A 53,539-nucleotide genomic window follows, 5' to 3' on the forward strand; every position below is an offset into this window, starting at 1 on the left:
ACCGAACTCCACGACGCCTTCGTCTCCCTCGCCTGCAGCCTCATCTGCTACAGACGCCTCAAGAAAGCCCGCTCATGATCGTGTTACGAGCTCTACGGGTACATGAAAAGTGGCGGTAGCGTCTCGACATCCTTCCGGCCGGCAGAGTGCCTCTCTTGCTTCCGTCGAACGACAATGAGATATCGGTAGTGGTTCAGGGAGGGAGGTACCTGTAATGCTGTTCCTTGATAGATTCAGGGAATTGTCTGGGAATCTCGGGCGATCCTCATCGCTGACCCCCCATCGCGCCATCGAAGAGTGGACAGAGTTTGTCGACGACTGCACGGAGGGCTATGAAGGAACTCTCTTTGAGTACTGGGACGACATGTCGATCCGCAGTTTTCTCCAGCGTGTGATGGACGACCCAGCAATCAAAGAAGTTCCTGAGCTGGAATGGTTCGAGACGGAAGTCAGGCGAGTGGATGAAAAGTTCGCTGGCCTGTTGGCCCAGGGGTTCGATGTGCAGGGTGGGCGTGGTTGGTGGGAGCGAAAAGTCCCGCGTGTTGCTGGCCGTGAAATGGCGGAAAATGTCAAGGAGCAGTACGGGTACGAAATCGAGGTAATCTGATCAAGATTTCTGCCCGGTAGCCTTCTGGTCGATATCGATTCGAGAATCGACTGCATGCGCGGAGCCCCACCGAATCGTCATTCGGTGGGGCTCTCGGCGGTTTGACAGCAGCGTCAGTGGACGGTAGCTGCGGTGGGCGGGCCGTCTGGAGCGTTGTGAGCCGGGTTGAGGGCGTCTGCATCCCTAACGGCAACAACACCGGATTTCAGCGCACTCCCACGCACGCCAGCGGAGCACTAAAATACCGTTGACCTACATAAACGCAGGCAGATAGAGGTCACCGACCATGCGTACTATGTGCTGGCGGGGGCTACGCCGGTGCTCGTGCATAACTGCAACACTGGCGATCTGTTGGTGGGGTGTGCCGACAAAGTTCTTAACGAGTCAGGCGTGAAGTTCGTTTCTGAGTGCACGTCTCCGTCGGGCCGGAAGTGCTACGAATGCAATAAGTGCGCCCATCAGGGGAGGTGCGATGCGAACGGTGAAGTCGAGAAACAACTCCATGTCAACGTCGAATAGGGCTGGGCATGGTGAACTTGCCACCCCCTGCGGTCGCTGCGGGCGACTGCTGGATTACCTTGGTATTGGATAGCCGTCATGATCAGATTTGATTCGCTGCGACCCGATCTGCTGCGAGCTCTTCGTGACGCTGGCTGGCACCCTCGAAGGAGGGTTGGCGTCAGCCCTTGGCTCGACTCCTTGCAGCAGGAAGGGTATCTGCCGAATCAGCAGGCCGAAGAAATCCTTGCCGCGCTGGGTGGGCTAGTCATTGAGCCAATAAATCAGTCCGGCTCAAACTTCAGCAACGATGAACCGTTCAATTTTGATCCCATCTCGGCTGGGTCGGGCCAGCGGGGCCTGGCGACGGAGATTGAGGGAGTCCTGGGCGGGCAGTACTTTCCGATCGGCGAATGGCTCAGTTATTCGAGCGTTTTCATTGAAGCCGAGGGGAAGGTGGTAGCCGCCGGGCTCGGATGGATCTGGGAAATGGGCTCCACCTTCGAAGATGCTTTGGAGTTGGCGATCTGTGCAGATCGCCCCCTGGTGTGCCTGTACTCCGACCCAGGGCTAGAACCGTGGCCTCACTGACGTCATGGCAGTAAATCGAAGCCCCGCCAGGTGTCCTGGCGGGGCTTCTGTGTGGGGTGACGGCAGTAGTTGACGGCAACGTCAGTGGACGAGGGCGGCGGGGGATGGCGGGTCGTCGTCGTTGGGCGTCTTGATGGTCTCCGGGTCGCCGAGCGCGTTGCCGCGGGTGTCGATGGCCTGGCGTTGGAGGCGAGAACCGGACGGGGGCGTAGATGCCGGCTGTGACGCCGAGGCGGGCGTGGCCCAGTGGGTTCCTTCATCGTGACGAGGTCGACTCCCTGTGCCAGGTGCAGGGCGCGGTCGTGGCGCGGGTCAAAAACGACCTGCGGGACGTCCGTCCACATACCCACGCGTACCCAAGTCCGCCCCCTCAACCGGCCGTTCACGTTCGATTACAGTGCTGGGCAGTCGCAAGGCGGGCGACCGGCCGACGGGCCGACGGGCCGACGGGGGAGGGGCACGGTGAGCACTGGGACCACAGCTGTCTGGGGCCGTGCCGAGCAGCAGGACTTCCGGAGCCGGGTGCGGGGCGCGCTGCTGGGCGGGGCCATCGGGGACGCGCTCGGCGCGAGTGTCGACGGGCTCACGCTCGAAGAGATCCGGGCGGCCCACGGCGCCGACGCCGTCACCGACTTCGTCCCCGCGTACGGCGGGCGCGGTCGCGTCACCGCTGTCACCCAGCTCACCCTGTTCACCGTCGACGGGCTGATCCGCGCCCAGGTCCGCCGCGACACCGGCGCCTGGCACCCGCCCACCGATGTGCACCGGGCCCATCTGCGGTGGGCGGCCACCCAGCACGACTGGGGGCCCGACGAGCGCCGCAAGGACAACGGCTGGCTCGCCCTCGAAGAGTGGCTCTACGCGCGCCGCGGGCCCACCCGGGAGTGTCTGACGGGGCTCGGGGACACCACCATGGGCACCCTCGACCGGCCGAAGAACCCCAACGCGCGGGACTCGGCGGCGCTCACCCGGTCCGCGCCGTTCGGGCTGCTCGTCGGCTGGGAGCCCCAACTCGTCCTCCAACTCGCCGTCGAGTGCGCCGCGCACACCCACGGCCACCCGACCGCGCTGCTCTCCGCGGGCGCTCTGGCCGTCATGGTGCACGGGCTGGCCCGCGGCGAGACCCTGGACGGTTCCGTCCAGCACGCCCTGGCCCTGATCGCCGAGCGTCCCGGGCACGAGCCGCTCACCGAAGCGCTGAAGCAGGCACTCGGCACCGTACGCCAGGGCATTCCGGGACCGGCCCTGATCGAGTCGCTGGGGGCCACGGACGCCGCCGAGGACGTCCTCGCCGTCGCCGTGTACTGCGCACTGGTCGGCGAGGACATCCGGCACGGGCTGCGGCTGGCCGTCAACCACGGCGGGCCCTCCGCCGCCACCGGCGCCCTGTGCGGGGCGCTGCTCGGCGCGCTGCACGGCGAGACCGCGCTGCCGCCGACCTGGCTCGCCGAACTGGAGGGACGGGCCACGCTGTTGGAGCTGGCCGACGACTTCGCGATGGAGATGACACAGGGCCCGGCCCTGCACAGCCCGTCGGCCGCCGCGCCCGGCTGGCTGACGCGTTACCCGCGCGGCTGAGCCCCGGCGCGGTCGAGGGGCGGTCGAGGGGCGGATCCGCACCGTGACAGCGAGCCGTATCCCTGTCACGTTCCGAACCCACCCCCTGCCCCGCCCCCCAACGCCCCGCCCCCCTCAACGCCCCGTCCCGCAACGCCCGTCACGCAACGCAACACCCCGCCCCACCCCGTACGGTCGCGGGTGTCAGTCCTTCACGTCTTTCACGTCCTTCGTGAACGCGGTGTCCCCGTGACCGGCCTGGGCCGGAACCGTCGCTCCGGCGCCCGGGCCGTCACCGTCCGAATTGATCAGCTCGATGACCGCGTCGCGCTCGGGGGTGTCCTCCGGCTTGATGAAGCCGATCGCGATGTAGAGGACCAGCGAGATCGCCAGGGGCAGCGCCACCTGGTACTGCAGCGCGACATCCGTCTTCACCGAACCGTCGAAGTTGTAGTTGGTGAAGTAGAACGCCAGCAGGCCCGCCGCCCAGCTGACGAGCGCCGCCGTCGGACCCGACCTGCGGAAGCGGCGCAGCAGACCCAGCATGAACGGAATCGCGATCGGGCCCATCAGACCGGCGACCCACTTGATGACGACGGAGATGATGTCCTTGAACGTCGGCGAGTTGATCTGGGTGGCCAGCGCCATCGACAGTCCCAGGAAGCCGAGTGTGGACAGCCGCGCCGCCAGCAGCCCGGCCCGGCTGCTCCAGCCGCGCGCGGCCTTGGAGAGGACGGGGGCGATGTCCCGGGTGAAGACCGCCGAGATGGCGTTGGCGTCCGAGGAGCACATGGCCATCGTGTGCGAGAAGAAGCCGACGACGACCAGTCCCAGCAGACCGTGCGGCAGCAGTTGCTCGGTCATCAGGGCGTAGCTGTCGGAGGCGTCCGGCTTCTGCGCGTGGACCAGCAGCGGGGCGCACCACATCGGGAAGAACAGCACCGTGGGCCAGACCAGCCACAGGACGGCGGAGAGCCGGGCCGAGCGCTTCGCGGCGTCGGCGGACTCCGTGGCCATGTAGCGCTGGGCCTGGTTCCACATGCCGCCGTTGTACTCGAAGGTCTTGATGAAGAGGTACGCCAGCAGGAAGGTCGTGGTGTACGGGCCGGCCGTCGGGTCGGTGTGGCCCTCGGGCAGCTTGTCCCAGACGGTCCACAGCGTGCTGACACCGTCGAGCTTCGCCATGGCGGTGACGAGCATCGCGATCCCGGCGAAGAGCTGGATGACGAACTGCCCCAGCTCGGTGAGCGCGTCGGCCCACAGGCCGCCCACGGTGCAGTAGACGGCGGTGATGCAGCCGGTGATGAAGATGCCCTGGGTGAGCGAGATGCCGGTGAAGACGGAGAGGAGGGTGGCGATGGCCGCCCACTTCGCGCCGACGTCCACGATCTTCAGCAGAAGGCCGGACCAGGCGAGTGCCTGCTGGGTCGGGATGTTGTAGCGGGTCTTCAGGTATTCCAGTGGGGACGCGACGTGCAGGCGTGAGCGCAGCCGGTTGAGCCGGGGCGCGAAGAGCTGGGCGCCGATGCCGATCCCGATGGCGATCGGCAGCGACCAGGTCACGAAGGACGTGACGCCGTACTGGTACGCGATCCCGGCGTAGCCGGTGAACATCACCGCGCTGTAGCCGGACATGTGGTGCGAGATCCCGGACAGCCACCACGGCATCTTGCCGCCGGCGGTGAAGAAGTCGCTGACGTTGTCCACGCGCTTGTGGGACCAGAGCCCGATCGCGACCATCACGCCGAAGTAGCCGATGAGCACGACCCAGTCGAGACTGTTCATGTGCCCCCTCCTGGGGTCCGCCTTGTGAACGGGGACGCACTTCGTCGGTACGGCCGCTCAGCGGGATCCCCGTGCGGGAGCGGGGACTTCGGGGATTGAACCGCCTGTCCAGTACCCCGGTCAAGGTTTGTGCGGTCAGAGATGTGAACAGGGATCAGCAAGTCGAACGTTTTTGCTTTTTCTTGACCAACGCGAGCGTTGTCGTGAACGCGACGACGGCCACACGATGAGCGGGCACTTCGTCAGGCTGTGCAGAACGTCGGGAGTACCGAGAAGCGCAGAGAGACCGCACGGGATGCGGGTCCCGTGCGGCCGAGAAGGAGGAGAACTGCTCGGAGGAGAGCTGCTCGGAGGAGAACTGCTCCGGACGGCAGTAGTGGCTCAGCGCATCAATTCGCCGGCGTTGACCAGCAGGGACTGGCCGGTGATCGCCCGCGCCCGGTCCGAGGCCAGGAACGCGGCGGCCTCCGCCACATCGCCGTCCGTGGCCAGGTCCGGAAGGGCCATGCGCTCGGTGAGCCTGCCCAGCACCTCGTCCTCGGGCACCCCCTCGGAGTGCGCCGTGAACCGTACGTACGCCTGCACCGGCGGGCCCCACATCCAGCCGGGCAGCACCGTGTTCACCCGGATCCGGTGCGGGCCGAACTCCCGCGCCATGGAGTACATCGCCGAGGTGAGCGCCCCCTTCGAGGCCGCGTACGCGGCCTGCCGCACCTGGGACGGTGCGGCCACCGAGGACTGCGTACCGACGAGGACGACCGAGCCGCCCCGCTCTTTGAGGGCGGGCAGGCAGGCGCGGGTCATCCGCAGCGTGCCCAGCAGGTTGACGTCGATGACCGACTGCCAGGTGGCGAAGTCGGCATCCTCGATGCCGCCGAAGTAGCTGTCCCAGGCGGCCACGTGGACCACCGCGTCGATCCGTCCGAACCGTTCCAGCGCCAGCGCGGCGAGCGCCTCGCACCGCGCCTCGTCCGTGATGTCGGTGGCCAGGTGGGCGGTGTGCCGGCCCTCCGGGTCGATCACGGCGGCCGACGCGGCGAGGTGCGCGGCGGTACGCGCCCCGAGCACCGCGTTGCCGCCGTCCCGCACGACCGTCGCCGCGACCTGATGCCCGAGCCCGGCGCCCACGCCGGACACGATGACGGTCTTCCCCGCGAGCAGCATCGGTGGCCTCCGGGCTCTGGCAGTTCTTCTGACGGAGCGTCAGAGTAGGACGCCGTTGCGGAGTACGGAAGGGGAACGGCATGAGCGACGAGACGCGGAGCGACACCTACGCCGAACTGGCCGCGCTGGGGCCGTACGGAGTGCATCCCGGCCATGCGCTGATCACCATGGTTGAACCGCACCCCGGCCATGAGTACGCGTACAACCGCTGGTACGAGGACGACCACTACTACGCGGGGGCGATGGCGATGCCGTGGATGTTCGCGGGCCGTCGCTGGGTCGCCACGAGGGAGCTGCGGGAACTGCGCTACCCGGAGAAGTCCGCCGTCGCGCAGCCCGTCGGCGCCGGTTGCTATCTGTCGACGTACTGGGTGACCGACGGGCGCTACGACGACCACATGAAGTGGACCGTCGGGATCAACAAGCGCCTGAACCGGGACGGCCGGGTCTACCAGGACCGTTCCCATGTGTTCACGTCGTTCCAGGACCACGAGGCGACGGTCTACCGGGACGGTGCCGCGGGCCCCCGGGACTTCCACGCGCTCGACCACCCCTACCGCGGGTTGGTCCTTCAGGTGCTCGACGCCGAGGGTGCGGAGCAGCGGGCCGAGTTGCTGGAGTGGCTGAGAGTGCGGCACCTGCCGAAGCGGCTGGGCGGTTCCCCGGCGGCCATGGTGACGGTCTTCCGCCCCACGCCGCTGCCGGGCGACCGGATGACGTACGTGAAGCAGGTCGAGGGCGTCGACACCCGGCTGACCCTGCTGTGGTTCCTTCAGGAGGACCCGCGCGACTGCTGGGACGAACACTTCACCGGGCTCGACGCGGCGGTCGCGGAGTCCGGCCTGGGGCGGGTGGAGCTGGTGGCGCCGTTCATTCCGACCGTGCCCGGCACCGATCTCCATGTCGACCGTCTGCGCTGAGAGATCAGGGGGCCGGGAGTTCGGGAGCTCGGGAGCTCGGGAGCTCGGGAGCTCGGGAGTTCGGGCGTTCGAAAGGTGCAGGAGGTGCAGGAGGTGCAGGAGGTGCAGGAGGCCGGGAGGTGCGTGAGGCGTGAGGCGTGAGGCCGGGGAGGCCGGGGAGGTCGGAGTTCGGGGCCGAGCGGCCTCGGGGAACGGGGAACTCCGGCTACGGGACGGCACGTTGCACGGAGCCCCCTCGGCCAGGACGGCGGACCAGTCGAGAGGGCTACCGGCAGCACCGGAATCGATGCTGCGATGCGAACGCGGACAAGCATTCCGTCAGGCGTCGACGGCACCCTTGCCGACGTCACGTACGAAAGCGTTCCACGCGGCGGGGACGAACGTGATCGAAGGACCCTCGGGGGCCTTCGAGTCGCGTACGGCGATTGCCTGCGTCAGAGGGGACTTGACTTCGACGCAGGCGCCGTTGCCCCCGGAATACGAGGATTTCGTCCACTTGTCCGTAGCACCCTGACGAATGGCCATGTTCACTCCAATTCAGAGAGTCGTATGAAGGACGCCAACAGCATTTACTTGAGCATTGCTCTGGTTGGCGTGATCGACGCTACTCGTCAAGTCCTTGAAGCGGAGGGGCCGTTCACTCGACCGAGTGGTATATACCATGACAGTCTTCCGCTACGGACGGGCGGCGGTGTACTGTTCGCCGCCCCTCCCGCAACATCGCTTCATCTCCCGCATACCGGACTTTGTGGGCTGTCCGGCTTTAGGCGCCGTGGAGTTCGGTGTATTCCTTCACGATTCGACCGATGAAGGTCCGGGTCTGCTCCGCGTTCAGCGCCTGGGCCCGGAGGTGTTCGTACATGACGCTGTATCGCTGCACATCGTTGGCTTTCTCCAGGTAGAGGTCGCTGGTGACGCCCTCGATATAGACGACGCTGGAATCCGCGGCGTCGGGGAATTCCAGAACGGCGTACTGCCCGTTGATACCGGGATGCGCGCCCATGTCGAACGGCAGTACCTGCACGGTGACGTGCGGCAGGTGCGACAGCTCCAGCAGGTGCTCCAACTGCTCGATCATCACCTGCTTGCCGCCGACCAGCCGGCGCAGCGCGGATTCGTCGATCACCGCCCACAGCCGCAGCGGACGCTCCGGGTCCGTGACCCGGTCCTGGCGGCGGGCCCGGACGCTGACGCGCTTGTCGATGTCGCTCGGCGGGGCCTCCGGCAACGCGCCGTGAATCAGCGCCTCGGCGTAGCTCCGGGTCTGCAACAGGCCCGGAACCACCTGGGGTTCGTACACCCGCAGTGATTCGGCGTCGGTCTCCAGGCCGATGTAGACGCTGTACGGGATGTCGCCGAAGGCGTGCCACCAGCCCTGCTGGCGGGAATCCTTGGCCATCTGCATGAGTGATTCGACGACCCGGTGGTCCTCGACCTCGTACACCCCGCAGAGATCACGTACATCGCGCTGGCTGATGGAGCGGCGGCCGTTCTCCAGGCGGCTGATCTTCGACTGCGAGACCAGCAGCCGCTCCGCCACCTCCTCGGCCGTCATGCCCTTCAGTTCGCGCAGTCGGCGCAATTCCTGGCCCAACCGGCGTCGCCTGACGGTGGGATTGACGTTGGACGGCACGGAAACGGCACCTCCGCTGTGTAGCTGTGCGTATCTACTGCTGAGCAGATTGCCACCATTGCCCCCGGTCGCGCTGGGAAATGGCCACACGCAAGCGCGCGGGGCAGCCGTGATTCCGGCTGCCCCGCGCGTGGTGCGGCTCCCGAACCGGGTCTTGGGGACGACGGTGCGGCGGTATTCGGTTGGTGCTGCGGTGCTGCGGTGCTGCGGTGCTGCGGTGCTGCGGTGCTGCGGTGCTGCGGTGCTGCGGTGCGTGGCGACGGGTGCGGTCCTAGTGGACCGCGGTGGGCGCCATGCTGCCGCGGCGGGACTGCGACTGCACTTGCGGTTGCAACGGCACGCCTGCCGCCTGATTACGGCGCGGCTGTGCGACCGCTCCGTTCTGGACGTCCATCACGGCATGCGCCACGAGTCCGCCCATCGGGTCGTGCCTGATCAGGTCCCGGAGCCTGGAGCGCGATGAACGCCCCTCGTTCCCGGGGTACAAGTGCTTGCCGAGTCCGACCGAGTGGGCCAGCGCGGCGAGCGCCGCGGTCCGCGGGTCCGGCGGTACGCCGGTGCGGATCGCACTGTCCAGCCTGGCTCTGATGTCCCGGCTGATTGCCGTGTCCGTCGCCTGGTAGCGAGTTGTCGGCAGCACTCCGCACATCTGGCCCGCCACGGCATGCACCATGCCGCACCGCTCCAGGTGAGCGAGGTAGATCTGGCGCAACCCCAGCCGGGGTCCGCCAATCCAGTGGACCGCCCGAACCGGGCTGCCGCGTCGGCGCAGCAGTTCCAGTGCGGAGTCCAGAGTCGGATCTCCTGTCGGCCGTGGCATCACCACGGCGATACGATCCCCGTCAGGGGCTATCCGTCCTGCCAGAGCCAGCTCCACTAGCTGAGCTCCGGCGAGGCCGAGGTCGAGCGACTGCGGCTGCGCTGTGGTACCCGTGGCCGGGTCCAGAGCGAGCAGCAGAAGCTCCTCCGGAATTGTTCTGCGGCTCCTGCCCATCCATGCCTCCCCGCGTGGATGAATGACAGGGTGACCCCTCTCACATTGGTCTGTCGAGGGTGCCTGGGTGCTTTGTACGGGAACCAGTAGGTATGTCGTTCTCGTCTAGCAGCCGAGCGGGTGGATTCACCCAGGACACTGGTAGATGGTTCGGACAGCGCGGGGATGTCCCCGTGCCGCATGGAGGAGGCATCGGTGGCGGGCGAGTCCCCCGACAAGTCGGAGCAGCAGAAGTCCTCGGGGACGGCTCGGAGCGAGAGCGGGGGCGACCCGCGGCTTGCCGTCTTCCGTGAATCGTCCACCCGGTCCGAAGCGGGTGGCGGGGCGGACGCCGCGACGGCCGTCTTCCGTACCGGGTCGGCTCCGGGGCCGTCCGGCAGGGGAGCCGAGGGCGCCGAGAGCGCGGAAAGCGCCGAGAGCGCGGAAAGCGCCGAGAACGCCGAGAACGCCGAGAGCGCCGAACGCGCCGAGAGCGTCTCGGTGGACACGGCGACGGCTGTCTTCCGGACGAGGCCGGCCGAGGGTGCCGAGAGTGCCACTGGCGACCGTGACGACTCCGCGGCTGCCGAGGGGGCGGGGAAGGTCGCTCGCAGCCCGGAGGGCGCGGCTGAGGCGTCTGATGCTTCCCAGCCTGCCGGGGGCTCCGGTGACTCCGAGGCCCAGGAGGGCTCCTCGGACACCGAGGGCGCCGAGGGTGCCGGGGAGCCCGCTGAGGCCCGTGAAGGGGCCTCTGGGTCCTCCGAGGGGTCCTCCGAGGCCGCCGGGCCCTCGACGCCCGCAGAGGGCGCGGAGGGGGCGGAGGGGGCGAACGGTTCGGAGGGCGCGAACGCCGCCGAGTCCGTGCAGGACGCTGAGTCCGCTGAGTCCGCAGATCCCGCTGCGCCCGAGGCGGGCGACGCGCGGCTGCGTGCGGCGGTCGCCGCGTGGGTGACGAAGGATGACGGCGCGAAGGATGACGGCGCTGAGGACGACACGTCCGGGGCTGAAGCCGCGTCCGACGTGGATGCCGACGCCCATGCGGACGGCGACGCGGACGGCGCGACCCCCGGCACCGTGGCGGAGAGCGACGCGCCTGAGCCCGTCGCTCCGACCGACGGAACCTCGGACACGGCGACTGCGTCGGCCGATGCCGATGCCGATGCCGATGCCGATGCCGATGCCGATGCCGATGCCTCGGACGAGCTGTCCGACGGTGCCGGAGTCCCGAAGGCCGACGCCAAGGACACCGCCGACACCGACCGCACACCGGACGCCGCAGGGAAGCCCGGCGAGGACAGCGCGTCCGGCGAGTCCGCCGGCAATGGCGATACGTCCGACAAGGCTGACAAGGGCGGCGCGTCCGACAAGGGTGACAAGGCCGGCAAGGCCGACAAGGGTGGTGCGTCCGACGAGGGCGGCAATCCCGGCGCCGCCGGTGATGGGCGCGGAGTCGACCAGCCGACCGCCGTCTTCCGGGCGCCGTCCGTGCCCAAGGTCGACCAGCCGACGACCGCGCTGAAGATCACCCGTCCGCTCCCGAAGCCGGACGCGGAAGCGAAGCCCGAGTCCGCCACCGAGCGGACCAGCAGGTTCGTACCCCTGCGCGGGGACGACGTACGTCCGGCGCCCACGCCCCGCAAGCCCGAGGCGCCGGCCGCACTCTCCTTCGCGAAGCCCGGAACACCCGGAACACCCGGAACACCCGGAACAGCCGGAACGACCCGCGCGGCCGGCCTGCCGCCTGCCGCCGCCTCGCTCTCCGGCGCCGAGCGGACCACGCAGCAGCCGCTGCCGCCCAAGCCGCCGCTCGACCTGCTGGCCGAGCTGACGAACACGCCTCCGCCGCCGGAGACGCCGGTCCGTAACGCCGTCCGCCGGGTCAAGATCTGGACCCCGCTGGTCCTGCTTCTGCTGATCGTCTTTGCGATCGTGCAGATGGTGCGCCCGCTCCCGGAGCCCGAGCTCCAGTTGTCGGTGAAGCCGACGTACACCTTCGAGGGCAGCAAGCCGTCGCTGCCGTGGCCCGACGAGGGCCAGGGCTACATGGCGGCCACCGGGCTGGGCACGGTGGACTCGTTCGGCGAGCAGAAGGCCGTGCCGATCGGCAGTGTGGCCAAGGCGATGACCGCGTACATCGTGCTCAAGGACCACCCGTTGAAGGAGGGCGAGAAGGGCCCTTCCATCAAGATCGACGCGAAGGCGGAGTCGGACGGCAAGCTGGACTCGGAGGGCGAGTCGACGCTCAACACCGTGAAGGCCGGTGACGAACTGACGGAGCAGGAGGCGCTGGCCGCGATCATGATTCCGTCCGCGAACAACATCGCGCGTCTCCTGGCGCGCTGGGACGCGGGTTCCGAGGAGGCGTTCGTCAAGAAGATGAACGACACCGCCGCGTCGCTCGGCATGACCAACACCACCTACACGGATCCGTCCGGCCTCAACGCGACCACGGTCAGCTCGGCCGAGGACCAGGTGAAGCTCGGCCAGAAGCTGGTGGAGATCCCGGCGCTGATGGCCATCACGAAGCTGCCGTCGTGGACCGACCCGTCGGGCAAGAACCGGCGGAACTACAACACCCTCGTGCCGTACAACGGCGCGCTCGGCATCAAGACGGGCTCCACCACCAAGGCCGGCGGCAACCTGCTCTTCGCCGCGCACAAGATGGTCGGCGACACCGACCAGCTGATCGTCGGTGCCGTGCTGGGCCAGCACAAGCCCGCCATCATCGACACGGTCAACGCGGTGAGCAAGGAAGCCATGATCGCCACCCAGGAGCTGCTGGAGGGCGCCAAGGTCGTGAAGAAGGGCGATGTGGTCGGCACCCTCTCCGACGGGCTGGGCGGCAGCGTTCCGGTGGTCGCCACCGAGGACGTCTCGGCGGTCGGCTGGCCCGGTCTCACGGTCAAGCTCGAACTGACCGACGACGGGAAGGCGATCCCGCACTCCGCGGCAGCGGGCACCCACGTCGGAACGCTCACGGTGGGCAAGGGCACCAGTCAGGTGAAGGTGGCCGTCGCGCTGCAGAGCGATCTGGCGGAGCCGACGTTCGGAGCCAAGCTGACCCGGATCGGCTGACCGGCCGACGACCGGATCGGCTGACCGGCCGCGACCCGGCTCGGCTGACCGGCCGACGACCGGAACGGCGTACGCCGTCGGGACGAGCGCGCCGATCCCGGCCCCCTCTTCCCGACGGCGTACGTGTTAGCGTCCCGGAGCAACCCAAGGACGTCGGCACGGCGTCCTCGCAGGTGTACGGGATACGGGGTACGGGGCGGGCAGACACGGGGAGACGGGGAGAGCCGCAGTGACCACCGCGGAACCGAAACCCGGCCATGGGGCGGCCGACAACAGGGACATGACGGGCAGCACCGGCGGAGGCCGGAGCGGCAGCACGGGCAGCACCGGCGCAAGCCGCCGGAGCGGCGTGACGGGCAGTACCGCCACAAGCGGGGGCGGCACACGGACGGCGACGCGCGTCCCGGACCCTCCCGAGCAGCACAGCGCCCCGTCCCGGCGCGCCCGCGCCGAGCGGCTGCTGCGGCACCCGGTGACCATCGCGACGGCAGCCGCCGCAGTCACCCACGTGCTCTGGTTCTTCTTCTTCGCGAACAGTGGCGGCGACCTCGCGGCCCAGGACGCCTGGGCGGAGTTCGTCGGCCGGCATCCCGGTACCGCGTACAACCTCGCCTGGTACGGGGGCATGCACCCCGTCTCGTACAGCATCGTGTCGCCGTATCTGATGTCCGTGCTCGGCGTGCGTACCACGATGATGATCGCCGGGACCGTGTCGGCGGCCCTGACCGCGCTCATCCTGGTCCGGGTCCGGGCCGTCCGCAATCCACTCGCCTGCTCGCTCGCCGGAGTGTTCGCGTACCTGTGCAACGCGCTGTCCGGGCGCGTGACGTTCGGGCTCGGCATGATGTTCGCGCTGGGCGCCGTGGCGGCGGTGTTCTGCTGGCCCCACCGCTGGCGGTACAAACGGTGGGCGAAGGCGGCCGTCGCCGCCCCGCTCGCCGGGCTCGCGACGGCGAGCAGCCCCGTGGCCGGACTGTTCCTGGGCGTGGTCGCCGCCGCGCTCTTCCTGAACAAGCGGCGCCCCGGGGCGTACGCGCTGGGCCTGGCCCCGGTCGCCGTCGTGGCTCTGTCCGCGTGGCTGTTCCCGTTCTCCGGTACGCAGCCGATGTCGATCGCGACGCTGTCGCTGCCGTTCGTCTTCGCGGTCCTCGTCTTCGTCCTCGTCCCGCGCGACTGGAACACGGTCCGTGCCGCAGCCGCCGTGTACGGCGTCGGGACGCTGCTCACCTATGTGATCGACTCGCAGATCGGCTCGAACGTCACCCGCATGGCGATGCTGTTCGCCGGTGTGGTGCTGCTCGCCGCGATGCCGTACACGAAACCGCGCTCCCGCCGCTGGTACGCGCTGGTTCTCGCGTTCGCCGGGATGAACTTCTGGATCGGCTTCAAGGGCGTCGACGACATCGTCCGGACCGCCCCCACCGCCTCCTGGACGCGTGAGCTGGCCCCTCTCGTCAACGAGTTGCAGGAGGCCGGGGCGGAGCGCGGCAGGGTCGAGGTCGTGCCCGCGAGCAGCCACCGGGAGGCGTCCGCGCTCGCCCCGTACGTCAATCTCGCCCGTGGCTGGAACCGGCAGGCGGACATGGAGCGCAACCCGCTCTTCTACGACGACACCCTCAACAGCGGCAACTACCGTCAGTGGCTCGACCGCTGGGCGGTGCACTACGTGGTGCTGCCCAGAGGGAATCCGGACTCCAACGGCGCCGAGCAGGAGGCGGAGCTGGTCGGCCGGGGGCTGCCGTATCTGGAGCCGATCTGGTCGGACGCCAACTGGCGGCTCTTCGAGGTCGACAGCCCGGTGCCGATGGCGGATCCGCCGGCCACGGTGGACCGGGCCGAGGCGGGCGAGCTGACCATCCATGTGAAGGAAGCCGGCCGGATCCTGATCCGCATCCCGTACTCGCGCTGGCTCGCCCTGGTCGACGACAAGGGCAAGAGCGTGGAGCGTCCGCAGGAGACCGAGGAGTCCAAGCAGCGCGAGGACGAGGACACCCCGCGGACCTTCGTCAACACCAACGGCTGTCTGATCAAGGTCGAGGAGGACGAGGACGGCGACGAGTGGACGGAACTGCTCGCCCCCCGACCGGGCGTGTACCGGCTGGCCGCGCCCTACCAGCTGTCACCCGGAACACCGTGCCCGGAGGAGCTGCGCTGACCTCGGGCGCGGGCCCGGGGCGGCAGCGGCCCTGGGGCAGCACCCGTCCCCGGGGCGGCAGCGACCCGGGTCGGCAGCGGCCCCGCGTTCCCGGGTCGGTAGCGTCCCCGGGGCCGCGGCCGGGCCGGGCGGTCGGCGGTGACCGTCAGGCTGAGGATTCAGCCGGACCGGCCCAGCCGTCGCCGTACGCGCCGGACCTGGCGGTTGTCGGCGACCGCGTCGAGGATCCGGCGCCCGGCGTCGGCCTCGTACGCCGGACCCTCCAGTCGGAGCAGGGCGCCGTCGCGGACGACGGCGTACGCGACCGGGGCGTCCGCCTTCGGGAGAGTGACCGGGTGGCGTCCGGCCGGGAGCTTGAGGCGGGCCGGGAGGCGCAGCCGCGCCGTCGACCCGTCGGCGGCGGGCACCAGTTCGGCGGTGACCGGCAGGGCGGACACGGTGACCTTGACGGCAACCGGTCCGTCGGACTGTGCCGCCACGTACGGCAGCGGGAGCGACCGCCCGCCGCGTGCGGTGTTCGCGGCGGCGGCACCGGCCGTGTCGGGGCCCAGCCTGCGCTGGCGCTGGTCCATGTCGAGGGCGAGCTGGCCGCTGCCCGTCCAGTACGGGAGGGCGAGCCGCCCGCCGGTCAGCGCCGGACCCGCGGCCGGGCTGCCCGCGGTGCCGTCGCCCGTCAGCCGGACCATCCGGTCGACGCCCAGCAGCTGGACGTACGCCCACACGTCGTGCACCCCGCGCTCCAGCGGCCGGCCGCCGGCCAGCCGCTCCGGGTCGATGCGGAGCCGCCCGGACGCGACGAGCCGCGCACGTCCTTCCCCGGCCGGCCGGAGTCGGACCTCCAACTCGCTGTCCGGGTACCACCAGTCCTCCCGGTCCCGGTCCTTCACCACCAGTTCCGCGTACGCCAGCCGGAACGGATCGCGGACCTCCCACCCGCTCCCCGCCCCCGGAACACCGTCCAGCAGCGCCGGATCCAGCCACCACTTCCCGTCCCGCTCGACGAGGTCCAGCGGCTCGCCGTCCCCGCGCAGCAGGTCCAGCGTCACATCGGCGACCAGACAGCCGTCCTCCCACCGCAGTCCACCGACCTCGCTGCGGGCCTTCACCTCGCGGACGCGCTCCGCGAGCGCCACCGCCCCGTCGAAGTCGCCGCGTTCCAGCAACTCGGCCCGCAGCCGTGACACCGCGGGCAGCCCCTCCCGCACAGCCGCCGGGAACTCTTCGAGCGCCACCTCCCGGGCCGTCGCGAAGCGTTGCCGCTGCTCGGCCGGGTCCTCGCGCAGGATCTCGGGTTCACGGGTCCGGGAGAGGACCTCCACGTGGTAAAGCCGGTGCAGCAGACGGTTCTGCAACGCGTCGACGTCATCGGACGGGGCGGTGCCGTCCTTGATCTGACGGATGATGCTGCGGCAGTTGGGCCAGAACCCGTGCCGCGGGCTGAACCGGTGCTGGGTGTTGTTGCCGCCGTCGTCCCGCTTCATCCAGTAGTAGCAGGGATAGTCGGCGAGGATCGAGATCCGTTCCGCTTTCAGGTAGGCGGCACTGACGAAGGACAGGTCCTCCAGGATCCATGGCCCCTCCGGGAACCGCAGCCCGTGCTCCTCGACGAAAGCGCGCCGGAACATCTTGTGGGGCGACATGCTCTGCATCAGTTCGTCGTTCTCGATCGTGCAGGCGTCCACCGTGTGCCGGAACAGCCGCCGGGGCCGCACCATCGTGCTGGACATCTTGCCGAGCACCACGTCGGCGTCGTTCCGCTTCGCGTGCTCGTACAGCCGCTGAAGGGCCTCGGGCCCGAGCGTGTCGTCGTGGTCGACGAACTGCACGTACTCGCCCTTGGCGTGCTTCATCCCGAGGTTGCGCGGCGCGCCCGGCCATCCCGAGTTCGGCTGGGTGTGCACCTGGACGTTCGGATGCGCGGCCGCGATCTTCTCCAGCCGGCTCAGCGTGTCGTCCGTCGACCCGTCGTCGACGTAGATCACCTCGTACGCGTCGGCCGGCAGGCTCTGCCCGAGCAGCGACGGCGCGCACTCGTCGACGTATTTCCCGGTGTTGTAGACGGGAACGATCACGCTGACCTTGAGCTTCGGCATTCCACGGACCTTACCGCCCGCCGGGAGCAGGGCACCCGAGAGACTCCTCGCAAGGCCGGGAGGCTCCGCGCATCACCGGGGAGGCTCCGCGCATCACCGGGGAGGTTCCGCGCAAGGCCGGGAGGTTCCGCGCGAGACCGGGAGGTTCCTCGAAAGGCCGGGAGGCTCCTCACAAGGTGGGACGGCGCCAGGCGGATGGGGACCGGTGGTACTCGCGGACGATGTACGGCCGCGTCGCGGGCCGAGCGGCGATGCGATGCCCTCTCACTCGAACGCGAGGGTGACGCCGCGTTCTCCCAGCGACTCGATGACCCGGGCGTTGTCGAACGCGGTGAGCACCGGGTGCTCGTCACCCCGCGTGCGAACGAACCGGCGGTAGTTGACCGTCCGCAGCGACGGCATGTGCTCCAGCGGGGCGAGATCGACGACGTTCCTGGAGCGGACGTCGTGGCAGCCGTCGAGGGTGAGGTGCTCAAGTTCCAGGACAGTCAGCGGACTCAGATCCCGCACAGTTCTGGACGCAAGGGACAGAGTCCGGAGCGAGCCGACCCGGGACAGCGGCGCGAGGTCGGCCTCGTTGTCGTAACCGCCGACCAGAGCGAGTTCGCGCAGACGCCCGCAACGGGTCAGCGGCGTCAGGTCGGTGACCTCGTTCAGTTCCAGGCGCAGCGCTTCCAGAGCGGGCAGCGCGGCACTGATCCCGTCCAGCGACCGGACGCTGAACGTGTCGCACTCGCCGTCCCAGTACTTCCAGATCATGGAGATGGCCTTGGACGACGTGTGCCAGTTCAGTTCGCGCAGGGTGGCGCACTGCTCCGCCGTGACGGGAAGGTCGAGCAGTGCCCGGGCGACCTCCTTGCGGTACTCGTACTCACTGGGATGGTCGACCCAGTCCGCGCAGTCGTCGTCGCACTCGTCGTCGCATTCGTGGACGTCTTCCGGTGCCGGGACCTCGAAGAGCGGCACCGTGCCCAGATCCATGAGCCGGCTGAGGATCGCGAGGCTCAGGTTGACGTCGGGGATCTTCCGAAGCGGATTCGCGGTGGTCATGCCAGGAATGTAGCCGTGGGGTGTGACAGGGCCCTGCGCGGCGGCCGTCCCCCGTGGCGGGCAGGGTCGCGAGCCGGTCCTCGCCGAAGATGTCGGCGAGTTCGCTGCGGGTGACGTGGAAAAGCACTGCCCGAACTCCGAACTCGGCGGCGGCACGGTCGCCGTGGGACTCTTCATAGGGGAATGCGGTTACAACAACAGCGTTGCGGATCGAGGCGCTTCCGTCGACTCCGATTGCCGGCTTCAGACAGAGAAGCCGGAGATCCTCTGCGGAGTCACCCGGACGACTCGGCGGGCGGGTCCTCGCCGAGGTACTTCTGCGAGAGCTCGCGCGTCTCCTCGTTGAACGCCACAGACACGGCCTCCCCCTTCTGCCACGCATTCCGTATGTTCACTGCTTGCGGGGAACGGATGCGAGGGCTGAGTTCCTCCCGACGCAGGATCAGGCGGTGGCCACAGGTCATAGTTGAGACCCGGCCCGCCGGCAAGAAGCGTTTTATTTATGGAATTTCGGCATGTACTCATATGGTTAATTCTCGGTTCGACCGATGCGGTGAACATGCAATCGTCGATATCGTCGGCCGCCTGATTTCCGGGGTGTTTATGATGAAATTTCGACGACCTGACTTTAGGGGTGCATAGCCATAATGGTCTGGGCTGCGCCATGTCTGCCCACGTCCACCGTTGTCTGCACGCCGTGGTGATCGGAAAAGAGGTGGCGGAAATGTCTGCAGTGAATGTTTCCTGGCGCACGCGCACCGCATCGGTGTCCCTGGTGACACTTGCGATCGTGAGTGCTCTGCCGGCCGCTCAAGCCCGGACCCTGGTGGTCCCGGCAGGCGTGAACGTCCTTCGTGCACCCGGCACTCCGGGAGTCCCGCAGGCCCCGCTCACGGTGTTCGCCGAAGACTTCGAAAACGCGGGCGAGACTCCGGTCTTCCTGGAGAACTACGTCGGCGCTCCACCGCTGAACGAGACGTACACGGCCGATCCCTCATGGCTTGACCACGGACAGTGCAACGGCATCATCCTCAACCAGACCGGCGCTGATCAGCCCGACTGCCCGTCATTGTTGAAGGACATGGCCAATGCGCTGGGGCAGGTGGGTGGAACGAATCCGCCGACCAATCACGTGGTCGCGGCCTACACCAGCTGGGTGTCCCCTGGTGCCGATCGGGTGGAGTTCCGGACCGAGAAGCCGATCCCGATGGCGAAGCCGAACCGCTACATCACCTTCGCAGTGGACGTAGCCGCCGTGAATTGCGACCAAGCGAATCCGCTGCTGAAGTTCTATCTGACCGGAAACGGGTCAGACATTCCGACCTTCACCACCCCCATCAATCCCTGCACCGACCCCAACTCGGAGTCCTACCCCGCAGGAAGCGGGTTGAAGGCCGGGGCGTTCGCCGGCAACAAGGCCGTACTGTTCAACGAAAGCCAGTTGGGCATCAAGATGCTCAATGGGCAAGGCGATTGGTTCGGTAACGACCACGCCTTCGACAACATTCGGATCCTGGACGCGACTCCGCAACTGGACAAGGCGTTCAGTCCGGCCACCATGGACAAGGGTGGTACGTCCACGTTGACCATGACGGTGACGAACACCAGTGAGCTGGCGGCGAAGAGCGACTTCGGCTTCACCGACAGCCTGCCCGCAGGTGTGAGAGTGGCCTCGGAACCGCAAGCGTCGACGACCTGCGGCAATGGCACGGTCTCCGCGGTGGCAAGGGGCTCGTCGATTGCTCTGGACGGCGGCGACCTGGCCGCCGGCGAGAAGTCCTGCACGGTCACGGTGCATGTCACTGCTCGCAAGGCGGGAACCCACGTCAACCGCCCTGACGGGATCACCACGGTCGGCCTGAATCTCCCGGACCCGGCGACCCTGACCGTCAACAAGAAAGTAACAGCCGTGGGGACCGCGACGGGCTCGCCCGGTCTGCTGTCCGGCAATGTCGTCCAGGCGCCGATCAGCATCCCGGTCAACGCGTGCGGCAACACCGTGAACGTCATCGGAGTGCTCAACCCGGCGACGGGCAACGCCTGCGTCAACAGCGCCTGAGGTCTTGGCCCGGGGTGGCGCCACGAGAAAACGCCGCGCAACCACGGTGGACACCTGGGCCGGTGTCCACCGCTGGTCCTCCACCCAGCCATGCACGGCCGCCCCTTCCGCAGTTCCGCCTCCAGCCCCATGCGCCAGTGGGACTTCATCCGGGAGGGCCGCCCCAGCGGGAGGGCGGTCCCAACGGCCGTTGGGACCGCAGAGAGAACGGGCGTACAGGCTCATTCGCGGCCGGTGGAGTCTGGCCCCATCCTTATCAGGTCGGTCCATGGGCACCACGCACCATGGCCCATGGGATCCCGTGCTGCGTCTACCTGCCGGGCAAATCCGCCGGGATTCGCCGACGGACGAGCCCGTTGGTGTCAGCCGCTGATGTCATCGCCGGCTGGGCCCGTTCAAGACGCCGGTGTCCGTACGTACCCGATGGCGACGAGTCCCACTCCGATGACCGCGGCACTCGGGGACCAGAATGCGCCCCATACAAGCAGGAGTGCGCCTGCCCCCCACGTCCTTGGCCGTCTGACGTGCCGCTGTAGCCGGCGGCCGGGGACTCGTCCGAGGAGCAGCGCATGGATGCCGAGTACGGCACCCGTCAGCGCAAGCGTGATCATTACGAACAGCGCGCCGAGCACAATAGCCCCAAAAGTTGCTCCCACGGCTCACCCCTCTTGACGCCACCCTGCGGCGGTCGGCCCAGTGTTGCAGAAAGAGCGACCGCCCGAACGGGCGCACCAAGGCGGGATGGGAGCCCCCACGATGCCCGGTTCGGCACCTGCGCTCGGGGCGCCGGCATGCTCGCTGCCGAGCCCCGGCGACCGGACAGCTCCGCAGCGCCGAGCAGACGTACGTGACCGGCGGGCAGTGCGAACCCGCACCCGGGAACGGGATGCGCCCCGCGTCCGAGGTGGACACGGGGCGCGAGACGCGAGACGCGAATGCGGTGCTCAGGACGACATCTACTGCTGGCCGTAGTAGGGGGGTTGCGCGGGCGCCGACGGGTACGAGCCCGGCGTCGGAGGTGCCTGCTGATACGGCCCCGGGTACGGCTGCTGCCCTGGGTACGGTGCCTGCCCCGGGTAGGGCGCCTGGCCCGGGTACGGCTGTTGCCCTGGGGACGGTGCCTGCCCCGGGTACGGCTGTTGCCCCGGGTAGGGCGCCTGCCCCGGGTACGGCTGTTGCCCCGGGTACGGTGCCTGGCCACCGGCCCAGCCACCAGGTGTTCCGGGGCCGCCGGGGCCGCCGCGGTTCCTCTTCTTGCGAGAGTTCAGGACGACGATCAGCACGATGGCACCAATGAGGACGACGGCGCCGCCGGCAATGCCGACGTAGAGAGCGGTGCTCGTGCCGCTGCTGCTGTCGGACGAGGCGTCGGCCTTCAGCTTCGGCAGCTTGGACGGATCCCACGGGCCGGATGCGCGGCCCTTGGCGATGTCCTGGGTGAGGGCCTTGTACGGGCTGAGGTCGCCGTAGCCGTGGTCCGCGTCGGGGAGCTTGGACTTGTCGACTCCCTTGGCGATGTACGTGGACTGGATGGCGCGGTTGAGCAACTGGCCGGGGGTGTAGTCCGGAAACTTTTCCTTGAGGAGCGCGAAGGCACCGGAGGCGATGGCGCCGGCGGCGGTGTTGCCTTTGATGGTCTGGTAGGTGCCGTCGGCGTCGGCGACCTTGATGGTCTTGGCGGGGGCGGTGAACATCAGGGACTCGGAGTGGTTCGAGCCGTGGTCCTCTTCCCGCCAGACGGCGCCGGTTGTTGTGGAGCCGCCGACCAGGACGACTCCGGGGACGGTGCCGAGACCCTGCTCCTCCTCGACGTTGTCGTCGGCTGCGTTCTGAACGATGACGACGTTGTGGGCGAGGGCGTAGGCGACGGCCTGGTCCAGTTCCTTGGTGAAGTCCGGCGACTGGGAGATGTTGATGACGTCGGCGCCTTGGTCGACGGCGTAGCGAATCGCCTTGTCCCATTCGCAGGCCCGGGTCTCCGCTTCGCCGATGACAATGCCGTCCACCAGGAAGATGTCCACGGGGAGGATCTTCGCGTCCGGCGCGAGCCCCAGGATGCCTTCGCTGTTACCGGCGCCGTGGCCGTGACCGGCGATCAACGAGGCCAGGTTGGTGCCGAGGTTGTCTTTGGTTTCCTGATTTGCGGGCTTCTTGTCACTGCAGCGCTTCCCGGGAAGGACGCTGCCGGTGAGGTCTGCCTGGTCGCCGTTCACACCGGTGTCGAGGACCGCGACAGTGACGCCCTTCCCCGTGGCTGTCTTGTGGATGGTGTCGATGTCGAAGGCCTTGTTCTGCCACTGCTTGTCTCTGGTGTCGTCCGCCGAGGCAGTGGGCGCGGCGCCGAGTACCAGGGCTCCCACCATGGCCGTGCCGCCGATCATGCAGATCATCTTCTGCGCGAAGCGCACGTTCTGACATCCTTCTGCGTTGGATTTCGGCTGTCGTTCGTGGGGTCCGCGACTGCTGGCTGGCTCTTCGATGGCGGGCGGGTTGTCCTTGCGCCGCTTTGTCCCCCGGGTGGTCTCGTCCGCCACGAGATGATCTCCGGAACCGTGCATCATTCACAAGACGCGCATCGGGTTTCTCACAGAACGCGCGCAGCATGCCTGTGAACCGCGCCGGGTCTCATGGAGGCTCCGGCTGCCGCGCGCACAGCCACCGGGCCGACTCCGACCGGACAACAGCCAGTCACCGGCGAGTGGGGCTGGATGTCACGTGGGGAACGTGGCGACCAGCCAGTCGGTGGTTCCGCCCAGTCGCGCCGAGAAGCGGCGGAGCCGGGCGTCCTCGTCGATCCAGTAGCGGGTACGGCCCGGGGTGGTGCGGGCCGCTTCTCGCGCGGACCCCTGGGGGGTGGTGGCGGACGGGCCGGCGAAGACGGTGACGGGAACTCCTGTGACTTTCTCGTCACCGAGGCGGCGGGCGCCGCTGTGGAGCAGCAACTGGGCGTTGTCCGGGCGGTCTGTGGCCAGATTGAGCAGCAGAAGCAGGGTGGTGTCGATGGCGGAAGCCTGGGCCGCGAGAGGGTGTTCGTTCCAGTCGTCGCGGGGTGGGCGTGCGGGGAGAGGGTCGGTCCAGTTGCGCCGCATGGAGACGGTGGTGCGGTTCCAGCGCAGGAGGTTGCGTGTGGCTTCGAGGGTGCCGTCGCCGCTTTGAAGGATGGCGAGGCCGGTTCCGTTGCGCCAGTCGAGGCGGCCGGTGAGCCGGGCGACGTGTCCTTGGACGGGGATGTCGGCTGTGACCTGGGAGCTGCCGCGCCGGTAGTTGGTGAACCGGGTGAGGGCGAGCAGTTCGGCTTGTGGTGTGGTCAGAGCGGGGGCGGTGGCGGTGGCCGGGGCAGGCGGTTTGTTCTGGGTGCAGGCCGAGGCGCCGAGAAGGGTCAGGAGGGTCAGCGCGATGCCGCAGGCGGGAAGGACCGGCAGGGTGCGGCGGTGTGGAGGCGTCATCGTGTGGCCGCACCTTGACCGGGGCGTGTGGCGAGCAGGTCCGGGGCGGGGAGGGGTACGCGGTCGGGGTGCACGTCTCCGGGCAGATGGAGGGCGGGTGCGGCGGGTGCGGTCCGGGCTTGCGGGAGTTGTGGCTGCGCGGGGGGTGGTGCGACATCGAGGAAGGCGATGCCGGCCGGTGGAGGGGCGGTGCGGGTGCGCGGCGCCGCGGCGGAGGACCGGCTGTTTCCGCCGGGACAGGGGGCGGTGCGGGGGAGGTCATCGGGAAGGGTGCGGTGCAGCGTGTTGCCCTGCAGACAGTTGCCCTGGCCGGGAGCTCGGGTGGATGCCTGGTAGGTGATGTCGACCGCGTTGTCGGACAGGGTGTTGTCCTGGAGCCGGTTGTTCAAGGGTGGTACGTCCTCGTGGGAGGCGAGCACGATACCGGCGCGTGAGTTGCCGCTGACGCGGTTGCGCAGGAGCGCGTTGCGCTGGCCGCCGGCGATGCCGATCCCGATCCCGAAGCCGCCGTCGGCCTGTTCGGGGGTGTCGGGGGCGTTGTTGTCGGAGACCAGGTTGCCGGCGATCACTCCGCCGGTCTGAGGTACGAAGGCTTCCTGGTAGTCGCTGTCGACGGTCATACCGACCCGGTTGCGCGTGAACCGGTTGCGCAGCACCCAGATGGGCCCGCTGGCGTTGGTGCCCTCGTAGCCGATGGCGTTGTGGTCGGCGATGTTGTCCTGGACGAGAACGTGGCAGGGCTTGCACTGGCCCACGTAAAGGCCGGAGTCGGCGCTGCCGGAAGCGTAGTTGCGCTCGATCACGCCGTTGCGGGCGTTGAACGCGTAGATGCCGTACAGCCCGTTGGCGTGGGCGGTGACGTAGCGGACGCGGAAGCCGTCCAGGGGAGGGAAACGGGCCGGGTCGAGGTGCTGGTAGCCGTCGCTGCCGCGGGCGAGTCCGCCGTCGGCGTCGCTCATGCCGGTGACCAGGACACCGTTGAGGAGGTGGTTGCTGACGGTCAGGTTCTCCACGGAGACGCCTGCGGCGGTGACCACGATGCCGTTGGAGCGTCGGCCCTGACCATCGATGACGACGCGGTTGCGGTCGGTGCCCCGCAGCACCACGCGGTCCGTGCGCATGCGGACGCTCTCGTGGTACACGCCGGGTGAGACGAGCACCAGGTCGCCGGGGCGGGCACGGTCGAGGGCCGCGTTGATCGTCGACGCCTGCGCCGGCACCCGGATGGTGGCGGGCCGGGTCGAGCGGCCAGGGGCGTGGTCGTCGGTGGCCGACGTTCCCGAGCAGCCAGCGCACAGGAGCGAGGCAGTCAGCGCGCCACCCAGCGTCGCGGCGCGCCAACGGCCATGTGCCCGGCGGGCGATGAGCGGCATCATGTGCGGCCTTTTCCGATCCGTAAGGACAGCAGGTGCTGACTTAGAGTACTCACATGGATGCTCACAGTGCACAGTTGGGTGGATCGGGCACGGAACGGCGGCCGTTGCGGCGCAGGGCGCTGGTGGGGGGCACGGCGGCCGTGGCGGTCGGCGGGATGGCCGGATACGCGGCCGGTACGCAGGGAAGGCCGGTCGTTTCCCCAAACGGGGTGTCTCTTGTCAGGGCCTCCGGGGGCGAAGCGACCCCGGTGGCGGGGCCGGTGGCCGTGTCCGCTCGCGGCAGCCGTCAGGCCGGGGTCGACCGCCCGGTGCAGCCCCAGCAGCATGTGGCCCTGTCGGTCTACGAACTGCCGGGAGCCGGGCACCCGGACACCCCGGACAGTGACTTCGTGCGCCTGAGCGGAAGACTCGTCGCCGAGTTGGGCGCCCGCGTGCGCGCTCTCACCACGCGGGACGGTGCTACCGCCTTGAGCGGACTCCCACCGGGCGATCTGACGGTCACCGTAGGGGTCGGCCCACGTGTCGTGGCCGCCGTGGACAGCGACCTGCCCGGAGCACGTGCACTGCCCGGATTCGCCCGGGAGGAGATGCCCGACTCGGCCCGGGGCGGCGATCTGATGATCCAGGTCTGCGCGTCCGACCCGCAGACGGTCACGCTGGCCGACGCCGCCCTGAGGGCATGGCTCCAGGAGCACTCGGCGGCGCCGCGCTGGTCGCAGCATGGTTTCCGGCCCCCCGCACCGCCCTCACCACCCGGACAAGCCGGGCAGCGGGCGCCGGTGCGCAATCTGCTGGGGTTCCTGGACGGGATCGTCGCACCGCGCACCGGAAGGGAGTTGGACAAGGAGGTGTGGCTGTCGGCCCCGCCCCGGGTGGGAGGCGGCACGGTCTCGGTGGTGCGACGCCTGCGGCTGGACACCGCGCGATTCCTCGCCCAGGACCTCGCACAGCAGGAACGGGCGGTCGGGCGGCGTCGCGGGGACGGGGCGCCACTGAGCGGCGGCGGCTCGGGCGCACCCATGGACCTGGGCGCCAAGTCCCCGCAGGGCCGGTACCTCGTCCCGGCCATGGCCCACGCTCGCCGCGCCCACCCCAGCGGCACAGGCAGCGGACTGATGCTGCGGCGCGGCTACAGCTACGCCAACGGACCCGAGGACCACGGGCTGCTGTTCATCTGCTTCCAGCGTGAACTGCGCACCTTCGTGGCGACGCAGCAGCGCCTGGACGACGGCGACGAACTGGCCTCCTTCGCCACGGCCACCGCCTCCGGCACCTTTCTTGTGCTGCCGGGGTTCACCGGGGCACGTCCGCTCGGTGCCCCCCTGTTCTCCTGAGCACGGAAGAAGCCGGGGATCCGGGCCACCCATACCGGCGCGCCCCGGATCCCCGGCTGACACGGGCGGCTGTCAGGTGCCCGCCCACATCCCGGCGTCCAAGTCATGGTCGACCGAGCCGGGAGGACCGGTCGTCACCTTCGCAACCGCGGTCGTGGCCTGGTTGTCACCACCGGTCGGCTGGGCGTCCGAGTTGGTCGCCGGGTCACGGCCCGTGGTGGGCGTCCACATCAGGTCACCAGGTGAGGTGACATAGGGGGGCAGGTTGCTGGTGTCGACAGTGCTCTTGTCGAACTCCACCGTGTAGTCGGTGTTCGGCTGGAGTCCGTCGCGATGGTCGAAGTAGTACTCGCCCTTGGCGTTGGTCCTCTTCGTCGCGATGACCCGCCCCGACGAGTCCTTCAGAGTGACGGTCACACCCTGGATGCCGAGGGTTTCGTCGTACCGGGCGTTCTGGGAGCCGCCGCCGTCGTCGAACCAGACCCGGTTGCCGATCTGCACCGGCGGTTCGTCACACAGCAGTTCCAGGTCGCCCAGGCCATGGGCCTTGCCGAAGCCGCCGTCGGTGTCGTAGACGACACCGAACCCGTCCTGCGCCGCGTCGCGGTAGCCGGTGGTGCGGTCGAACCACCCGACCCCGCCGGAGTTGATGGTGCGATACGGGTCCAGGACGGTGCTGGCGATCGTGGTCTGCTGGAGCGGGAGCGCGAGCGCGCCCTGTGCCGTCTCCCGATGGCCGGTCCCCGTGTAGTAGGTGTCGCCGGTGAACCACTCGTTGCCGCCCCGGGGGCGGGGGCAGTCGGTGCTGCCTTCCCAGTGGTAGGTGCCGGTGGACTTGTGGCAGACCTTGATGATGTCGCCGCCCGTGACGGTGCTCTCGATGCCTCCGCCGGGGTTGGCGTTGGGGATCACCAGGCCGGACTGGTCGCCGAACCGGTCACGGAATCCCAGTACCAGGCTGCCGTCCCGCTCGATCTCGATGTCGCTGAGCATCGGCTGCGGGTAGGTGATGTTCCCCGTGGGGAACTGGGACAGGTTGTCCTGCGTCCACGGCTTCCAGTTGGCCGGCGTGGGGTCCTGGGCCGGATCGCGGGGGTAGTTCAGCGGCTCGTCGACGATGGGCGCCGCGCCGAACGTGGCGGTGTTGGGGTCGTACGTCCACACCACCGCCCGCAGTCTGGTGGGGTCCTGCGTGCTCTCGGCGGAGCAGACGCCGCCCACGTACACCACGCCGTCCCGCACGCCGAGTCCCATCGGCCGCCAGTCGCCGGGAGGGGAACAGGCGGAATCCGGGATCTTGACCGGTGCGCGCTTGAAACCGGTGGCAGTGGTCTGCGTCGCGTCGTAGGTGTAGAGATTGCCGTCGTTCATGTTGACGACGTACAGCTCCGAGCCGTCCGAGGAGATCTCGATGTCGCCGAGGGACTCCTTGCCGGGCCGGTTGGCGAACGGGGCATCCACTCGGTTGCTCTGGTTGTGCGTGGTGGTCCCCGCGTTCGGCACCGTCGTGAACAGACTGGTGGCGCCGGTGGTCCGGTCGGTTACGTAGACCGCGCCCTGGCCGCCGGGTCCGTACTCGGTGTGGCGCTTGGCGTAGGCCCCGGAGAAGATCCGCTTGTCCTTCTTGCGGTAGGCGAGCCCGTAGACAGCGCCGGTGTCCTGGACCGTGGCGATCGGCCTCGGGTTGGTGGTATTGCCCTGGGTGTCACCGCGGGAGTTGTACGGGAAGGTGACCAACGTCTTCTCACCCGGCTTGGTCGCCGCCTGCTGACAGGCCGTGACCAGGGTGGGGTTGTCCTGGCAATAGTCGTCGGGACTCCACACGGCCATGTTGAGCGTGACGTCCTGGCCGTCTTCCAGGTCCACGAAGTTGAGGTGGGAGGACAGCCCCGTGCCGGCGAACGACGGCTGCAGGAAGCCGGTGCCGGTGGCCGGGTCGTACTTGTTCGGCCAGCCGATGAGCTCGACCTTGTACTTCCCCCCGGAACGTCTCCAGGTGGTCAGGTCGATGGTGATGGTCCCGTTGGGACCGACCGGGTAAGTCTGTGTCTGTCCTGACTGCTCGCTGGTGACCCGAATGGTCGCCCCGGACAAGGCGGTCTGGATCTGCGGATTGAGTGTGCCCGCCGCGGCGAACTCCCTGAACACATTGACCGTCAGCTTGCCCTCGCCCGCCTGGGCGGTGGCCGACGTGGCAGGCACCAGCAGGGCGCCGGCGCAACTCAGCGCCACCATGGCCCGCCAGACTGTTCGTCTGATCACGTAATTCCCATCTCTGCCTCGCAGTCGTCATGGGGTGGAGCCCAGGGCGGGGTTTCCGAGAGCCCTGGGTGTTCGGTGGCTTCAGACAGGAGAAACGCGGGTCAGGTCCTCGGACGTCAGGCCCGCCATGAACCCCGATGGAACGTCGGCCCGGCACTGCGCCCCAGCCACCTCCTCATCCATAGTAACGGAATGAATACGCAGCGTGACCATAGGTCGAATGGGTGACCCCCGCCCAGGTGCGGTCGGCGGCAGGAAGCGTCGCACTTCCGCCGATCCGGCTCCACGGCCTCCGTCATGGTGCCGCGCCCCTGGCTCACGCGGCCGGTGCCGGCCTCTGGGGCATCCAGGAGAACGGCGATCCGGTGGGTGATGTTCGGGAGATCGACCCCCGTCCGCTCACGCGCTGCTCACGCACCGCTCACGCACGCTCACGCAACGACCCGGACGAGGAGTCCGAGGCCGGATGAGACGCCTCCCTGAGAGAAAACCCAGGTCAGCAACGTAATGCGTTGTGCCCCGGCAGGATTCGAACCTGCGACACCCGCTTCAGGAGTTCGACCCGCAGTTGCCCCTGGCAGGGAGGCATTGCCCGGCAGCGGGAAGGCCGGTGGGCTCATGTACGCCTCTGTCCGACGCTGTTGATGTCAGGCATAGATGTCAGAGTCTGTCTGCGGGCAAGGGGTGCGCCTCGCACCCAAGTGGTAGAGAGCGAGCGGAGGTTGAGAGGATCCTGGCATGCAGTTCGACGACCCTGCCGGTTTGAGCCGCGCATGTACAGAACGGCTCGGCGAGAAGGCCGGTCGGCAGTTTGCCGCCATGGCCCGCCGAGGCTTTCAGTTGGTCCGCCCGGCGGGAACTGTCCAGGCCACTGGGCAATGCCGACTTGGCGGGCCGGCTCTCCTCGAACCGGAGACCTGCTGGCCCGAGCAGAGCGGGGTTCCGCTGTCCCTGCATGCCGTGCTGGACACCGATGCTCTGGCTACCTGGCTGGGCAACGAACTGCCCACACGGCCCGGCCTGCTCAACTTCTTCTACCTCGATCCAGACTTGCCGTACGAGGAGTACCGCCAACTGGACATGTCCGAGTCTGCGGCATACCGCGTCATTTCCGCCGATCCGTCACGAGCAGTGGAGACGAGGGCACCCGAACCAGCGAGACGTTACCCGGCTGTACCTGTCCAGGCGGCTGAGGCAGCCATGCTCCCGGACTGCTGGGACGTCGAGGACGAAGACGTGGAGTTCGACAGGGGCCGGCACTGGGGCGCGGCATCACTCATTCTCGATGAGATGGGAGATCTCGACGGGAACACCGCCGGGAGCCACTGCGCCTTCGGTTGGCCGGACACCTCGTACACGCTCAAGGTGTCGTCCCGCGACGCCGACGGCCCAGCCGTGCATCTCCTCCAGCTTGCCGAGGATGCCGAACTCGGATGGGGCTGGGGGGACGCCGGAACGTTGTACTTCACGATCCCGGCCAAGGCGCTCGCGACCGGGGACTTCAGCCAGGCCGTGGCACAGGTTCTCTGCTGTTGATCCGCACAGCAGGAGATCGGTACCGGAGACTGCATCGCCGTCGCCGTGTCCACTTGGAACAAGTAGATGTCAAAGGACCCCGGACCATGATCGGTCCGGGGCCTTTTCCCTGGTGCCCCCGGCAGGATTCGAACCTGCGACACCCGCTTTAGGAGTTTTCCCTGGGTGGGGCTGTGAACTGGGAGAACGCGGGGTGCAAGGTGCCTGGCCTGGGAAGTCTTTCCTCGGCAGTTCTCATGTCTTCACGCGGTTTCCCGCTGTGATGTGTGCTGAACGTGTGCCGGTGGATGGTGTGCTGAGTGGGGGCCGACGTGGTCAGACCTACTCGACGAGCACGGAGTGCCCTGCGAGAAGTTGCTTTGCTTCGGCCAGTGATCTGCCGGGAGTTCCAGAACAGCTGCTATCCCCTCTCGCGGCACTTGGAGGTCCACACATCTATCGGGGCGGGTGATGGCAGTCGTCCCTCACTCCTATTGGCTGCCAAAGTGTTCACTCTGATGCTGTCAGCCATGCCAAGAGCCTTCGCAGGATCAACGCCTCGGCCTGACTCGACGGTGCTACCAGGGCCTCACGTAGGGCTTGGCCAGCCTCCCGTTCGGCCCCCATCTTGATGATCTCCTGCAGTGCACGCCAGCGTGTCTCGACGGCCACGCCTGGCGCGATACAAACTTGACACAGTAGTGGTGCGGCTACGTGGGTGAGGTTTTGGCTCGTCAACAGGTCGGCCAAGGCCATGAGCTGGTCGACCGTAAGCATGACAGCAGTCTTGACGCGGGCCACGACCTGCCATGCAGCTTCGCGGCCAGCCGCCACCAGCCAAGCGCTGACCACCGCTTGGAGCTCTGGCACGGTTAGCCCTGGGTCGGCGAGCAGTTCTTGCCCCATCTCCATCACGGCCGTGACCTCGTTGTGCTCGGCCAGGATCGGCAAGAGACGGGCACGCAGCGCCGAACCACTATATGGGCGAGCCTGCAATGCCTCTATGACCTCCTTGCAAGCTGCCTGCCGATCGTGCCGAAAGAGCATCCTGGCCGCTGACGAGAATGCCTTGTCCGGGGAGCCCGGATGGTGGAGGACCCTCCTTGCGAAGGGAAGGAAGGTGCCTGGAGTTGCTCCGGATTCGATCAAATCCGCCATTGAGGACGCGTAATCCTCGGAGGAACCCTGAAGCTTCTCTAGCCATTCTTGCACTTCGTCTGCTGCTTCGGGGCCTACAGCTCGAACGAGCGTCATGAGTTCCAAGTGGAGGCTGTACGGTTTGTGCGGAGTGGCGGCGAGGCTTATACGGACGAGCTCAGCAGCCTGGCTGTTAAAGCCGTTGAGGAGGAGGTCGTGTGCGACGCTGGGTCGTTCATCCACGTTCCAGGCAGGGTGCTCTCGCATCACCTCGACGATTTGATCAGCTGCGGTAGATCCGGCGCTGTCGATCCAGGCTGTCACGAATTCGCTGATGTCGTCATCGCTGGAGGATTCGTCGAAGATACGGCGAGCGAACGGGATCACCTGCTCAACCAGACCGAATCGAATCATCGTCATGGCCAGGCCCTTCGTAGACCAGAATTGATTATCGGTCCTTCCTGATATTGCCTCAGCTACTTCTTTTGCGGCGTCGTGGCCTTGCAGTGAGAACCACAGTTCTCCGGCGCGCTCCAGGTGCTGACCGCTCTGTTCTGGGCCAGTCAGTATTGTGCGAGCCAGGTCGACAAGGTTATCCGTGTAGCCCATAGCCATGAGCTGCTCAGCGGCGCCTAGACGTTCCCAGTTAGAAGCGCGTGGGTCAGTCAATAGGTTCTTCAACCTGCGGACCCGGAAAGGAATTCCCTGTGGGTCAAGAGAGGTTAAGTGACGACAGCAGCTGAGCACTGCGATTGGGTCTGCAGATTCCGAAAGAGTTTTGAGTAGTTCGACACCCTCCACGAGAGAGGCGGCGTTTGCGTAGGCCGCCGCCGCTTGGATCCGCAGAGCGAATGCAAGTCCCTCGGTCTCAGCTATCTTCCGGAGATGGGCCGCTAGGCGCCGGTTGCCGCGCAGCTGAGATAGCTCGGAGAGGACTTGAGAGCCAGGCGATAGGGTCCATTTGCCTGAGTCATCGGCAAAGTCCATCAGGCGGTTGATGATTGACCCCTCTAGCGCTTCCCCCAGCGGAACGCCGGCGGTGACTAGACGTAGTGCCATGATCCGGTGTTCCAGGTCGCCAGCCAAAAGGTGACGGATAATCAGGCTCACATCGTTTCCAGGCATCCTTGCCCAGAGAGCAAACGTGAACAGAATCCGATTGCGAGCGGCGGCGTTGCTGACGGCAGCAGACCATACGTCGAGGTCTGGAAAGTCCGCCGGGATCTCGGCGGCCTCGTCCCGTGCTGCGATGAATTCCGCGAACGACTGATGGAGAAAGGAAAGATCGGAACCGTCGAAGGTCATGACCCCTGTCTGCGCCAAGAACTGGCCAAGTTCACCTTCTGCCCGCTCTGGCCAACTCAGGCCCTCCGGGAGCTGCGAGGCCAGCCACTGTGTTGCCTCGCGCAGCAGTGACTTCGAGGGTTGTGCCTCGATGCGCTCCCACGCCAGGTGCGTCACTATGTCGTCCTGGTGTGCCAGTAGCCAGTCCGCGAGCAGGCCGAGCCCTCTGACCTGCCACCGTTCGCGGAAGCGGGCGATGATGCCAGCATTCCCCTCGCGTGCTGTCCTGAGTTCGGTCAGGAACGTCTCGTACAGGGCGACTCGTCCCCGGGGCAGCGGTGCGTGCGGATTTCGACTGCGGAATGAGGCAGCGAGTGTCGTTAGTAGCGGAACCTGAAGTATCTCCTGTAGGCCCGCTTGGTCGACCTCTGAGAGGAAATTCTGCGCTTCAAACGCTGGGTCCGAGACACCTTGCGCTATGAACCAGCGTTGCGCGAAGGCGCGTTGCTGGCTAGCGTCGAAGCCCTTCAAGGTGTAGAAGCCAATGCTTGATGTGTTCTCGAATGGCTTGAGTTCGGACTGAGGGAGGGGTCGTGACGTAATGACGAGACGGCAATTACTGTTCGGCCTGATCTCCCGTGCCAGTTTCTCCAGGATCGTCTGCCGGATAGCAGGAGAAGACACTTCGTCGAGCCCATCGATGATGACAAGCCACCGTACGCCGTGAGGGCGTCTGGCGAAGTGGTCTGGGCTGACCGGGCTCATCAGCGTGCCTGTACGCGCTGCCGCATCGCTCAACTGCTGGCGCCAGGCCCGCGGCGTCAGTAGGTCGGTTGACGTGACGCGGACAGCGGCGACGGCTTCCCGGCACCAGGGTTCCTCTGCCTGATGCTCTCGCAGCCAGTAGCGGGCGATCTGGCCTACCAGGTGCTGCCCGAGAGTGGTTTTGCCAGCTCCAGGTCCTCCGGTGATGAAGAGGTGACTGTGTGCTGACAGGGCGGCGGTGATGGTTGGCACAGGATGGCCGGTCTGCGATGGGTGCCCGCTGGCGCCGTCGGGGGAGAGGGGTTGGATGTCCTGCTCAACGTAGACCTCGGATAGCGGCGGTTTGTGGACGCCGAGCAGTTCGTACGGGAACTGTTCCGCAGCGGTGGCCTGGCTGCGGAGCAGGTCCTCGAGCCACTGTGCCGGCATAGGGATCTCTAACCATCCGACGGGTGACACTTCGGGCACATAGCCGCGTTGCGCGAGCTCATCGCGCTCCTTGCGTAGCTTGGCTCGGGTCCATAGGGCAGTGACGGATGCTTGGCGTAGCCCGAGCAACGCAGCGATTTGAAGTGTCTTCTCAAGGCTGCGAAGTTGTCGGCCGCCGAGAACGTCGTACACAGTGTTCTTGTCGGGGAGTCGTGTGAGCTGCCGACGGAGTAGATCGTTAGGAGACTTGTATCCGGACGCATGGAGGGCTTCGTTTAGGTGTTCCGCGAGCTCCTTGAGTTCGGTACTGGTCGCATCCTCGGTTTTGCGACGCCTTCCGCCCGGCAACTTGTCTCCTCCCCGTTTCTTTCGCGTTTCCCAACACTAGAGGGAAATTCCGCACCCCATGCAGTGTTGCCGCACCAGTCGGATGATCGTGAGGGGCAGGACATGACGGTGTTCGATGTGATGGGGGCACTGGCCGGGGGGACCTCGGGGCTCGCGGTTCTGTGCCTGACAGTGTGTGAGATGGGAAAGAGGTGGCTCCGGTACCGAGAGAGCATGCAGCGTGAGGCCGAGCACACACGGCGGGTGGCGTTGGTGATGCAGGGTACGCACTCGCGGGATCGGGCGGCGGTGGTGCGGGCCTGCACGCGGCAGAGGTGAGGAGGCCGAAGGTGTGGCGGCTTGCGCTTGGGGCCGGAGGCAGGGGTGCGCTCCGTCCGGTTGGCCTCCCGCCCAACGGCGTGGGCCATCCGGACCTCAGGGATCGGGATGGCCCGTTGACGAAGTGCGGGTGGTGCTACGCGGAGCGACGTGGGGGAGGAACAGCGCATGAGATCAGCCGGTGGCGCGGATCATCACAGCGAGGGTCGGCGAGGCCGGTGACGGCTGGCTATGACCGATGTCCTCGTACCCCCATGACTTGTAGAGCGCATGGACCTTTCCGTCGCCGGCTGCCGGGTTGACCATGAGAGTGACGTACGGCTCGTCGCGTGCAGAGAGAAGGGCGTCGTGGATACGCCGGGCAGTGCCGGTCTTCCTCCAGGTCGGCCGGACGCCGATCTCCTTCAGGGCCACGGCCGGGCGCTCGGTGTACTTCTCCGCCGGCGCAGGGCTGGTGCGCTGCCAGTAGCGGTCGCCGTGTTCGATGGTGTTGGCGTAGGCGTAGCCGACCGGGTGTCCGTCCGCGTAGGCGAGGACGGCCGTGAACCCCGGCTCGTCGCCGTGTCGGTCCAGGCGCTCGCCGAATGCGGTGACCGCGTAGTTCGGCAGGTGGAGGAGCGGGGCGCGCACATCGGCGTATACGTCGAGGAGATCGCCGCGGGCGGCGTCGAGGGTGGTGAAGGTGCGCAGTTCGATGACGGGCGCCGTGGTCATGCGGTCATCCTCCATGAGGCGGTGTGCTCGGTCCAGGTCTGCGCTGTGGAGCTGCCCGGCGCGGTGGCGCGCAGCGCGGCCCCGAACTCCTGGAGCATGCGCGATACCCGGGCGTGCTGGGTAGCGGTCTCGGCGGGGATCCTCATCGCGGTGGCCGTGGCGGCGTCGGCGGCCCTCTGCGCGAGCTGGGCGTGTGCGAGCCGGGTCGTGGTGATGGCCCGGGACCGGACCATGTGGGGCCGCAGGGCCGACAGGCAGCGGTGGGCGTGGTATTCGGCGGTTGGGTAGTCGCCGAGTGCCAGGTAGGCGCACAGGGCCAGGGAGTCCAGCTCGGCCTGGTCGTAGAAGGCGAGCATCCACACCGGCCGGTAGTCGGCGGGGTCGGCGCGCAGCATGGCCTCCTGTGCTTGCTCGAACGCGCGACGGGTGCCGGTGCGGTCCTGTGCCGCGCCGTGGACGGCGCCCTGCCGGGCCATGCCCAGGGACGCAAACAGCGGGTCACGGCGGGTGAGGTGCAGATTGCGGGCGACGTCGTTGGCTGCGATCGCCTCGGCGGGGCGGCCCATGTGCCGGTACATGGTGCCCGCGTGGCTCCAGATGCGGAACTTGATGGCCTGGTCGCTGGACATCTCGGCGAGGGCCTGCGCCTCGCGCATGTGCGCCTTGGCGACGTCGTAGCGGCGACCGTCGATGGCCGCCCACATCGCCGATGAGCGGAACGCCGCTGCTGAGGCGTAGAGGCTGCTGCGTACACGTTGGGTGGCGCTGCCGGCGTTCTGGAGGTTCAGCGCCTCGTCGGCGAGTGCGGCGGCCCGCTGTTCAATACCGAGTTGTCCGCCGTGACGGTGGTCGCTGGCGATGATGTCGGCGAAGCGCTTGTTCAGGCGGTCGACGTCGCTCATGCCGATTCGGCGGGCCGCGGCGGTGCCGGGAGCGGCTGCTGCTACGGCGGCAGCAGCCGCGATACCGCCGAGGAGGATACGGCGCTTCATGTCGGGGTCCTCCTGGGGCGGTGGGGCTGGAGCGGGCGAAGGCCGGCCCCGTGGCACGAACCCTAGAGCCACAGTGGGCAGGCCGCTGACCTCCTCAAGTGCCTTGCGGGTAGCCGACTTTGGCCACGTGACCCGGCCTGCTTTCCAGGCCCGGACCGATGATCCGTCGAGGCCGCCGGGCCTCCCGGTCAGCTGCTCTAATGCCCTGTTCACAGCGTCAGCGAGGCTGTTGGAGCTGTAGCCGTGTTCGGCCATCCACGCCTCAAGAACCGTGTTGCGCGTGGTGTCCATGCACGCACGGTAGCTCTCGTGCCCGCTCACCCGCCACGTAAAGGAAAGGTCAAATCGCCCTAGGTCTTTCCATCGGGTGGATGCCTGATCGTCCTAATCACCTTGCAGTGAAAGGGAGTTGTGTGGGTGTCGGTCGCTCACCACTCCGCAGTCCGGGCGGCTGTTGACGGCCCAGCGAGCCCCTGACGCTTCTCAGGGGCGAGCCGGGCGCAGAGACAACGCGAAGGCTCAACCCCAATGACGAGTCTCATCAAGCCGGTTCAGGCCGCCCCCACCGGACACCCTGCCTACAGCCAGACCTTCCCGTGCGAGCCGTCCACGGCCGAGATCGGCCGCAGACTCGTCCGTGACGCCTTCGGCGTATGGCACCTCGACAACCTTGCTGACGCCGCTGCGCTGATCATGTCGGAGCTGATCGCGAACGCCGTCCGGCATACCCCGTGTCATTCGATCCGTCTGATTGTTGGGCGTCCGAGCGCGACACGGGTCCGTGTCGGCGTGGTGGACCGGGCGCCTTCGCGCCTCCCGGTCCTCGTTCAGATTGGTGAGGACGACGAGTCAGGCCGTGGTCTGCTCCTGGTCGACGGCATCGCCGACCGCTGGGGCTATGACCTGCACGGGCCGAAGGGGCGTCCGTGGGGCAAGGAAGTCTGGGCGGAACTCCTCGTAAGGGGTGACGCGTGAGCACCCCGACGGCGATCGTGCCCATTCCGGATGTCGTCCGCCTCCATCCCCGCTGGCAGATGGCAATGGAGTGTGCACGCCGCGTCCGGTGCGTGGAGGCGAACGGCTCGGAGATGGGCGGCCAGCGACTGGTGGCTCAGGTGCGGGCGCACTGGAGTCCCCGTGATCTGGCTCGAACCACTTCAGCGGCACGGACAACACGCCCCGGACTGCTCCTGCAAGCCGTGTCTCGGCCGCGTCAAGGCTCAGGCGTGCGCCTGCTTCCCGGAGCGGCGGTCGGCTGCCGTCCGAACAGACTCCCGCCTCCGGACACGCGGTGCTGTTGTGCCGTTCTGTCGGAGACGGGCGCCACTGCACAACAACATCTCAACTATTCAGAGGAGTTGGCATGACACGCAGCAACGTAGTACCGAGCAGCACCTTCGCGACTCAGCAGACCCAGGGGACGTCGGACGGCTTCGACCTGGACGTCTCCCTCGTCGAGGTCGCTGACCCGGCGGGTCTGGTCAACCTGACCGACGACAACTGCGGAACCACCTGCGGCGCCTGCACCACCAACGTCGCCTGACCCGATGCTCCACGTCTCTACGGGCTGGTGCCGCCGCGCCCTGCGGCGTGGCGGCACCAGCCGCCCGTTCCTCACCTACGGAGGTAGTGGTGGTGGCTGCTCCGCTTCCAGCATTCAGAACCAGCACGACCGCTCTCGTTCGAGTCATTGCCCAGCCGGCGCTGCCAGGTCCTCCGCTTCCGGACCTCGACGATCGCTCCGCCAACGGGTCCGCCACCTGCGTCGCCTGGCTGCGCTCCGCCTGGGCGAACGGCTACCTTGCCGAAGCCCTGGAACACGCCAGCCCGGACCTGGCCGCGCGGGTACGGGCCGTGTGCACGGCCGCTGAGCCGTCAACACGAGACGTCCGGCGTACGACACTGTCCGTGACCCGCTACCTGCTGCGCTCCCAGCACCGGGCGACGCCGTTCGGGCTCTTCGCCGGTGTGACCACCGCCGAGTTCGGCCCGCACGCATGCGCGAGCTGGGGTGTGGGGCACGTGGCTGTCGGCCATGCGAGCGCGGAGTGGTTGGCCGCCGTCGTCGAACGGCTGGAGTCCTGCTCCGACCTCTTCGAATGGCTGTCCGTGGTCGTCAACAACACCGTGACGAGACGCGGCGACCGGCTCATCGTGCCGTTCCAATCCGACGCCCGGGACGATCGGGCTCGCGCGGTTGAGGCATCTCTGGCCTTGACCGGCCCGGTGCGCGCGGTCCTCGCCGCGACGCGGGCGCCGATCCGCGTAGGCCCGCTCGCAGACAAGCTCCAGGCGGAGTTCCCCGACGCCCGACCGGAGAAAGTGCGCCGACTCCTCCTGGAACTGATCCAGCGGCGTGTGCTGATCACGAGCCTGCACGCGCCGAGCACCGAGAGCGACGCCCTCGGGTATCTACTCGATCAGCTCGACGCGATCAACGCCGATACCCTCCCTCCGGTCGCGGAGAAGGTGCGTGAGCTGCGGGCGATCCAGACCGCCCTGGAGGAGTGCACTTCGCGTGGCGGGCGAGACAGCGTCGCAGCGCGGATGAGGGCTTTCGTGCCCGGCCTGCGCCACCATCCTGTCGCGCTCGACCTGCGCCTGGACGCACAGTTCGTACTGCCGGACGCGGTTGCCCGCGAGGTCGAGCGCGCCGCCCTGATCCTGACCCGAGTCAGCGCCCGCCCGTACGGCACCGCGGCGTGGGGCGCGTACCACCAGCGGTTCTACGAGCGGTACGGCATCGGCACGATGGTGCCGCTCCAGGAAGTCGTCGCCGACAGCGGCACCGGCTACCCCGATGGCTACCCGGGCACCCCACCGGGCGCGCGTCGGCCGCGCGTCTCCGCTCGGGATGATGTTCTCGTACGGCTCGCGCAGACCGCCGTGCTGGACGGCCGCGACGAGGTGGTTCTCACCGACGAGCTGATCGACGCCCTGGACGTAGGGCCTGACGAACCCCGGTTGCCGCCTCACCTGGAGGTGGGGGTGCGGGTCCATGCGGCCGGCGTGGGCGAGTTGCAGCGGGGAAGGTTCCGGCTGGAGGTCGTGAGCGTGTCGCGTGGCGCCGGCGTCTCCACGGGCCGATTCCTCAGCGTCCTGGCCCCCGCAGGCCGTGAGACCCTGGCCGCCGAGCTGGCTGACCTGCCGACGGCCGACAGCAACACCGTGCCCGCGCAGCTCTCCTTTCCGCCGCTCCTGCCGGAGAGCGCTCACGTCACACGCGCCTCACGAGTCCTGCCCACCGTGATCAGCCTCCAGGAACACCGAGTTCACGAGGACGACGTCCTCACACCCGCGGACCTCGCGGTCGGGTGCGACGGCCGCCGCATGTATGTGGCTGCCCCTGAACGTGGCCAGCGCATCGAAGCCGTCGGGATGCACGCGCTCAACCTCCACACGCACACTCCACCGCTGGCGCGATTCCTCACCGAGTTGTTCCGCGCTCAATGCGCGCAGGTCACCGAGTTCGACTGGGGAGCCGCAGCGGCGATGCCGTTCCTGCCACGCGTGCGGTACGGCCGCACGGTGCTCGCCCCGGCACGGTGGCGTCTGGAGGCGGCCGAGCTGCCTGGCCACACACGTCCGCGGTCCGAGTGGGACGCCGCGCTCACCGACTGGAAGGCTCGGCGGCGGCTGCCTCAGCGGGTCTACCTCCTGGAGGACGACCGGCGTCTGTTCCTGGACCTTGACCAGTCCGGTCACCGGACGCTGCTGCGCCGGCACCTCGACCGCGCGGGCCTGGCCATGCTCGTCGAGGCCGCAGAACCGGAGGCGTTCGGATGGTGCGACGGTCGCGCTCACGAGGTAGTGGTGCCGCTCAAGGCGACCCGGCCGCCGACGTGGCCGGCGCTGCCCGCTCCCACCCCGGCCCGTGCCCTCTCCACGGCCCAGATGCAGACTCCGGCCGCTTCGTCGGTGCTACTGGCGACCCTGTACGGAGATGCTCGCCGCCAGAACACTCTGCTCTCCCGCCACTTGCCCGATCTCCTCGAACGGCTCGGTGACCCACCATGGTGGTTCATCCGCTTCCGTGACCCCGAGCAGCACTTACGCCTGCGTATCGCGATCCCCACGCCGGAGGCGTTCGGTGAGACGGCCCGGACGGTGAGCGCGTGGGCCGACGAGCTGCGCCGCGCCGGTCTCCTGGCGGACTTGCGATACCCCACCTCATACCGGGAGATGGGCCGCTGGGGTTCCGGCGCAGCATGGGACGCGGCCGAGGAAGTGTTCCGGGCGGACTCGCGCGCCGTCCTGGGCCAGCTCTCGCAGCCCCTGCGCCCACACGAGCGCACGCTGGCTGCCGCACACACCGTCTCCATCGCTTCCGCGTTCCTGGGCAGCACGCAGGCCGGGATGCGCTGGCTGATCGACCACATCCCGCCCTCGGCTCCCGTGCCCGCACCGCGCCCGCAGTTCACCGATGCCGTACGTCTGGCCGACCCTGGCGACGACTGGTCGGCACTGCGCGCCGACGCTGGGGGAGCGTCCATCGTGTCGGCGTGGGCCGATCGCGACGCGGCACTCGCTGCCTACCGGCGGCACCTGCCAGGCCCCCACACGCAGGGCATCGCCCTCGATGACGTCCTGACCTCGCTGCTGCATGTCCATTTCGTACGGCAGATCGCGGTGAACTTCCCCGAAGAAGAGGTCTGCCTCTACCTCGCCCGCGCTGCCGCCCTGGCCTGGACCGCCCGTACCTCGGGGAGGACACCGTGACCGCACAGACCGTGCTGGACCTAGCAGACGCCGTCGCCGAGCAGCTCGCCGACCCCCAGACGCCCTACCTTGGGCCGGCGGTCCGTCATTCGCAGCACCTTGCCCGTGGCTTGTCCGGCATCGCGCTCCTGCACATCGAGCGGGCTGCGGCCGGCCTGGGGCCGTGGCAGCGCGCCCATGACTGGCTCGCCGCCGCCTCCCGCGAACCGCTCACCAGCGGCCCCGACAGCCACCCCTTCTACGGGGCGCCCGCCTTCGCGCACGCGCTGGCCTGCGCCGCCGATCACCTGCCCGGCGCCTACGAGCGCGCCACTGACACTCTCGACCGACAAATGGCTGACGGCGTGAGCCGCCGCGTCGAAGCCGCACACCGCCGCATCGACGCCGGACTCCTCCCAGCGCTCGCGGAGTTCGACGCCATTCGCGGCCTGAGCGGTTACGGCTCCTACCTCCTGCGCCGCAACCCTGGCAGCGCCGCCCTGCGTGCTGTCCTCGACTACTGCGTACGCCTCACCGAACGGGTCACCCACGACGGCGAGAACTTGCCCGGCTGGTGGACGGACACAGGGCCCTCGGGCCGCCCGGACGACCGCTTCCCAGGTGGGCACGCCAACAATGGCATGGCCCACGGCATCGGCGGCGTGCTCGCGCTGCTGGCGCTCGCCGCCCGGCACGGCACCTCGGTCGACGGCCGCGACGAAGCAGTGGGCCGAATCCTGGCGTGGCTGGACCACTGGCAGGAGGACACCGGTCGAGGCCCGGCCTGGCCGTACTGGGTCACCCGGAGTGAGCTGCGCACCGGCCGCCTCACCCCGTCAGCACCGCGGCGCCCGTCATGGTGCTACGGCACCGCCGGCCTGGCCCGGGCCCAGCAACTTGCCGCACTTGCCCTCGGCGACACCCGCCGCCAGGTGGAAGCCGAGCACGCACTCGTGGCTGCCCTCACCGACCCCGCCCAGCTCAATGCCACGACGGACAACACCCTGTGCCACGGCTTCGCCGGTCTCGCCCACGTTGCCGCCCGCGCCGCCGCCGACGCACATCCCTCGACCATCGGACAGCTTCACGCCACGCTCCCAGCACTCCTGGCCGCAGTCCTTCCGCCGGGCAACAACCCGGCACACACCGCCGTAGAACTCATACGGGACGAGAAACGCGGGCCCGGGCTCCTCGACGGTGCGTCCGGTATCGCCCTGGCACTCCTGGCGCCCAGCACCGCCGCACCGCCCCGATCCGCGTGGGATGCCTGCCTGCTCATCGCCTGACTTCATCGACCGAAGGACCCTCGCATGCCCCCGGACCCTTCCGACTGCTGGCAGCAGCACAACATCACCTTCGCCGACCGCGAGAGCGCTCAGCGCGCCATCGCCGAGCGACTCGCCCCTGTCCTGCTCAAGGCCGAAGCGGACGGGCAGCTCACCGGCTGGTGGTTCATGAACAAGAGTCCTTGGCCGCTGCGGTACCGCGCTGCCGAGCCCTCACCCGCCGTTGAAGGGCTGCTGAGCGCCCTCGTCGACCACGGTACGACCGTGTCTTGGCTGCCCGACATCTACGAACCCGAGACCGATGCCTTCGGCGGAACAGAGGCCATGGGTATCGCCCACGAGCTGTTCCACCAGGACAGTCGCCACCTGCTCACCTACCAGCCTGGCCCGGAGAATCTCGGGCGCCGGGAAACCGCCGTGCTGCTGGCGAGCGCGATGATGCGGGCGGCCGGCCTGGACTGGTTCGAGCAGGGCGACGTGTGGGCGAAGGTGGCCGCGCTCCGGCCGAAGACCGACCACCTGCCCGCCGAGCGGGCCGCGGAACTGGCGCCTGCAATGCGCAAGTTGATGACCGCCGACGCCCACAGCCTGTGTCGCCGAAGCGGCCCTCTCGCCGGGCATGACGGGTGGGTGACTGCCTTTGAGCGGGCGGGTGCCGCGCTGGCCTCCCTCGCCCACCGCGGCGCCCTCGCGCGCGGTCTGCGAGCCGTCATTGCCCACCACATGATCTTCCACTCCAACCGCGCCGGGCTCCTCCGGGGTGACCAGAGCGCCATGTCCAACATCGCACGAGAGGTAGTCATGGGAACGAGTGACAACACCGCGTCGCCCGCCGAGACAACGGCCGACGCCGATAGCGTCAGCGCGGTGAACACCGACACGATCACCACCGCCGCGGCGGATGCCGAGCGCCTCCGCAACGCACTGGTCGACCAACTCCGTGCGGACGGACACGCCCGCACGCACGCCGTCGAGAATGCGCTGCGGACCGTGCCCCGCCACGTGTTCGTGCCCGACGTGCCGCTCGAAGACGCCTACGCCGACCAACCGGTGCACATCAAGTACGAGACCGACGGCACGTCCATCTCCTGCGCCTCCCAGCCGGGTGTCGTCGCCCTCATGCTGGACCAGCTCGACGCCCAGCCCGGCGAGCGCATCCTCGAACTCGGTGCCGGCACCGGCTACAACGCCGGCCTACTTGCCCGACTGGTCGGCGAGCGCGGACACGTGACCACCCTCGACGTCGATGATGATCTGGTTGAGGGCGCCCGGGCGCACCTCGCCGCGGCCGGTATCACCAACGTCGAGGCGGTGACCCGCGACGGGGCCATCGGCTACGCCGAAGGAGCGCCGTACGACCGGATCATCGCCACTGTCGGCGCGCACGGCGTACCGCACGCTTGGCTCCAGCAGCTCGCGCCCGGCGGGCGGCTCCTTGTCCCACAGCGCCTCAAGGGCACCGTGTCCCGCTCCATCGCCTACGAGCAGCACGACGGCCGATGGGTGTCTATCAGCAGCGAGATGAACACCTTCATGCCGCTCCGCCGCGGTATCGCAGACGACGATCGCCGTGCCATCCCGCTCAGCGCGGACGGCACCGTACGACTGCAAGCCCCAGCCGGGCAGAACATCGACGCCGACGCCCTCACCGGCGTCCTGGACCAGTCGCGTACGGAGGAGTGGACCGGCATGACGGTCCGCGCCATGGAGTCGCCCGAGTGGATGGAACTGTTCGTCACCTGCTCCCTCCCCTCCGGCCTGATCCGGATGCTGTTCCCCCGGAGCGCCAATGGCACTCTGCTCACGGAGGACCCCTACCCCTCGTCGACGGCGGTCGTCGACAAAGGCGCCGTCACCTACCTGTCGCGACGCCTGTCGGAACGGAAGACTCCTGAGGGCGGCAAGCTCTGGGAGTTCGGAGTCATCGGACACGGTCCCGGCAGCGACGAGCTGGCCGGGAAGGTCGCCGACGTCATCCGCACCTGGGACCGGGAGTACCGCGACCATGAGGCCACGTTCGAAATCCAGCCCCTCGACGCCCCCACCATCGAGCAGCGCCCCGGCCTCTTCGCTCTCGACACCCCGCTGAACCGCATCGTCGTCAACTGGCAGTGACGCACCGCATGTAGAGATGACGCCCCGCGCCCGCCGGGATGCGGCTGGCGGGCACCGTTGTCTCCGTAGTTCGCACTCATGCCGGGGGAACTCATGGACCCACACGGACCCATAGCCCAGCGCTTCCCGCTCGTCGCCCGATCCCGGCCCCCGTGTCTGCCTCTTCCCGAACGCGTGGGCAACCTCGTCGAACTCGCCGCCACAGCGGTGGAGAAGAGCGACCAAGTGCTCGCGTCGGCCGTCTACAACCAGGCAGCGCTCATCGCCTCCGATCTCGACCTTCCCGACCTCGCCCGCGAGCTGTGCCACCAGCACGCCGCGGCCTACCTCCACGCCTGTCCCCTGCCCGGCATGAGCGCAATCCGGAGCCTCGAACCGGTCGTCAACCTCGCACGCCTCCAGATCCGCGCCGGCCAGGCGGACGAGGGACGTCAGCGACTGCTGGACCTGTACGTGGCGATCGAGGCGGGCACAGCCGCCCGGTTCGAGGGCGTCGTCGTACCGGCAGACTTCACCGCGACCGACGAGGACCGCAGGGAGGTCCGTGCATGGCTGTGGCGTGTGCTCATCGCCGACGGCACACGCACCCTCACCACCACGGGACGATGGGCCGAGGCCAGATCACACATCGAAGCTCACCGGGGGATGGGCAAACGGATGCTCGACGGGCGCCAAGTAGCCGTACTCGCCGCACTCGTTGTGGGTGACACGAGACGGTCCGCTGCTCTCCTCGCCGACACGGTGCCCGGCGATCCGTGGGAGCAAGCCGTCACGGCATGCCTGACCGTCCTGTGCCGCCGCGACGCCCGGCAGCCGGTCGACGGCCACCTGGCGGACCTGGTGACGGCCTACTTGGAGTGGAAGACCGAACCTGGGATGACGGTCTTCGGTATCCGGCTCGGGCTTACCGTCCTTGACGCGATCAATTCCGTCGATTCGCCGGATGCGCACCGCGTCGTCGAGGATCTCCACCGCAGGACGACGGACGCCGAAGACGGCTACGCGGCTCGTGAGAACCTGGCGCACCCTCTGTACACGGCGATCGCCACGGACCGGCAAGCGCAGGACTGCCGCGCCTTGGTGCGGGCCTGTGCCCTCGGTGCGGGGACCTTCCCGGATGAGTTGCGGGGAGAACTGGCACCGGCTTTGCGCGCCAGCGACCGCGTGATCCGGGCGAGTCTCATACGGCCATTCGATACCGGACATACGTCTTCTGGGGGAAGAGTCTGATGGAGCCTACGAGCCTGGGGACTTGCGTGCGGCTGTGGTACTGGCTGGGCGCAGTTCGATCTGTGACCGACGACGCTGTGCAGCGCGCGCCCGCGTTGCCCGCGGAGTCGTGATCAACGGCGCTGTGCCCGCGGTGCTTGCCCGGCCGGGGCGGCTGCTGCTCCGTGAGATCGAACGGAGGGGTGCACTGCTGCGATATCGACCCGTGCTGCGCTGTGGGCCTGCGCCGCGCCGGTACTGGGCACTGGACTTTTGCTGAGGCGCTGAATGCGCCAGGCCAGGGTCCTTGCAGGGGAGCGGGCATCATCAAGGGCACGCTGATCGACGGCTTGCCGGAGCAGCTGTTCCGCGTCGTGGCCTGCTGTTTCGGCCTCAGCGAGGACGGCGGTGAGCGCGTCGAAGGCCAGGTCTTCGGTGATCTGCGGGGCGTGATCCGGTAGGGCCTGCCGCACGTAGCGGACGTGCAGGTCCACGGTCTGCTGGGGCGGTCGGCGCTGGGCGAGGGTGGCCAGGGGTGCGGCTGCGGCTTGGTCGTAGGCAGCTTGGAGGTGGAGCAGTGTCTGGTGGGTAGCGGCGACTTGCTGGTCGTGGTGGCGGAGCTGGTGCCAGCGGGCGGCGGCAATGCCCACGAGGATCGCCGCGTCCAGGAACATCGCGAGGACGGCGCCGTCCTCGGGGGCGGGCGCGCGGACCATCGCCCGTACTGCGCCGCGCAGTGCGCGGGCGTGGTGGTGTTCGGCCCGGATGCGGGAGCGAGTGGCACGCTCGAACGCGTACGCCGCCTGTCGGAGTTGGGGCCGCAGGGCTTGAGATGCAAGGAGCGGCAGGGCGTCGAGGGCCTCGCCGAAGACGGCAAGGTGGGCCTGGGAAGCTTCGTCGTCCGTCTGGTCGAGGTGATGGGGGATGCGTTCGGCGGTGGCGATGGCCTGGTGCCAGGGGGTGGGCCTGCGCTGACCTGACTTCCCAGCGGGCTGTGGGGCGATGCTCTGAAGGCGCTTTTGGATCTTGGGGAAGGATAGGTCCGGGGCGAGTTTGGAGCCGGAGAACCAGACTGGCTGGTTGTGGGCGTTGGTGGTGTCTTCGCTGGCGACCTTGTAGCCGCGCACGTCTCCCGAGGGGAAGTAGAGGACCTCGACGAGCACGCCGTTGATATGGCTGAGCAGGTGGACGAACTCCTCCACGCTCGAAGCAGCGGCCACGGCGGTGCGAACGATGGAGCGCAGCCGTTCGCGGGCGGGCTTCTCCTGGCCGACGCGGCGGGCCTTCTCCTGCTCGGCACGGGTGGTCCGCTTCGCAGCGGTGCGGTCACCGCGTACGACTTGGAGCAGGCCGTATTCCTTCTCGACGGATGCGAGTTCACGGTCGGCGGTGAGGTAGTCGTTCCAGTGGCGTGCCGTGCGGAGATCCGCCCGGACCTTCGTGGCGGCGATGTGGATGTGGTCGGGGGCGTGACGGACGGCGACCCACCGGCAACCGTCTGGATCACCGTCCTGCGCGATGCCAGTGGCTGCCACGACGCGGCGGGCGATGTCGGCCCAGTCCTCGTCGCTGAGGATGCGGTCACTCTCGGCGGCGCGGATAGAGCAGTGCCATACGTGCTTCTCGGGCGCGCGGCCGAGCCGCCGGGCCTGCTTGACGTGCAGGTCTAGGTCGGCCACGAGGAGGCTCCTGGTGGCGCTGAAGTCGTCGGTACGGCCGGGGTCGGGGGCGAAGCCGTCCCATGAGGCGACCAGATGGGGATCGGTATGGTCCTTGGCCTTCTTCGTGTCGAACAGGTACCGAATCAGGCCCGCGGTCTCCTTGCCGCTGCTGATCTTCGCGATCACCGGGCCACATTCTTGGAGACAGCCTGGTTCGCTGCCGTCGCGATGTGGCGAACGGTGGCGCTGACCGAGGTAAGTGTGTGTTCGGCCCGGGCCAAGACAGCGGTATCCACGGGGCGTGGATGGCCACCGGAGTTGAGCTTCTTGGCGATCTGGTTGATGTTGTGGCCGATCTTGACCACCTCGCTGCGGAGGGCGGTCAGCTCGTCGATGTAGTCGTCGAGCGGCGTCCGCTGGCCGGGGAGGCCGAGGTCGCCGTGGACGTGGACGTGGGCCATGACAACGGTGCCGACGTAATGGGCGCCAGCGATGTTCAGCGACCGGGCCATCGCGAGGATCTCGGTCTTCTCATCGACGCTGTAGCGGGCGTCGACACGCTCCTTGCGCTGGCCATTCGGGCCGGGCTTGCGGCGTCGGGCGACACGGTGCAGCGCGGCGGCTTCGGCAGCACGCGGCAGCGGCACAGCGGCAGCGACGGGCTGTTCGCCCTCGGGCACCCCCTGGTGCCCGAGAGCCTCCGCCACCCCCGGGGCGGAGGCATCGCCGTCGGGGCCGTCCTTGGACGGTCCAGCGGCATACCTTGCTGACGCGATGGCTGAGGTGGTGGGCTTCTCCCGTTCACTGGTGAGTCGTTCGTTGTCGGGGTCGGGCATCGAGTACTTCTCCATGTGGTGTTGCCGGTGCGGTGGCACCGAGATTCGATGGGCGCTCGTCCTCGCACTGGGCAGCGCGAGGACGAGCGGAGGTCGAGCACCCAGAACGACAGGCGCGACTGGGAGCCTCAGAGGACTCTGGCGGTTTCCCTGTCGGGCTCGGTCTGTCGCTGGCGGGCGGTTTGGTCGAGTTCGGCCTGGACCTGGTCCTTGATCTGGGTCAGGCGGTCCTTGCCGATACGGAAGCCGGCGTCTCGGACCGCCGCCTCGATGTTGCGGCGTGAAGCGCGGCCTCCGCGTCCCGGCGGTGCCGTGCGGGCGAGGGCGAGTAGTTCGTCGAATGCGGCGTCACGGTCGTGGCTCTCTACCGGAGCGGGTGGCTTCCGGGCCCGCGGCACATTGACGGCGTCCCGCGCCACGCCGCCTGGGGGACCGGCAACATCGGGCATCTCTGGGTGCTCCGGCAGACCGGCGTTGTCCTCGGATGCCGGAGCCGGCTCGGCGCGGTAGGCGTGGTTGTGGCCGTGGCCAGGGACGTTGTGGCTCTTCGTGGCCTCGGCCTCTTCAACGTGGCGCGTCGGGTGGCGGCGGATGACGAGGTCGAGGTGGACAGCTCCGGCCAAGGCGAGCGGGGCGATGGCTGACAGGGCGCCGACGGTGACGTCGTCCAGGTGGAACCCGGCCGCGTGAGCCTGCTGGTTGAGGCGGACGGCGTGCAGGGCGTTGGCCCAGATACTGGTGATCGTGGCGACGCCGACGAGTGCCCAGACGTACAGCCGGGATCGCCAGGGTGCGGTGCGCAGGATGAGCAGGGCGGCGACGCCGATGGCGATGAAGCCGTCGATCACCAAGGGGAAGGCGTACGTGAGGATTCCGCGGACGTGGATGGCGACAGCCATCTGCCGCAGAGCGTCGTAGGAGAGGGCGAAGCCGATCGTGCCGACCAGGGCGACGCCGAGGCGGATCGCTGTGGTCAGTACCGGCACGGGGGCTTGGGCGGTGCGTGAAGGCAAGCGGGGTACTCCAGGCGGGGAGAGGGGGTGCCATGGGCACTTGGTATGGCTCGTAGGAGGGGCGCGGTCTCGTCGCACTCGTCGCGTGCCTGGTCAGAGCAGGTACGGGAGGCCGGCGTGATACGAGTGGACTCGTCACGGCGACGACACTCGTCGCCGGGCTGACCTGCGACGCGACGAGTGCGACGAGTCTTTACGGGTGCATGCCCGGAGCGGGGGCGGCGCTCTCGTCGCCGCTGTTGGGTGTCGGCTCCTCGGGGCAGTAGCGGGCCCAGGTGTCGGCGAAGCGGAGGCGGGCGAAGCCCTTGGCCTGCCGGCCGCCTTCGAAGCGGTGGGTGGCGGCCTTGATTTCGAAGTCCTCAAGGAGGATGCCCAGGTGGCGCGGGCTCAGGCCGACGTCGCCGTACTCCGCCCACGGTGCCTCCTGGTCCTTGCGGAGTTCGTCCAGCAGGTCCCGGGTGCGCATGATGCCGGGATCACCACAGCGTGCGAAGGTACGCCGGATGTCCTGCAGCAGTCGGATCTTCAGGTTCGACTCGTCGCCCTTGCCCGCCTCGGTCGCGCACATGGCCGCGCAAGCGGCGCGGGCCGGCTCGGGCCAGGTGCCGCCAGCCAGTTCAGCCACGATGACGAGCGGTTCCCAGGTGTCTGCCGCCCGGTCCTGCACCGGCATCGGCGGTACCAGGTCGGCTGCGGTGTCCATCAGGGGGTGCAGCCAGGCCGTCAGCCGATCGCGTACGCGATGCAGGGGCGGGATATCACGCCGGGAGCGGAACTGCTCCACCCGCTCACCACCCTTGCGGCGCTGCATGCGGATCACCACCGCACGGTCCATGACCGTGTCCGGCAGGTCTCCGATGCCGGCGAGAGCGGCCATGGCGAAGGTGGGGAACGCCTGCGGCTTGTGCTCCGGACCAGAGATGCGCAGGGCGGGCCGGTTGCGTTGATGCCCGGCGTTGAGCAGGCCGCGCAGCTCCTCGTTCTTCTCGGCGGCCTTGATGCTGCCGAAGATGGTGTCGGCCTCATCCACCAGCAGAGTGGGCGGGTCGTCGCCGATGGCGCGGAAGACGACCGCAGGGCTGGTGTTGACCGTGATCAGCGGCGCGCGCATGGTCTCCGTGATCACATCCAGCAGGCGGGACTTGCCGCACCGTTTCACCGGACCGACCACCGCGAGACGGGGCGCGTGCTGGAGTGCGGGCTGGATGTGCGTGGCGGCCACCCACAGCGTGACGGCGGTCAGCGCCTCGCTGCTGGGCAGGATCACGTACCGGGCGACGGCTTCCCGCAGCTCGTCCAACAGGGCAGCGCCCTCTGGGGCCTGGGGAGGTTTCTCGTCCTCGGCGGGCGAGGGCTCGGGCTTCGCGGGGGCTGCCTGGCCGGGGACGGCGACGGGTGGCCAGGTGGGCGTCGAGGATGCGATGGGGGTGGTGGAGGACGTAGGTTCGTCCACAGGCGTTCCTCCCTGATGGGCTGGACGGGCAAGGTCCGGCCCATCGGATCGGTTATTCACGGGTGATGAGGCAGGGACTGTGCGGCTCTCGGCGGTGGCTCGCCGAAAGCCGTTTCGCTGTCCCTCGAAGGGCGGTGTCAGACCGTGAGGTCGTACGTGGCCTGGGCGTTGAGCCAGGCGTCCACCTCGTGCCAGCGGTAGCGCAGGTGGCGGCCGACCTTGTGCACGTTGGGGCCGATGCCCCGGTACTTCCACTGGTAGAGCGTCTTCACCGGCACCCCGAGGTACGCGGCGACCTCTGCTGGGGTGGCCAGCGGGCCGCGCTGGGCAGCCGAGGCGGTGACAGGGGCGGTGGTGCTACGGGGAGAGGTCTTCGGCACGGGGCTCCTTTTCGGTCTTGCATATCGGGCCTGGACAACACAGCCACACTTCTCTGGGAAAAGTCCAGAGTTAGTTCTGAAACTCTGCACTACTTCTCTTGGTGTGACTGGCGGAGGCCAAATAGTAAGGGCGGATCCCCGGTTGCCGAAATCACTCCTGCGGAAGCCGAAAATTATCGCGACGACTCGGTTGCTCGGGGTGCCGGAATCCGGCACCTCCGCAGCTTGGGGGTGATGCGGTCGGCGCTCAGGGTGCCGTGGTTGATAGCCACTCAAATTGCCCACCTCCAAGGGGTCGAGGGAATATAGTGCGGTCTCCCTCGTGAAATGTCTTGCGGTGTGCCGGAATTCGAGAGGTGAATGCCACTCTGCTCTGCGACGACTTGTGTAGAGTTTGAGGAACTAACTCTTGCCACGGTGGCCGGATGCAAGTTACAGCTACCTGTCATGGCAACCCGACCCGTTGAAATTGGCCCCGCCGGCCTCCACGCCGCCCGCGCCATCGAGCATCTGCGCCTCGCGCGCGGCCTGACCCAGCACCAACTCGCGTCCCGCTGTACCGCGCTGGGCCGCCCGACGACCAACACTGCCCTCAGCCGCACCGAACGCGCCCACCGGCGCTGCGACATAGACGATCTCGTCGTCATCGCCGCGGCGCTCGGGGTCTCTCCCGCAACCCTGCTCCTCCCGCTCCCGTCCGTGTCCGGTGATGACCGGAGGGGGTGCTAGTTGGCCCGGGTCTGGATTGAGGACCGCACAGGGCACGCGGCGTATGTGCGCGCTGCGGCGGACGCCAAGCGGACGGGTCGCACGCCACCGGGGCGCTACCGCGTGCGCTGGTACGACCCCGACGGCAAGCCGAAGATGAAGACCTTCGCCCGCAAGGTCGACGCCGAGGCGGAGCGAACGAGGATGGAGTCCCGTCTCAGCGACGGCTCCTACCGCGACCCCGCGGCAGCGCGTGTGAAGCTCGCAGAGGTGGCGGAGTCCTGGCTGGCCGCGCAGATCCACCTCAAGCGCTCGACCCGGGGCCGCTATCGCGGCGTTCTCGACGTCCACGTGATCCCCAAGTGGGGCACCACCCCACTGGACCGCATCCAGTTCGAGGACATCGCCGAGTGGCTCGCGGATCTGCTGTCCGGCGAGGCGACCGGCGGCAGAAAGCTCAGCCCCAGGTCGGTCCGCAAGGCGTACGTCGTCCTCAGCGGCATTCTCGGCTACGCGGTCAAGGCTCGCCGGCTGGCGGTCAACCCGGCTGTCGGCGTGCCCCTGCCGAAGGCGGCGCCAGCCGACCACGTGTACCTCGACGACATGCAGGTCGATGCGCTGGCCAACGCGTCAGGCCCCTACCGGGTGTTCATCCTGCTGCTGGCCTACACCGGCCTGCGCTGGGGTGAGGCATCCGCGCTGAAGGTAGGTCGAGTCGACCTGGACGCCTGCCGGGCCCGCATCGTCGAGGCGTACGCCGAAGACAACGGCAAGCTCTACCTCGACACCCCCAAGAACCACGAGCGCCGGTCGGTGCCGATCCCGCGGTTTCTGGCCGAGGAGCTGAAGCCCCACGTTCAGGGGCGGGGAGATGAGGAGTTGCTCTTCACCGCCCCGCAGGGTGGACCGCTGCGGGCCCGTAACTTCCGGCAGCGGTTCTTCGCGCCGGCGGTCGTGAAGGCCGGGCTGGGGCACCTCAAGGTCACCCCGCACAAGCTGCGGCATACCGCGGCCTCGCTCGCCATCGCCAGCGGCGCGGACGTCAACGTCGTACAGACGATGCTGGGCCACAAGTCCGCGACGCTGACCCTGGACACGTACGGGCACCTCTTCCCGGACCGCCTGGACGAGGTCTCGAAGAAGATGCACAAGCGCCGTGCCAAGCAACTGGCCAAGGCGAAGGCCAAGTTGGAGAAGGCGGAGAAGAAGGCCCGCAAGGCGGCAGAGGCGGTGGCCGCCATGGAAGACGACGCCGCGTGATGTGTGCCTTACGTGTGCTGTGCATGGCAGCAGGGGGGCGCGTCAGCGGTACGGCGGGGCGACCCTGCCTTTCGAGTTGCTAGGGCGTGTATCGAATGCGCTGGTCACAGCCACTCATTGATGACTGCGACGAGGACGGTCGCTTCGTATCGAACCGCGAGCTTGTCGTATCGCGTGGGTGCGCCACGAGGCGCCATGGAATCGAGTGAGGTGAGAGACCTTCACCGCCGGGTTGTCGCAGCAACCTGGTTGAAGCTGGGGGCAGTTCGGCTCGGGGGATGCCGAGTCGAGCGGTAAGCAGCCCCGACAACGTCGGGACGGGCTGGCACTGCCAGACGGTCCGGGTCCGGCTAGTGAGACGGGAAGGTGCACGCGAGGAATCAGTGCTTGACGCCCCGTAATTACGACACCGGCTCGAACCTGGCGGATCTGGGCCGGATGCAGTGCACGACCACCGCTGGCCGGTGGTCGACTCCGAAGCCGATTCCACGTATCGGTGGGGAGGCCACGCCGAAAGCCTGCGGCGTAAGCGTGGCGATGCTGCCGGGGTAGAGCTGAGCACCTCACCCGTCGATCGATTCCGTGGTGAACGTGGGAACTGCCCGCGGGCGCCCCAAGCCGGACCTCCAGTCCGGTGGAGGGCAGGCCCATCGCCGGCTGATGGCCGTCGGGCAGGGCGGAGACTCCGTAGTACTCCGAGGCCGGGAAAGCCGGCCACATGGGGAAGGGGGTCAGCAAGTCGGCAGTAAGAGCTCGTAACACGATCATGAGCGGGCTTTCTTGAGGCGTCTGTAGCAGATGAGGCTGCAGGCGAGGGAGACGAAGGCGTCGTGGAGTTCG

Annotated in this window: 36 protein-coding genes; 17 read left to right on the forward strand and 19 right to left on the reverse strand. The window is 68.3% G+C overall.

The annotated features are described in order from the left end of the window. Positions 1-214: 214 nt before the first annotated feature. The 3 genes from ACFVUT_RS34815 (at position 215) to ACFVUT_RS34825 (ending at position 3,274) form a co-directional block, all read left to right on the forward strand. A complete protein-coding gene (locus ACFVUT_RS34815) occupies positions 215-607 on the forward strand; it encodes a hypothetical protein (protein WP_389659670.1) in 393 nt (130 codons plus the stop codon). A gap of 597 nt (positions 608-1,204) precedes the next feature. Next, positions 1,205-1,696, forward strand: coding sequence for an SUKH-3 domain-containing protein (locus tag ACFVUT_RS34820; protein ID WP_389659673.1), 492 nt, complete (start codon positions 1,205-1,207; stop codon positions 1,694-1,696). A gap of 462 nt (positions 1,697-2,158) precedes the next feature. Then, the gene (locus tag ACFVUT_RS34825; RefSeq protein WP_389659676.1) at positions 2,159-3,274 is read left to right on the forward strand and encodes an ADP-ribosylglycohydrolase family protein; all 1,116 of its coding nucleotides are present in this window, start codon (positions 2,159-2,161) and stop codon (positions 3,272-3,274) included. A 183-nt stretch (positions 3,275-3,457) separates the two neighbouring features. On the opposite strand, the gene ACFVUT_RS34830 is transcribed toward ACFVUT_RS34825, so the two are convergent. Next, entirely contained in the window at positions 3,458-5,038 is a 1,581-nt protein-coding gene (locus ACFVUT_RS34830) for a sodium:solute symporter family protein (protein ID WP_389659679.1), read from the reverse strand. Positions 5,039-5,419: 381 nt separating this feature from the next. Continuing rightward, the gene (locus tag ACFVUT_RS34835) at positions 5,420-6,202 is read right to left on the reverse strand and encodes an SDR family oxidoreductase (protein WP_389659682.1); all 783 of its coding nucleotides are present in this window, start codon (positions 6,200-6,202) and stop codon (positions 5,420-5,422) included. An 80-nt stretch (positions 6,203-6,282) separates the two neighbouring features. Here ACFVUT_RS34835 and ACFVUT_RS34840 point away from each other — a divergent pair, with 80 nt between their 5' ends. After that, positions 6,283-7,122, forward strand: a complete 840-nt coding sequence (locus tag ACFVUT_RS34840) for a hypothetical protein (protein ID WP_389659685.1) — start codon at positions 6,283-6,285, stop codon at positions 7,120-7,122. A 318-nt stretch (positions 7,123-7,440) separates the two neighbouring features. On the opposite strand, the gene ACFVUT_RS34845 is transcribed toward ACFVUT_RS34840, so the two are convergent. The 3 genes from ACFVUT_RS34845 to ACFVUT_RS34855 form a co-directional block, all read right to left on the reverse strand. Further along, complete coding sequence (locus ACFVUT_RS34845; RefSeq protein WP_189278436.1) at positions 7,441-7,647, reverse strand: DUF397 domain-containing protein; 207 nt, start codon at positions 7,645-7,647, stop codon at positions 7,441-7,443. Positions 7,648-7,885: 238 nt separating this feature from the next. Then, complete coding sequence (locus ACFVUT_RS34850; protein ID WP_389659688.1) at positions 7,886-8,755, reverse strand: helix-turn-helix domain-containing protein; 870 nt, start codon at positions 8,753-8,755, stop codon at positions 7,886-7,888. 271 nt (positions 8,756-9,026) lie between these two features. Beyond that, complete coding sequence (locus ACFVUT_RS34855) at positions 9,027-9,749, reverse strand: GPP34 family phosphoprotein (protein WP_389659691.1); 723 nt, start codon at positions 9,747-9,749, stop codon at positions 9,027-9,029. A 180-nt stretch (positions 9,750-9,929) separates the two neighbouring features. Between ACFVUT_RS34855 and ACFVUT_RS34860 the strand changes: the two genes are divergently transcribed. Continuing rightward, the gene (locus ACFVUT_RS34860) at positions 9,930-12,803 is read left to right on the forward strand and encodes a hypothetical protein (protein ID WP_389659694.1); all 2,874 of its coding nucleotides are present in this window, start codon (positions 9,930-9,932) and stop codon (positions 12,801-12,803) included. A gap of 280 nt (positions 12,804-13,083) precedes the next feature. Further along, complete coding sequence (locus tag ACFVUT_RS34865; RefSeq protein WP_389659770.1) at positions 13,084-14,958, forward strand: MFS transporter; 1,875 nt, start codon at positions 13,084-13,086, stop codon at positions 14,956-14,958. 158 nt (positions 14,959-15,116) lie between these two features. Here ACFVUT_RS34865 and ACFVUT_RS34870 read toward each other — a convergent pair whose 3' ends face one another. After that, complete coding sequence (locus ACFVUT_RS34870) at positions 15,117-17,051, reverse strand: glycosyltransferase family 2 protein (RefSeq protein ID WP_389659697.1); 1,935 nt, start codon at positions 17,049-17,051, stop codon at positions 15,117-15,119. A 264-nt stretch (positions 17,052-17,315) separates the two neighbouring features. Beyond that, positions 17,316-18,101 carry a DUF6892 domain-containing protein gene (locus ACFVUT_RS34875; RefSeq protein ID WP_389659699.1) on the reverse strand — a complete coding sequence of 262 codons (786 nt, stop codon included), beginning with the start codon at positions 18,099-18,101 and terminating at the stop codon, positions 17,316-17,318. Positions 18,102-18,765: 664 nt separating this feature from the next. Between ACFVUT_RS34875 and ACFVUT_RS34880 the strand changes: the two genes are divergently transcribed. After that, complete coding sequence (locus ACFVUT_RS34880) at positions 18,766-20,160, forward strand: chaplin (RefSeq protein ID WP_389659702.1); 1,395 nt, start codon at positions 18,766-18,768, stop codon at positions 20,158-20,160. Positions 20,161-21,116: 956 nt separating this feature from the next. Here ACFVUT_RS34880 and ACFVUT_RS34885 read toward each other — a convergent pair. The 3 genes from ACFVUT_RS34885 to ACFVUT_RS34895 form a co-directional block, all read right to left on the reverse strand. Then, complete coding sequence (locus ACFVUT_RS34885) at positions 21,117-22,568, reverse strand: S8 family serine peptidase (protein WP_389659705.1); 1,452 nt, start codon at positions 22,566-22,568, stop codon at positions 21,117-21,119. A gap of 303 nt (positions 22,569-22,871) precedes the next feature. After that, on the reverse strand, positions 22,872-23,606 hold the full coding sequence (locus tag ACFVUT_RS34890; RefSeq protein WP_389659708.1) for a hypothetical protein: 735 nt from the start codon (positions 23,604-23,606) through the stop codon (positions 22,872-22,874). Next, on the reverse strand, positions 23,603-24,982 hold the full coding sequence (locus tag ACFVUT_RS34895) for a right-handed parallel beta-helix repeat-containing protein (RefSeq protein WP_389659711.1): 1,380 nt from the start codon (positions 24,980-24,982) through the stop codon (positions 23,603-23,605). The genes ACFVUT_RS34890 and ACFVUT_RS34895 overlap by 4 nt, the downstream gene beginning before the upstream one ends. 53 nt (positions 24,983-25,035) lie before the next feature. Here ACFVUT_RS34895 and ACFVUT_RS34900 point away from each other — a divergent pair, with 53 nt between their 5' ends. Further along, on the forward strand, positions 25,036-26,316 hold the full coding sequence (locus ACFVUT_RS34900; RefSeq protein ID WP_389659714.1) for a Dyp-type peroxidase: 1,281 nt from the start codon (positions 25,036-25,038) through the stop codon (positions 26,314-26,316). Positions 26,317-26,388: 72 nt separating this feature from the next. Here ACFVUT_RS34900 and ACFVUT_RS34905 read toward each other — a convergent pair whose 3' ends face one another. Then, entirely contained in the window at positions 26,389-28,578 is a 2,190-nt protein-coding gene (locus ACFVUT_RS34905; protein ID WP_389659717.1) for an SdrD B-like domain-containing protein, read from the reverse strand. 738 nt (positions 28,579-29,316) lie between these two features. Between ACFVUT_RS34905 and ACFVUT_RS34910 the strand changes: the two genes are divergently transcribed. Further along, positions 29,317-30,114 (forward strand): DUF1963 domain-containing protein, encoded by a 798-nt coding sequence (locus ACFVUT_RS34910; protein WP_389659722.1) that lies wholly within the window; start codon positions 29,317-29,319, stop codon positions 30,112-30,114. A 489-nt stretch (positions 30,115-30,603) separates the two neighbouring features. On the opposite strand, the gene ACFVUT_RS34915 is transcribed toward ACFVUT_RS34910, so the two are convergent. The 3 genes from ACFVUT_RS34915 to ACFVUT_RS34925 form a co-directional block, all read right to left on the reverse strand. Continuing rightward, positions 30,604-33,900, reverse strand: coding sequence for an NACHT domain-containing protein (locus ACFVUT_RS34915; RefSeq protein WP_389659725.1), 3,297 nt, complete (start codon positions 33,898-33,900; stop codon positions 30,604-30,606). A 648-nt stretch (positions 33,901-34,548) separates the two neighbouring features. Then, positions 34,549-35,088, reverse strand: a complete 540-nt coding sequence (locus ACFVUT_RS34920; protein WP_389659728.1) for a GNAT family N-acetyltransferase — start codon at positions 35,086-35,088, stop codon at positions 34,549-34,551. Next, positions 35,085-36,371: an XRE family transcriptional regulator gene (locus ACFVUT_RS34925; RefSeq protein WP_389659731.1), complete on the reverse strand. Its 1,287-nt coding sequence runs from the start codon at positions 36,369-36,371 to the stop codon at positions 35,085-35,087. The genes ACFVUT_RS34920 and ACFVUT_RS34925 overlap by 4 nt, the downstream gene beginning before the upstream one ends. A 237-nt stretch (positions 36,372-36,608) precedes the next feature. Here ACFVUT_RS34925 and ACFVUT_RS34930 point away from each other — a divergent pair, with 237 nt between their 5' ends. The 6 genes from ACFVUT_RS34930 (at position 36,609) to ACFVUT_RS34955 (ending at position 45,409) form a co-directional block, all read left to right on the forward strand. Further along, the gene (locus ACFVUT_RS34930; RefSeq protein ID WP_389659734.1) at positions 36,609-37,055 is read left to right on the forward strand and encodes an ATP-binding protein; all 447 of its coding nucleotides are present in this window, start codon (positions 36,609-36,611) and stop codon (positions 37,053-37,055) included. A 388-nt stretch (positions 37,056-37,443) separates the two neighbouring features. Beyond that, entirely contained in the window at positions 37,444-37,623 is a 180-nt protein-coding gene (locus tag ACFVUT_RS34935; RefSeq protein WP_389659737.1) for an FxLD family lanthipeptide, read from the forward strand. A 230-nt stretch (positions 37,624-37,853) separates the two neighbouring features. Continuing rightward, the gene (locus ACFVUT_RS34940; RefSeq protein WP_389659773.1) at positions 37,854-40,799 is read left to right on the forward strand and encodes a lantibiotic dehydratase; all 2,946 of its coding nucleotides are present in this window, start codon (positions 37,854-37,856) and stop codon (positions 40,797-40,799) included. Further along, positions 40,796-42,064 (forward strand): lanthionine synthetase C family protein, encoded by a 1,269-nt coding sequence (locus ACFVUT_RS34945; protein WP_389659740.1) that lies wholly within the window; start codon positions 40,796-40,798, stop codon positions 42,062-42,064. Before ACFVUT_RS34940 ends, ACFVUT_RS34945 begins: the two co-directional genes overlap by 4 nt. 24 nt (positions 42,065-42,088) lie before the next feature. Beyond that, entirely contained in the window at positions 42,089-44,179 is a 2,091-nt protein-coding gene (fxlM, locus tag ACFVUT_RS34950) for a methyltransferase, FxLD system (RefSeq protein WP_389659743.1), read from the forward strand. Between the two features lie 93 nt (positions 44,180-44,272). Further along, the gene (locus tag ACFVUT_RS34955; protein ID WP_389659746.1) at positions 44,273-45,409 is read left to right on the forward strand and encodes a hypothetical protein; all 1,137 of its coding nucleotides are present in this window, start codon (positions 44,273-44,275) and stop codon (positions 45,407-45,409) included. A gap of 113 nt (positions 45,410-45,522) precedes the next feature. Here the strand turns inward: ACFVUT_RS34955 and ACFVUT_RS34960 are convergent, their stop codons facing one another. The 5 genes from ACFVUT_RS34960 to ACFVUT_RS34980 form a co-directional block, all read right to left on the reverse strand. Continuing rightward, positions 45,523-47,235 (reverse strand): relaxase/mobilization nuclease domain-containing protein, encoded by a 1,713-nt coding sequence (locus ACFVUT_RS34960; RefSeq protein ID WP_389659749.1) that lies wholly within the window; start codon positions 47,233-47,235, stop codon positions 45,523-45,525. After that, positions 47,232-47,885: a MobC family plasmid mobilization relaxosome protein gene (locus ACFVUT_RS34965; protein ID WP_389659752.1), complete on the reverse strand. Its 654-nt coding sequence runs from the start codon at positions 47,883-47,885 to the stop codon at positions 47,232-47,234. Before ACFVUT_RS34965 ends, ACFVUT_RS34960 begins: the two co-directional genes overlap by 4 nt. A gap of 128 nt (positions 47,886-48,013) precedes the next feature. After that, on the reverse strand, positions 48,014-48,898 hold the full coding sequence (locus tag ACFVUT_RS34970) for a DUF2637 domain-containing protein (protein WP_389659755.1): 885 nt from the start codon (positions 48,896-48,898) through the stop codon (positions 48,014-48,016). A gap of 193 nt (positions 48,899-49,091) precedes the next feature. Continuing rightward, the gene (locus ACFVUT_RS34975; RefSeq protein WP_389659758.1) at positions 49,092-50,351 is read right to left on the reverse strand and encodes a DUF3631 domain-containing protein; all 1,260 of its coding nucleotides are present in this window, start codon (positions 50,349-50,351) and stop codon (positions 49,092-49,094) included. A 137-nt stretch (positions 50,352-50,488) separates the two neighbouring features. Continuing rightward, a complete protein-coding gene (locus ACFVUT_RS34980) occupies positions 50,489-50,731 on the reverse strand; it encodes a helix-turn-helix transcriptional regulator (RefSeq protein WP_389659761.1) in 243 nt (80 codons plus the stop codon). Positions 50,732-51,178: 447 nt separating this feature from the next. On the opposite strand from ACFVUT_RS34980, the gene ACFVUT_RS34985 reads away from it, so the two are divergent. Both ACFVUT_RS34985 and ACFVUT_RS34990 read left to right on the forward strand, forming a co-directional pair. Beyond that, positions 51,179-51,460 carry a helix-turn-helix domain-containing protein gene (locus ACFVUT_RS34985; RefSeq protein WP_389659764.1) on the forward strand — a complete coding sequence of 94 codons (282 nt, stop codon included), beginning with the start codon at positions 51,179-51,181 and terminating at the stop codon, positions 51,458-51,460. Beyond that, positions 51,461-52,699 (forward strand): tyrosine-type recombinase/integrase, encoded by a 1,239-nt coding sequence (locus ACFVUT_RS34990; RefSeq protein WP_389659767.1) that lies wholly within the window; start codon positions 51,461-51,463, stop codon positions 52,697-52,699. It abuts the gene before it with no gap. Positions 52,700-53,539 lie beyond the last annotated feature (840 nt).

The organism is Streptomyces sp. NPDC058051, assembly GCF_042885475.1.
Taxonomy (GTDB): domain Bacteria; phylum Actinomycetota; class Actinomycetes; order Streptomycetales; family Streptomycetaceae; genus Streptomyces.

Coding starts and splice junctions, on each gene's coding strand:
- ACFVUT_RS34815 (WP_389659670.1), top strand. CDS start 215: ATGCTGTTCCTTGATAGATTCAGGGAATTGTCTGGGAATCTCGGGCGA.
- ACFVUT_RS34820 (WP_389659673.1), top strand. CDS start 1,205: ATGATCAGATTTGATTCGCTGCGACCCGATCTGCTGCGAGCTCTTCGT.
- ACFVUT_RS34830 (WP_389659679.1), bottom strand. CDS start 5,038: ATGAACAGTCTCGACTGGGTCGTGCTCATCGGCTACTTCGGCGTGATG.
- ACFVUT_RS34835 (WP_389659682.1), bottom strand. CDS start 6,202: ATGCTGCTCGCGGGGAAGACCGTCATCGTGTCCGGCGTGGGCGCCGGG.
- ACFVUT_RS34840 (WP_389659685.1), top strand. CDS start 6,283: ATGAGCGACGAGACGCGGAGCGACACCTACGCCGAACTGGCCGCGCTG.
- ACFVUT_RS34845 (WP_189278436.1), bottom strand. CDS start 7,647: ATGGCCATTCGTCAGGGTGCTACGGACAAGTGGACGAAATCCTCGTAT.
- ACFVUT_RS34855 (WP_389659691.1), bottom strand. CDS start 9,749: ATGGGCAGGAGCCGCAGAACAATTCCGGAGGAGCTTCTGCTGCTCGCT.
- ACFVUT_RS34860 (WP_389659694.1), top strand. CDS start 9,930: ATGGAGGAGGCATCGGTGGCGGGCGAGTCCCCCGACAAGTCGGAGCAG.
- ACFVUT_RS34865 (WP_389659770.1), top strand. CDS start 13,084: ATGACGGGCAGCACCGGCGGAGGCCGGAGCGGCAGCACGGGCAGCACC.
- ACFVUT_RS34870 (WP_389659697.1), bottom strand. CDS start 17,051: ATGCCGAAGCTCAAGGTCAGCGTGATCGTTCCCGTCTACAACACCGGG.
- ACFVUT_RS34875 (WP_389659699.1), bottom strand. CDS start 18,101: ATGACCACCGCGAATCCGCTTCGGAAGATCCCCGACGTCAACCTGAGC.
- ACFVUT_RS34880 (WP_389659702.1), top strand. CDS start 18,766: ATGTCTGCCCACGTCCACCGTTGTCTGCACGCCGTGGTGATCGGAAAA.
- ACFVUT_RS34890 (WP_389659708.1), bottom strand. CDS start 23,606: ATGACGCCTCCACACCGCCGCACCCTGCCGGTCCTTCCCGCCTGCGGC.
- ACFVUT_RS34895 (WP_389659711.1), bottom strand. CDS start 24,982: ATGATGCCGCTCATCGCCCGCCGGGCACATGGCCGTTGGCGCGCCGCG.
- ACFVUT_RS34900 (WP_389659714.1), top strand. CDS start 25,036: ATGGATGCTCACAGTGCACAGTTGGGTGGATCGGGCACGGAACGGCGG.
- ACFVUT_RS34910 (WP_389659722.1), top strand. CDS start 29,317: ATGCAGTTCGACGACCCTGCCGGTTTGAGCCGCGCATGTACAGAACGG.
- ACFVUT_RS34920 (WP_389659728.1), bottom strand. CDS start 35,088: ATGACCACGGCGCCCGTCATCGAACTGCGCACCTTCACCACCCTCGAC.
- ACFVUT_RS34925 (WP_389659731.1), bottom strand. CDS start 36,371: ATGGACACCACGCGCAACACGGTTCTTGAGGCGTGGATGGCCGAACAC.
- ACFVUT_RS34930 (WP_389659734.1), top strand. CDS start 36,609: ATGACGAGTCTCATCAAGCCGGTTCAGGCCGCCCCCACCGGACACCCT.
- ACFVUT_RS34935 (WP_389659737.1), top strand. CDS start 37,444: ATGACACGCAGCAACGTAGTACCGAGCAGCACCTTCGCGACTCAGCAG.
- fxlM (WP_389659743.1), top strand. CDS start 42,089: ATGCCCCCGGACCCTTCCGACTGCTGGCAGCAGCACAACATCACCTTC.
- ACFVUT_RS34955 (WP_389659746.1), top strand. CDS start 44,273: ATGGACCCACACGGACCCATAGCCCAGCGCTTCCCGCTCGTCGCCCGA.
- ACFVUT_RS34965 (WP_389659752.1), bottom strand. CDS start 47,885: ATGCCCGACCCCGACAACGAACGACTCACCAGTGAACGGGAGAAGCCC.
- ACFVUT_RS34985 (WP_389659764.1), top strand. CDS start 51,179: ATGGCAACCCGACCCGTTGAAATTGGCCCCGCCGGCCTCCACGCCGCC.